Source organism: Enterococcus sp. DIV1420a (genome assembly GCF_051712165.1).
Classification (GTDB): Bacteria; Bacillota; Bacilli; order Lactobacillales; family Enterococcaceae; genus Enterococcus; species Enterococcus faecalis.
Genome location: NZ_JBIOOI010000001.1, coordinates 1,930,001 through 1,987,671, shown reverse-complemented (window position 1 = coordinate 1,987,671; position 57,671 = coordinate 1,930,001). Strand labels below are relative to the sequence as shown.

Annotated in this window: 55 protein-coding genes, 1 tRNA gene, 1 other RNA gene, 2 pseudogenes and 2 riboswitches (2 of these 61 running past the window's edge); of the genes and pseudogenes, 15 read left to right on the top strand and 44 right to left on the bottom strand. The window is 36.7% G+C overall.

Going from position 1 to position 57,671, the window contains the following annotated elements:
* The 5 genes from IGI80_RS09975 to IGI80_RS09955 all read right to left on the bottom strand — a co-directional run.
* A protein-coding gene (locus IGI80_RS09975; RefSeq protein WP_033626823.1) for a PD-(D/E)XK nuclease family protein crosses the window boundary here: on the bottom strand, positions 1–2,773 show its 5' portion. 818 nt of this gene lie to the left of the window's left edge; the window shows 2,773 of its 3,591 coding nt (coding positions 1–2,773); its start codon is at positions 2,771–2,773; its stop codon lies off the left edge, out of view.
* A 110-nt stretch (positions 2,774–2,883) separates the two neighbouring features.
* Positions 2,884–3,432, bottom strand: a complete 549-nt coding sequence (lepB, locus tag IGI80_RS09970) for a signal peptidase I (protein WP_002358039.1) — start codon at positions 3,430–3,432, stop codon at positions 2,884–2,886.
* Between the two features lie 220 nt (positions 3,433–3,652).
* Positions 3,653–4,372, bottom strand: coding sequence for a LutC/YkgG family protein (locus tag IGI80_RS09965; RefSeq protein WP_282851396.1), 720 nt, complete (start codon positions 4,370–4,372; stop codon positions 3,653–3,655).
* Positions 4,365–5,837, bottom strand: coding sequence for a LutB/LldF family L-lactate oxidation iron-sulfur protein (locus IGI80_RS09960; RefSeq protein WP_002358041.1), 1,473 nt, complete (start codon positions 5,835–5,837; stop codon positions 4,365–4,367). Before IGI80_RS09960 ends, IGI80_RS09965 begins: the two co-directional genes overlap by 8 nt.
* Before the next feature lie 12 nt (positions 5,838–5,849).
* Positions 5,850–6,611, bottom strand: a complete 762-nt coding sequence (locus IGI80_RS09955; protein ID WP_438723347.1) for a (Fe-S)-binding protein — start codon at positions 6,609–6,611, stop codon at positions 5,850–5,852.
* A 369-nt stretch (positions 6,612–6,980) separates the two neighbouring features.
* Between IGI80_RS09955 and IGI80_RS09950 the strand changes: the two genes are divergently transcribed.
* The 4 genes from IGI80_RS09950 to IGI80_RS09935 all read left to right on the top strand — a co-directional run bounded on the left by IGI80_RS09950 (position 6,981) and on the right by IGI80_RS09935 (position 9,973).
* Entirely contained in the window at positions 6,981–7,268 is a 288-nt protein-coding gene (locus IGI80_RS09950) for a hypothetical protein (RefSeq protein ID WP_002386008.1), read from the top strand.
* A 485-nt stretch (positions 7,269–7,753) separates the two neighbouring features.
* Entirely contained in the window at positions 7,754–7,939 is a 186-nt protein-coding gene (locus tag IGI80_RS09945; RefSeq protein WP_002358046.1) for a hypothetical protein, read from the top strand.
* Positions 7,940–8,109: 170 nt separating this feature from the next.
* On the top strand, positions 8,110–9,462 hold the full coding sequence (locus IGI80_RS09940; RefSeq protein WP_002382100.1) for an amino acid permease: 1,353 nt from the start codon (positions 8,110–8,112) through the stop codon (positions 9,460–9,462).
* A gap of 109 nt (positions 9,463–9,571) precedes the next feature.
* Positions 9,572–9,973 (top strand): YxeA family protein, encoded by a 402-nt coding sequence (locus tag IGI80_RS09935; protein WP_033658942.1) that lies wholly within the window; start codon positions 9,572–9,574, stop codon positions 9,971–9,973.
* On the opposite strand, the gene IGI80_RS09930 is transcribed toward IGI80_RS09935, so the two are convergent.
* The 3 genes from IGI80_RS09930 to IGI80_RS09920 all read right to left on the bottom strand — a co-directional run bounded on the left by IGI80_RS09930 (position 9,970) and on the right by IGI80_RS09920 (position 14,659).
* Complete coding sequence (locus tag IGI80_RS09930) at positions 9,970–10,704, bottom strand: class I SAM-dependent methyltransferase (RefSeq protein ID WP_075582632.1); 735 nt, start codon at positions 10,702–10,704, stop codon at positions 9,970–9,972. The two genes, IGI80_RS09935 and IGI80_RS09930, sit on opposite strands and share 4 nt — an antisense overlap.
* Positions 10,705–10,773: 69 nt before the next feature.
* On the bottom strand, positions 10,774–12,369 hold the full coding sequence (locus IGI80_RS09925) for an ATP-binding cassette domain-containing protein (protein WP_438723345.1): 1,596 nt from the start codon (positions 12,367–12,369) through the stop codon (positions 10,774–10,776).
* Positions 12,370–12,493: 124 nt separating this feature from the next.
* Positions 12,494–14,659, bottom strand: a complete 2,166-nt coding sequence (locus IGI80_RS09920) for a collagen binding domain-containing protein (RefSeq protein WP_438723344.1) — start codon at positions 14,657–14,659, stop codon at positions 12,494–12,496.
* Between the two features lie 334 nt (positions 14,660–14,993).
* Here IGI80_RS09920 and IGI80_RS09915 point away from each other — a divergent pair, with 334 nt between their 5' ends.
* On the top strand, positions 14,994–15,299 hold the full coding sequence (locus tag IGI80_RS09915; protein ID WP_002360604.1) for a DUF898 family protein: 306 nt from the start codon (positions 14,994–14,996) through the stop codon (positions 15,297–15,299).
* 138 nt (positions 15,300–15,437) lie between these two features.
* Positions 15,438–15,804, top strand: a transfer-messenger RNA (tmRNA) gene (gene ssrA, locus IGI80_RS09910).
* Between the two features lie 134 nt (positions 15,805–15,938).
* Here the strand turns inward: ssrA and IGI80_RS09905 are convergent.
* The 3 genes from IGI80_RS09905 to IGI80_RS09895 all read right to left on the bottom strand — a co-directional run bounded on the left by IGI80_RS09905 (position 15,939) and on the right by IGI80_RS09895 (position 17,184).
* Positions 15,939–16,124: a hypothetical protein gene (locus IGI80_RS09905; RefSeq protein WP_002384733.1), complete on the bottom strand. Its 186-nt coding sequence runs from the start codon at positions 16,122–16,124 to the stop codon at positions 15,939–15,941.
* Entirely contained in the window at positions 16,109–16,621 is a 513-nt protein-coding gene (gene entV, locus IGI80_RS09900) for an enterococcin EntV (protein WP_002358120.1), read from the bottom strand. The genes IGI80_RS09905 and entV overlap by 16 nt, the downstream gene beginning before the upstream one ends.
* A gap of 359 nt (positions 16,622–16,980) precedes the next feature.
* Positions 16,981–17,184 carry a DUF378 domain-containing protein gene (locus IGI80_RS09895; RefSeq protein ID WP_002381996.1) on the bottom strand — a complete coding sequence of 68 codons (204 nt, stop codon included), beginning with the start codon at positions 17,182–17,184 and terminating at the stop codon, positions 16,981–16,983.
* Positions 17,185–17,379: 195 nt separating this feature from the next.
* On the opposite strand from IGI80_RS09895, the gene IGI80_RS09890 reads away from it, so the two are divergent.
* Positions 17,380–17,673 carry a hypothetical protein gene (locus IGI80_RS09890; protein WP_002358125.1) on the top strand — a complete coding sequence of 98 codons (294 nt, stop codon included), beginning with the start codon at positions 17,380–17,382 and terminating at the stop codon, positions 17,671–17,673.
* 67 nt (positions 17,674–17,740) lie between these two features.
* Here IGI80_RS09890 and srtC read toward each other — a convergent pair whose 3' ends face one another.
* From srtC to ebpA, 4 genes are all read right to left on the bottom strand, one after another.
* Positions 17,741–18,595, bottom strand: coding sequence for an Ebp pilus assembly class C sortase (gene srtC, locus IGI80_RS09885; protein ID WP_002407084.1), 855 nt, complete (start codon positions 18,593–18,595; stop codon positions 17,741–17,743).
* A gap of 93 nt (positions 18,596–18,688) precedes the next feature.
* On the bottom strand, positions 18,689–20,572 hold the full coding sequence (gene ebpC, locus IGI80_RS09880; protein WP_438723343.1) for an endocarditis and biofilm-associated pilus major subunit EbpC: 1,884 nt from the start codon (positions 20,570–20,572) through the stop codon (positions 18,689–18,691).
* Complete coding sequence (gene ebpB / locus IGI80_RS09875; protein WP_438723341.1) at positions 20,569–21,999, bottom strand: endocarditis and biofilm-associated pilus minor subunit EbpB; 1,431 nt, start codon at positions 21,997–21,999, stop codon at positions 20,569–20,571. Before ebpB ends, ebpC begins: the two co-directional genes overlap by 4 nt.
* A gap of 3 nt (positions 22,000–22,002) precedes the next feature.
* A complete protein-coding gene (gene ebpA, locus IGI80_RS09870; RefSeq protein WP_438723449.1) occupies positions 22,003–25,467 on the bottom strand; it encodes an endocarditis and biofilm-associated pilus tip protein EbpA in 3,465 nt (1,154 codons plus the stop codon).
* 174 nt (positions 25,468–25,641) lie between these two features.
* On the opposite strand from ebpA, the gene IGI80_RS09865 reads away from it, so the two are divergent.
* Complete coding sequence (locus IGI80_RS09865; protein ID WP_438723340.1) at positions 25,642–27,063, top strand: helix-turn-helix domain-containing protein; 1,422 nt, start codon at positions 25,642–25,644, stop codon at positions 27,061–27,063.
* 185 nt (positions 27,064–27,248) lie between these two features.
* On the opposite strand, the gene IGI80_RS09860 is transcribed toward IGI80_RS09865, so the two are convergent.
* From IGI80_RS09860 to IGI80_RS09770, 19 genes and pseudogenes are all read right to left on the bottom strand, one after another.
* Positions 27,249–27,644: a DUF805 domain-containing protein gene (locus tag IGI80_RS09860; RefSeq protein ID WP_002358131.1), complete on the bottom strand. Its 396-nt coding sequence runs from the start codon at positions 27,642–27,644 to the stop codon at positions 27,249–27,251.
* 70 nt (positions 27,645–27,714) lie between these two features.
* Positions 27,715–28,428 carry a DsbA family oxidoreductase gene (locus IGI80_RS09855; RefSeq protein WP_002365483.1) on the bottom strand — a complete coding sequence of 238 codons (714 nt, stop codon included), beginning with the start codon at positions 28,426–28,428 and terminating at the stop codon, positions 27,715–27,717.
* Positions 28,429–28,567: 139 nt separating this feature from the next.
* The gene (locus IGI80_RS09850; RefSeq protein WP_002390030.1) at positions 28,568–29,014 is read right to left on the bottom strand and encodes a GNAT family N-acetyltransferase; all 447 of its coding nucleotides are present in this window, start codon (positions 29,012–29,014) and stop codon (positions 28,568–28,570) included.
* A 369-nt stretch (positions 29,015–29,383) separates the two neighbouring features.
* The gene (locus IGI80_RS09845) at positions 29,384–29,626 is read right to left on the bottom strand and encodes a hypothetical protein (RefSeq protein ID WP_002358134.1); all 243 of its coding nucleotides are present in this window, start codon (positions 29,624–29,626) and stop codon (positions 29,384–29,386) included.
* 70 nt (positions 29,627–29,696) lie between these two features.
* Positions 29,697–30,128, bottom strand: a complete 432-nt coding sequence (locus IGI80_RS09840) for a universal stress protein (RefSeq protein ID WP_002391595.1) — start codon at positions 30,126–30,128, stop codon at positions 29,697–29,699.
* Positions 30,129–30,180: 52 nt separating this feature from the next.
* A complete protein-coding gene (locus tag IGI80_RS09835) occupies positions 30,181–30,486 on the bottom strand; it encodes a hypothetical protein (RefSeq protein ID WP_002358136.1) in 306 nt (101 codons plus the stop codon).
* A 17-nt stretch (positions 30,487–30,503) separates the two neighbouring features.
* Entirely contained in the window at positions 30,504–30,701 is a 198-nt protein-coding gene (locus IGI80_RS09830; protein ID WP_002363671.1) for a hypothetical protein, read from the bottom strand.
* Between the two features lie 71 nt (positions 30,702–30,772).
* Positions 30,773–31,162 carry a hypothetical protein gene (locus IGI80_RS09825; RefSeq protein ID WP_002358138.1) on the bottom strand — a complete coding sequence of 130 codons (390 nt, stop codon included), beginning with the start codon at positions 31,160–31,162 and terminating at the stop codon, positions 30,773–30,775.
* A 4-nt stretch (positions 31,163–31,166) separates the two neighbouring features.
* Complete coding sequence (locus IGI80_RS09820) at positions 31,167–32,489, bottom strand: Y-family DNA polymerase (RefSeq protein ID WP_002386016.1); 1,323 nt, start codon at positions 32,487–32,489, stop codon at positions 31,167–31,169.
* A 145-nt stretch (positions 32,490–32,634) separates the two neighbouring features.
* The gene (gene emeA / locus IGI80_RS09815) at positions 32,635–33,789 is read right to left on the bottom strand and encodes a multidrug efflux MFS transporter EmeA (protein WP_002358140.1); all 1,155 of its coding nucleotides are present in this window, start codon (positions 33,787–33,789) and stop codon (positions 32,635–32,637) included.
* 192 nt (positions 33,790–33,981) lie between these two features.
* Positions 33,982–34,422: a GNAT family N-acetyltransferase gene (locus tag IGI80_RS09810; protein WP_325814714.1), complete on the bottom strand. Its 441-nt coding sequence runs from the start codon at positions 34,420–34,422 to the stop codon at positions 33,982–33,984.
* A gap of 48 nt (positions 34,423–34,470) precedes the next feature.
* On the bottom strand, positions 34,471–34,983 hold the full coding sequence (locus IGI80_RS09805) for a GNAT family N-acetyltransferase (RefSeq protein ID WP_025188867.1): 513 nt from the start codon (positions 34,981–34,983) through the stop codon (positions 34,471–34,473).
* A gap of 56 nt (positions 34,984–35,039) precedes the next feature.
* Positions 35,040–35,348: a hypothetical protein gene (locus IGI80_RS09800; protein WP_325814713.1), complete on the bottom strand. Its 309-nt coding sequence runs from the start codon at positions 35,346–35,348 to the stop codon at positions 35,040–35,042.
* A 27-nt stretch (positions 35,349–35,375) separates the two neighbouring features.
* Positions 35,376–35,693, bottom strand: a pseudogene (locus tag IGI80_RS09795) (hypothetical protein); the annotation flags it as partial.
* Between the two features lie 160 nt (positions 35,694–35,853).
* Positions 35,854–36,079, bottom strand: a pseudogene (locus IGI80_RS09790) (AAA family ATPase); the annotation flags it as partial.
* Between the two features lie 9 nt (positions 36,080–36,088).
* Positions 36,089–37,093 carry a LacI family DNA-binding transcriptional regulator gene (locus IGI80_RS09785; RefSeq protein WP_002358146.1) on the bottom strand — a complete coding sequence of 335 codons (1,005 nt, stop codon included), beginning with the start codon at positions 37,091–37,093 and terminating at the stop codon, positions 36,089–36,091.
* Between the two features lie 6 nt (positions 37,094–37,099).
* Positions 37,100–38,590, bottom strand: a complete 1,491-nt coding sequence (gene galT / locus IGI80_RS09780) for a UDP-glucose--hexose-1-phosphate uridylyltransferase (RefSeq protein WP_438723447.1) — start codon at positions 38,588–38,590, stop codon at positions 37,100–37,102.
* 14 nt (positions 38,591–38,604) lie between these two features.
* Positions 38,605–39,594, bottom strand: coding sequence for a UDP-glucose 4-epimerase GalE (gene galE / locus IGI80_RS09775; RefSeq protein WP_002361578.1), 990 nt, complete (start codon positions 39,592–39,594; stop codon positions 38,605–38,607).
* A 15-nt stretch (positions 39,595–39,609) separates the two neighbouring features.
* Entirely contained in the window at positions 39,610–40,773 is a 1,164-nt protein-coding gene (locus IGI80_RS09770) for a galactokinase (RefSeq protein ID WP_002382071.1), read from the bottom strand.
* A gap of 198 nt (positions 40,774–40,971) precedes the next feature.
* Between IGI80_RS09770 and galM the strand changes: the two genes are divergently transcribed.
* The 3 genes from galM to IGI80_RS09755 all read left to right on the top strand — a co-directional run bounded on the left by galM (position 40,972) and on the right by IGI80_RS09755 (position 43,066).
* Positions 40,972–42,030 carry a galactose-1-epimerase gene (gene galM / locus IGI80_RS09765; protein WP_308726316.1) on the top strand — a complete coding sequence of 353 codons (1,059 nt, stop codon included), beginning with the start codon at positions 40,972–40,974 and terminating at the stop codon, positions 42,028–42,030.
* 130 nt (positions 42,031–42,160) lie between these two features.
* The gene (locus IGI80_RS09760) at positions 42,161–42,307 is read left to right on the top strand and encodes a hypothetical protein (protein WP_002384758.1); all 147 of its coding nucleotides are present in this window, start codon (positions 42,161–42,163) and stop codon (positions 42,305–42,307) included.
* Positions 42,308–42,427: 120 nt separating this feature from the next.
* Entirely contained in the window at positions 42,428–43,066 is a 639-nt protein-coding gene (locus IGI80_RS09755; RefSeq protein WP_174114088.1) for a sugar O-acetyltransferase, read from the top strand.
* Between the two features lie 41 nt (positions 43,067–43,107).
* Here the strand turns inward: IGI80_RS09755 and IGI80_RS09750 are convergent, their stop codons facing one another.
* The 5 genes from IGI80_RS09750 to IGI80_RS09730 all read right to left on the bottom strand — a co-directional run bounded on the left by IGI80_RS09750 (position 43,108) and on the right by IGI80_RS09730 (position 48,446).
* The gene (locus IGI80_RS09750) at positions 43,108–43,539 is read right to left on the bottom strand and encodes a VOC family protein (protein ID WP_002382065.1); all 432 of its coding nucleotides are present in this window, start codon (positions 43,537–43,539) and stop codon (positions 43,108–43,110) included.
* A gap of 66 nt (positions 43,540–43,605) precedes the next feature.
* Entirely contained in the window at positions 43,606–44,085 is a 480-nt protein-coding gene (locus IGI80_RS09745; protein ID WP_002360627.1) for a GAF domain-containing protein, read from the bottom strand.
* Positions 44,086–44,319: 234 nt separating this feature from the next.
* Positions 44,320–45,537, bottom strand: coding sequence for an amidohydrolase (locus IGI80_RS09740; RefSeq protein ID WP_202563148.1), 1,218 nt, complete (start codon positions 45,535–45,537; stop codon positions 44,320–44,322).
* On the bottom strand, positions 45,534–46,784 hold the full coding sequence (locus IGI80_RS09735) for an amidohydrolase family protein (protein ID WP_438723336.1): 1,251 nt from the start codon (positions 46,782–46,784) through the stop codon (positions 45,534–45,536). Before IGI80_RS09735 ends, IGI80_RS09740 begins: the two co-directional genes overlap by 4 nt.
* The gene (locus IGI80_RS09730) at positions 46,785–48,446 is read right to left on the bottom strand and encodes a peptide ABC transporter substrate-binding protein (protein WP_438723335.1); all 1,662 of its coding nucleotides are present in this window, start codon (positions 48,444–48,446) and stop codon (positions 46,785–46,787) included.
* A 380-nt stretch (positions 48,447–48,826) separates the two neighbouring features.
* On the opposite strand from IGI80_RS09730, the gene IGI80_RS09725 reads away from it, so the two are divergent.
* Positions 48,827–50,497 carry a PucR family transcriptional regulator gene (locus IGI80_RS09725; protein WP_002358159.1) on the top strand — a complete coding sequence of 557 codons (1,671 nt, stop codon included), beginning with the start codon at positions 48,827–48,829 and terminating at the stop codon, positions 50,495–50,497.
* Between the two features lie 54 nt (positions 50,498–50,551).
* Here IGI80_RS09725 and IGI80_RS09720 read toward each other — a convergent pair whose 3' ends face one another.
* The 4 genes from IGI80_RS09720 to IGI80_RS09705 form a co-directional block, all read right to left on the bottom strand.
* Positions 50,552–50,977, bottom strand: coding sequence for a universal stress protein (locus IGI80_RS09720; protein WP_002358161.1), 426 nt, complete (start codon positions 50,975–50,977; stop codon positions 50,552–50,554).
* A complete protein-coding gene (locus IGI80_RS09715; RefSeq protein WP_002382010.1) occupies positions 50,977–52,575 on the bottom strand; it encodes an Nramp family divalent metal transporter in 1,599 nt (532 codons plus the stop codon). The genes IGI80_RS09720 and IGI80_RS09715 overlap by 1 nt, the downstream gene beginning before the upstream one ends.
* Before the next feature lie 268 nt (positions 52,576–52,843).
* Entirely contained in the window at positions 52,844–53,359 is a 516-nt protein-coding gene (locus IGI80_RS09710; RefSeq protein ID WP_016616422.1) for an AAA family ATPase, read from the bottom strand.
* Between the two features lie 46 nt (positions 53,360–53,405).
* Entirely contained in the window at positions 53,406–53,975 is a 570-nt protein-coding gene (locus tag IGI80_RS09705; protein ID WP_016616423.1) for a hypothetical protein, read from the bottom strand.
* A 240-nt stretch (positions 53,976–54,215) separates the two neighbouring features.
* A riboswitch (M-box (ykoK) riboswitch) is annotated at positions 54,216–54,383 on the top strand.
* A gap of 41 nt (positions 54,384–54,424) precedes the next feature.
* Between IGI80_RS09705 and IGI80_RS09700 the strand changes: the two genes are divergently transcribed.
* From IGI80_RS09700 to IGI80_RS09690, 3 genes are all read left to right on the top strand, one after another.
* A complete protein-coding gene (locus IGI80_RS09700; RefSeq protein WP_438723333.1) occupies positions 54,425–56,197 on the top strand; it encodes an ABC transporter permease subunit in 1,773 nt (590 codons plus the stop codon).
* 88 nt (positions 56,198–56,285) lie between these two features.
* A complete protein-coding gene (locus IGI80_RS09695; RefSeq protein WP_002360638.1) occupies positions 56,286–57,065 on the top strand; it encodes an ABC transporter ATP-binding protein in 780 nt (259 codons plus the stop codon).
* Positions 57,066–57,127: 62 nt separating this feature from the next.
* Positions 57,128–57,295, top strand: a riboswitch (M-box (ykoK) riboswitch).
* A gap of 64 nt (positions 57,296–57,359) precedes the next feature.
* The gene (locus IGI80_RS09690) at positions 57,360–57,593 is read left to right on the top strand and encodes a hypothetical protein (protein ID WP_010777507.1); all 234 of its coding nucleotides are present in this window, start codon (positions 57,360–57,362) and stop codon (positions 57,591–57,593) included.
* Between the two features lie 45 nt (positions 57,594–57,638).
* On the opposite strand, the gene IGI80_RS09685 is transcribed toward IGI80_RS09690, so the two are convergent.
* A tRNA-Leu gene (locus IGI80_RS09685) sits at positions 57,639–57,671 on the bottom strand; it runs 51 nt beyond the window's last position.

Sequence of the window (57,671 nt, the reverse complement as noted above, 5' to 3'; positions counted from 1 at the left end):
GGCGTTTCAGCGCCCAACTGACTTTTTTAATTGTTTGACTCAATTGATAGCGAATATAGTTCATGCGACTAGAGGTAGTTAATACAGAAAAACGTGCATCCCCTAAAATACTATTTAGTACTTCCTCCGCCAATAAATTGACTTCCTGATCGGTTAATTCAGATAAGTTCCGTTGATTCATAATCAATAATTTAAAGAACTGATCCAATGCTTCATGGAAAAATTCCCCTGTAGCTGCTGGCGAAAGCCCAAAGACATCTCTTTCTTTCAAACGTAAGCCATAGCGAGAAAAGTATTGATACTGACAGCGATAAAAACTCTCCATCCGAGAAACGGATGTATAAATATCTTTACCATATAAAGGTTCTGCTAAGACCTCATCAATCTTTTCAGGAATATTTTGATGCGTTAAACTTTCGAAAACTTGCTTGGCTAGCGGTGCAATTGATTGGTTCATTAGCGCTTTTTCCATATTTAACCAGAAAGGCAACAATCCTTCTTGTGTTTCTTTCCGTTGTCTTTTCAAACGCGTTAATTCACCGATTAACGTCCGATACGTACTAATATGGGCTAAACTGGTCGTTTCATCATCGAAAATGGTTGTTTCATTTTTTTCAAAAACGGGCAAGTTTAAATCTTTTTGGATATTTTTAAAATAAGGAGACGGTTTGACTTCTTGAGCGGTGTCTTTAACACTTGGATAGGTTAAATATAACCGTTCTCGCGCTGAAGAAAAGACGAGATACGCAACATAAGGTTCTTGCGCAATTTTGCGTCCGGTTGTCCCACGTAAATATTGGTTTTCCGTTAAAGTATCATTGATTGTCTGCCGTTCTTCATCAGACAATAGTGTTTTATTTTCAATCTTTTGTGGAAAAATTTCTTCCGTCATCCCAATAGCAAAAGTAACCTTGGCAGCACCAGGTCGAGTTAAATCCATTGCGCGAACTTGTACTTGGTCAATCGCTGTCGGCACTTTACTATAGTGCAAACCTTCCAAACCACTAACAAATATTTCTTGAAACGTTGTAAAATCAAACGAACTTTCTCCGTAAACAGTGACGTATTCATCTAGTAATGACATCAATGCATCCCAAGTCTGTTCATGGTTACGAGCTGTTTCTAGTTGACCTGCTTCGATAGCTTGTAAGCGCCACATTTTTAATTGTGTTGCCACACCACTTTGCAGTAAAAAGTGATAGAAGACGGTCGCTGCTTCCAAACCAGTTTTGGCACTTATCATTGCTTGAAAGTAACTAGGTAACAGCCGTTGAAGCGATTGACGAATCGCATTTGACTCTTCTTCCATCGTAGCGACATCTTCTTGCTCTTCCGCTTCAAAATCATACCGAATAAATTCCCAATCTTTTTCTTGCGACCAATAATAACCTTCATAGCCGTATGCCAGGACTACATTTTCGGTAATATCAACTTTTCTGCGCCAAGCGTTCCGTTGGTTTAACCAATCAGTCAAGCTTTCTTCAGAAGTAGCGAGTTGATTCATTGGCATAAATAATTCCGTTCTCAAAAAACGGAGCACATCGCGATAACGATAATTGTACGAATGAATAGCAAATAAAGATTCAATCCATTCGACTAAAGGATGCCGATCCATAGCCATATCTCGGTCGACATAAACAGGAATCTCGTGTTCCGCAAAAATCGGTTCTAATAAATTTTCATAACAATCTAAATCACGAGTCAACACCTGAATTTCTTTGTACCGATACCCTTCTTCCACTACTAAACGGCGAATTTCGGTTGCAACATGTGTTAATTCTTCTTTAACGTTTTCAGCACGCCACAGAAATAAGCCATCGCCACTCCAGTCAGTTGTGCTTAATGGAGGCAGGTGTTCTTGCGATTGAATCCAATAATCATTTAATCCTTGCAAGTCTGGGTTTGTAATTAATACCTCTTTCTTTTCCACATAATCTGAAAGAATCGGGATTTGCTTCTGTCTTGCTAGTTGATAAAGCTGATGATAGGTTTGTCCCGCTTCATAAAATAACGACCGCGGATCAGGTAAGTCATGCGGATATTGTTTGTCCAATAAAAGGGCTACTTTCACAGAACCTGCTTGCGCCATTAGTACTTCAATCAACTTTAATTCTCTGGCAGTAAACTGCTGATAGCCTGAAATAACGAATTGGACATTCGACAAATCAACCGTTTGTAAATACTCGCTTAAATGTTGAATAATCTCCGCTGATTCATAGCCATACTGACTCATTTGTAATTGGAATCGCGTAAAAATTAACGTTAAATCTTGAAACTTAAGTTGTAAATCTTGTCCTTTAGGGTTCTCCATTTGTTTTTCTAAAAATGGATAAAGCTCCGCAATCTCAATATTGCCTTCGCGCATTTCTTGATAAAGCTGAAATAGTTGCTGAATAAAGCCAGGCTTGTTAATTTCACCTCTAAAAATTTGTAACTCTTCTTCTGCTTCTACTAAAATTTTGCGGAAAATCATCGCAGCACCTGCGTCAGATAAAACATCTGCCGAGTAAAAAGGTGTATGTTGTAAATAGTACCAAGCCAAACGATAAAAACTAAAAACCTGCAGACGGGTACTGGTTATTGAATCAGACGTAGTTGTCTGTAATTGACGTAACTTTTGTAAGACTTGAATTTCTTGCTCAAACTTAATATGGTTCGGGACTAAATAGAATACTTCATGCTGTGCGTCTTCCTCTAGCCATTGTTTTGTCGCCTGTATAAGTGGCGCTTCTAAGTCTGCCACGGCGGTTCCTCTAATAAACTGCACACTCATGGTTTCACATCCTTTTCCTTTGCACTGCCTTTATTTTACCACAAAAGAAGGACGGAAACATGTGTTTGTTTTTACACATTTCCGTCCTTCTCTTTTACTCATTGTATCTTTTATTGTTTTGACACTTCTGGTATTGGACCAAACCGTGAGAATGGCCACATAACGAATTTCACTTCACCCAAAATATCTTTTTTATGAATAAAACCAATGACACGACCGTCTTTTGAATTCCGTCGATTATCACCTAAAACAAAGTAGCTATCTGCTGGTACTTTTTCTTTTAATGAAAAATCGCCTGTCAAAGGTTGACCATCTGTTAAGGCTTTTTTAAATTCATCTAAATAGGGTTCGTCAACTTCTTTTCCATTGATGTACAACGTATCATCCTTGTACGCAATTGTATCTCCAGGTAAACCAATCACACGTTTAATATAATTTTTATCTGGTTCATCTGGCGCTGGGAAAGTAATAATATCGAAACGATTAATTTCTGTGTTTTTTAACGTAATTACCCGTTCACCATCTGCTAACGTTGGATCCATTGAATGACCTCTCACTACGACAGGCGTAAATACAAATTGTCTCAGTAAAAACAGACCCAAAGCTAAACAGGCAAAAAAGACGACTGTTTTAATTAATTCTTTTGATTTCAAACTCATTCCTCCAAAAACCTTATTATCTTATGTCTCATATTCTACCACAAAGTAAATCAATCCTATAGTGCTTAACACCCAATTAATTTTTATGTACGCTTTTTTTACAAAATGGTCAGAAAAAAAACGTATTTCTTTCAAATTTGATTCTTACTTTTTTGATCCTGCTCATAAAAAAAGCATAATCAATTCTAAAAAGGGCTGAATTGATTATGCTTCTAGCGTTTTAGCGATCCATCACAACCACGTAACAAACTTCTAAAGGACCATGCAACCCGACAACCAGTTGCATTTCAATATCTCCTGAATTAGAAGGCCCTGAAATAAAGTGAATCGCTGAGCCGATTTTTTTGCCTTTTTCTATTTTTTCTGTATAAAAAGCTGCTGGCTGAGTCGAACGTGGAACGAGTTTGCTAAACGGTATAATTGAAATGTAATGCTTCGGTAAAAAATGTAAGGCTCTGCCTTGTCCCGCATTGGACTCCACCACAATCGTTCCTGATTCAGCTAGTAAAAACTCAGCAAAGGCAATCGCGATATTTGCCTGAGCAGCTGTTTGAATATTCGCTTCTCGTTGCTCACTTCCAGGTTGCCATTGCTTAACAGAAACAGCCTCTAATGACTTAGCTAAATCAGCTAATCCATAGGCTTCAAAACGTGCATCTGTTGGCAATAAAAGATTGCCCCCACCAAACTCAGCAACAATTTGCTGAATCGTCGTCAGTAAATTTTCTTGTGTGGTTTCCACTAAGTTCGTGTGAATCGTTTCCACACGCTCCTTCACAATCGTTAATAGCTCTGCTGGTGTTTTATCTGCCAACTGTTCTTCTGGTAAATGATTAACTGGCTCAAATGGATGGGCCGAAACAGGCTGTTTTTCTACGCCTAATTTTTCTCGTAGATTTTGTAAAAAAGGTTCTCGATTTTGAATCGCTTCGTTAGTCATTTTTTTCACCTTCTTGATGTTTTTTGAACCAACTTCTGAAGTTTTCTGAAGATTTTGGTGGTCTTGGCAAATCACGAACATCGGTCCAACCTTTTACTAACCCTGGTCCTTTATCAAGGTAGCCCCCATGATTGTACATGTTTTCAACAGTAATTTCTTTTTGTTTACTTAAAATGCCCGCTGCAGCATGATCGACTTTCATGGCTGCTTTAAACATTGCTGGTGAACCAGTGGCTTTACCTACCATACGCATTTGGAAATCTTCAAATCCATGTTTCATTTTCAGATCATCGGTCATCACTTTACGATGTTCAATTAATAATTCGTGCAATGGAATTTTCACAGGACACGTTTCCGTACATGCCCCACAAAGACTAGACGCATAAGGCAATTCCCCAAACTGTTTATATCCACCTAAAATTGGAGAAAGCACAGCACCAATTGGTCCTGGATAAATAGAGCCATAACCGTGCCCTCCAATATGGCGATAGACCGGACAAACATTCAGACAAGACCCACAACGAATACACTGTAAGACTGGCTGAAAGGCTGTTCCTAACGCTTTTGAACGTCCGTTATCCAAAATGACCACGTGAAATTCTTCTGGACCATCGGATTCATCCGCATTTTTTTGCCCGGCAAACGTCACATACGTTGTTAAATTTTGACCAACGGCACTTCTGGCTAAAAGGTTATCTAAAACCTCTGCTTCACGCATTGTTGGTACGATTCTTTCCATTCCCATTAACACGATTTGTGTCTTAGGAATACTGATGGTCAAATCAGCATTTCCTTCATTTGTATTTAAGTTAATTAAGCCGCTATCCGCAATAGCGAAATTACAACCTGTAATGCCAATCTCCGCTTCCAAAAAGAATTTGCGCATCACTTCTCGTGCACAGCGTGCCAAATTTACTGGGTCATTATCTCCTTGATACCCTAATTTTTTCGCAAAAACCTGACGAATCTGTTCGCGATTTTTATGAATACTTGGGAAAACAATATGTGACGGCTCATCCCAGTCATCCATTTGTAAAATGAATTCCGCCAAGTCTGTTTCCATCACACTGACATCGTCTAATCCCAATAACATTGGATCAATATCGACTTCGGTCGTCACCATTGATTTAGATTTCACAATTTTTTTCGCCTTTTTTTCTAGAACCACTTGTTTCACATATTCATTGGCCTCTTCGGCGGTTTGAGCAAAAAAGACTTTGCCACCTCGTTTGGCGACGTTATCACTGAACTCTTCTAAATAGTCAGGCAGATACTGAATTGTATGTTGGCGAATTTGTTCTCCCAGTTCACGCCATTGTGGCCAATTGCCTAAAGCTTCCCGCGCACCTTCTCGTTTCTCCCATTGGGCATCTTGTGCTTTGGCGACAGCCTTTTGCATAAACACATCTTTTTTACTTTCTTCAATTCGTTCACTTAACGGCTTATTGCTCGTTGATAATCCCACAGTTCTTCCCCCTTACCCTACCGATATGATTTGTGGTTGGTTCATGCGTGATTCATCCACTTCGTGATTAAGGACTTCTGCAATATGCATAATCTTAATCTTTTTCCCATCACGATTGAATTTACCCCCGATATTCATCAGGCAACCCATATCCGCACTAATTAAAATTTCTGCGCCTGTATCAATCACATCGTTCATTTTTTCCGTCACCATTTGTTCAGAAATAGCTGGCATTTTCACTGAAAACGTTCCGCCAAATCCGCAACAATTTTCAAGATGTCCTAAAGGAATCATTTCTAATCCTTTCACATGATCCAACAAAACAAAAGGCGATTCTCGTTCATTTAAAATTCGCGTCATATGACAAGAACGATGATAAGTGGCTTTCCCATGTAACGTTGCGCCAACATCTTTGACCCCTAAGACACGATAAAGAAACTGACTAAACTCATAAGTTCGCTCAGCTAAACGTTGTGCTTTTGGTCCATAAATAGGATCATCTGCTAAAAATTTGTGGTATTCTTTCATCATGCCGACACAAGACCCCGCAGGTCCCACCACATAATCGGCACCGTCAAAACTATCAATTTGATTCTTAAGCGTTGTCGTGCTCTCTGTCACATAGCCACTATTGTACGTTGGCTGACCACAACACGTTTGGCTTGTTGGTAAAACCATTTCACAGCCATACCGTTCCAAAACCTCTACCATTGCTTGCCCTACATTTGGAAAAAGTAAATCCACCACGCATGTCGAAAATATACTCACTTTCACGCAAAATAACCTCCTCGTTTTCTACGAAAAGGCTCCATGAAATTAATTGGGCGGCTGTCATTAAAAGTCACTTGGCTGTCGTCTCTAACTACTTCACAGTGCCTTTTCAACAAATACGTTATTTGTAACAAAAATCGTTTTTTAAAATGATTCTTATACAATAATTATTTTACCAGTATCTGGTTTTAACAGCAAACGATTCCAGAAATTTTGTGCATTTTCACACAAAAAAGGAGGCTTTTTTATAAAAGTTTCTTTTAACCCCTTTGAAATTCGTTTTTTCTGAAGAAAAGAGTGACGAAATTTTGAAATTTTGGTAAACTAAGAAAAAACGAGAAACGAGGGCCATGCATGTTCATTTCATTTAACATGTTTATTCTATTAATTGTTGCAACGATCCTAATGATTTTTCTGATTATCTATTTGACAGTCACTGGAAATGATAAAAATAATAAAAAGAAACAAAAGAAAGAAACAAAAAGAACTACGCCAACTTTAAACAAAAAAACAACTGTCCCCCCTTCTCAGAAGCCAAATGTTGTGACTGATGTTGCCAAAAAGAGCGAGCCGGAAAAGCAAGCCGTACAACGAACACAACAACCAACCACTAGAGAGGACGAGACTTCTCAATTTACACGAAGCCAACGTCATAAATGAAAATGGGCGTGGGATAAAAATCACTTTGGATTTTTACTTCACGCTCAAAAACTGATAAACGGCGGGAACAGAAGCAACACTACGCGTTGCTTCGTTCTCAACAACTTCTAAGAGCTAAACCTCTAAGAGTTGAAGGTCCTTCGGAAATAAGCCGAAATTGTTGAAAATCACGAAGAACGTAGTGATTCGATGATGAACAATACCTACTTGGTCTCCAAAAATTATAGAACAATTTTCAGAAATCCCTTCTTATTGCTGAGAAACACTATTTGCAAAGCAAATAGATGTTAAACAGTACCTACTTGGTTCTAGGAGTTAAACACTTCTGTCCCGACCTCATTTTCTAATTCTTAAGATAATCAGCTGAACAAAAAATCCGCTAGTGGTTTCACTTTTTCTTTTAATTAATGATAGTTTATTCTTCTTTTCAGGTGTATACTAAATGATTGAAAAGAGACTTTAACTAATTAGGAAGAGGTGATTTTTTGTCTGCAAAGCGGTTTATTCAATTATTCATTTGTTATGCTATTTCAATGATTGTCGCAATACTTTTAACGGACTTATTTAATTTCTCGAGTCCTATAGCTTATTTAGTAGTGGCTAGTATCATCGGCTATGTAGTCATTACTGTTCCATTAACAATTATGACTCTATTAAAAAATAAAAATTAATAAAAAAATTGAGCGATTTTAATCACTTAAATTGCTCGATTTTTTTATTTTCATAATATTTTTCACTTATTTTTTCATTTTCATTGACAGAATAGTTGTAATTGTCAGAAAATTGTATATAATAAAGAAAGTTATTTTCATATTATTTTTTTCAATTAAAGGAGAATCCTATGAGTGAAACACAACAAACAACCTTAAAAAAACAATTAAGCTCGCGCCATATTACGATGTTAGCCTTAGGGGGAGCGATTGGCGCAGGTCTTTTTAAAGGAAGTGGCGAAGCAATTGGTATTGCTGGTCCTTCTGTTTTAATCGCCTTTCTAATTGGCGGTGCTGTTCTCTTCATCGTCATGAGTGGTTTAGGAAAACTCGTTTTAGATGGCGGAGACACACATCATGGTTTGTCTGGCTTAGTTCGACCATTTTTAGGTGCACATTCTGCTGACTTTATTGATTGGGTTTATTATTCCATGTGGACAATTAATATTATCGCAGAAGCGGTTGCCGCAGCTTCCTTTTTACAACTTTGGTTTCCTAATATTCCTGCTTGGTTTTTTGTTTTTATTTTAGCTATTTTAACGACGCTCATTAATCTTTACTCGGTTCGTTTATTTGCAGAAACAGAATATTGGTTGGCGTTTGCTAAAATTAGTGTCATCATTTTGTTAATTATTTTTGGTGTTTATCTGGTGGGACAACAAATGCTAGGCAGTGGTGTCTTCCCTACTTTACAAAGTATCACCGATCATGGTGGCTTCGCCCCACATGGCATGAAAGGTATTGTTAATTCTTTATTAGTAGTTATTTATTCTTATGGCGGTTCAGAATTAATCGCGATCACTGTCAGTGAAGCAGATGATCCTAAAAAAGCCATTCCTAAAGCGATTCGTGGTGTGATGGGACGGATTATTTCCTTCTATATCATTCCATTATTCTTACTTTTGATTATTTTCCCTTGGAATACATTAGCAGGCACAACGGTGAGTCCCTTTGTTATGGTTTTTGAAAAAATGAATATTCCTTTTGCTGCTGACATCGTAAATTTTGTGATTATTTTAGCCTTGTTTTCTTCTATTAATTCTGGGGTATACGCCTCTTCTCGCCTTTTATATTTTCGCTTAAAAGATAAAAAAGGACCCATGAGTAAACTAGCGGTTTTAAACAAGCACCAAGTACCTCAACGTTCAGTTTTCTTCTGCGCCAGTGTTTTATATCTGGGCGTTATTCTTTCTTATTTTGTTGGTGATGAATTATTTGGTTACTTAGCCGGTTCTCTCTCTTACACTGTCTTGCTAATTTGGATTTTAATTAGCGCTGCGGCGTTTGTTCTTTCTTTAAAACGAGGGTCTCTCTTTGAAAAAAGTATTAATCTCCTTGCTTTAATCATTTTAGGACTCATCTTTATTGGCATCTTATTTACAAATTCGTTAGGCGTTACTCTTTTAACAGGCCTATTGTACTTTGTTATTTTCTTTAGTTATCGTAAGAAAAATGATTCCTTTCTACTCTCTGATGAAAGCTAAATAGACCAAAAAAACGAACAGTTTTGTAAGACAACTGTTCGTTTTTTCGATGTTCCATCTCCTTCTTCTTTTGCTATGCTATTTTTGTAAATTGTTAGGAGGACAAAAAATGAAAAAAATCGGCGCTATTTTATTTATTGGCTTATTTATTGTTGGTGGTTATACAGGCTATCGTTATTATACAGATACATATAAGGGTGAAAAAGCCTATGCACAAGTTCCTCTAGAAATTCCTGAACGAAAACAAACAGTAGATGACAATCAAAAAAGCATAGATGGCCAATATTCTTTACACTATCGACTAACTTTTGTTAAAAGTAATGGAAAAACACAAGTCATGGATTACGAACGGACAGACAAAAATCCTCAACCTTTGGAACCAAATGCTTACATAGAAGCAACCATTAGTAAAAAAAGAATCATCCAATCTCCTGTCAAAATTGATAAAAAAGAGATTCCAGAAAAAGCTTTCGCACAATTAAATAACCGAAAAACAACCAGCGATAATTAGTCATCGCTGGTTGTTTTTTTACATGGAATAACAATTAATTCATAAATAATGGTACGCTGATTTTGCTTAATTTCATGAGAACCAAAAATTTCTTGTATGCGTTGTTCTAAAATTGGAACTGACCATTGTTCTTCAAAATAGTTGCGGAAAAAGTCTTTTGAAATAGCTTCTGATGCTTCAAAGAAAAATTTTTTTGTGAAAAAAGGTCGCTGTTCTTTTTTTAGAAATGCTTTGTATTGTGCCATCCAATTTAACTGCGGGTTGCTCTCTTGCTCAAAAGGAGAAAACAACGAATCTTGCTCTTCCACTAGCCGAAATATAAGACACCATTCTTCACTTAATTGGCACAATGCATTAACTTTTTCCGGCGTATCCAAAGCAGGGTTCATCGCTGAAAAAACGACTTGAAATTTTTTCCCAGTCTCAATCAGTCTTTCTTGGCTTTGGTGAAGAAAAACAACGTTGCTTTGTGCTTTTGCTTCCGCAATCTCCAACATTCTCTGAGAAATATCGGCTAGCGTATACTCCGTGACTTGCTCTTGAAAAAAAGGTAAGTATCGTCCTGTCCCACCTGCGATATCCAGAAATGTCTGACACGGAAAAAGACCTTCTTGGACCAAGAAATCACGTAATTCTCGGGCAATTGGAAATGGCGATTCTTGTTGAATTTCTTCATATTCTTCTGCAAATTCATCCCAAAATTCCGCTAATTCTTGCTCATTATTATTCATCAACAGTTGCCCCTTTCTCTCAATTCTTATAAAAAGTGTAGCAAAAGAAGCGCCAAACAGCTAACAAGTTCACTCATTTAAATCAATAATTTCATCTACAAATCGCAGGGTTTTAGGTCGATGAGTAACCAAAATAGTCAACTTATTGTGGGTAAATTTTTGTACTTCTTGTAACACTTTTTCTTCGGTCTTTTCGTCCAATGCAGAAGTCGCCTCATCTAAAATAAGGATCTCTGCTTGTGTAAATGCTAAGCGTGTGAAAGCAATCCGTTGTTTTTCACCACCAGAAAAATTCATTCCTTTTTCACTCACAATAGTGTTTAAACTTTCCGGTAACCGTTCATAAAGTTCCCCCAACTGAAAACGATACATAGCTTCAATTACTTGTTCATCAGAAATTTCTTGATTAAATACAATATTTTCTTTCAACGTTCCTTGAAATATTGGCACATCTTGAGATAAATAAAAAACTTTTTCATAATAATCTTCCAAATTGAATTGTGTTAGAGGAAATTGATTCACATAAACTGTCCCCTCTGTCGGCTTCAATAATCCTAAAATCAATTTAATCAGGGTAGATTTGCCTGTCCCACTTTTTCCAATCAAGCCATAGGTTTTGTTCATTGAAAATTGTCGATTTTGTTGGGACATAATCGTTTGACTATCTACGCTAAAACACACCTCTTTTAATGAAATTGTTTGAATTTCAGGTAACGCTTTGCCTGGAACCGCTAAGTCAGGATCATCTTCTTTTTTATAAAAATCTTCCAAGCGCTGATAGGCTACTTTATCCAAATTATATTGAACAAATAAAACATTAAATATGGCTATCGGCGTATAAATTCGATCGATATACATCACTATCGCTACAAGTCCACCTAAACTCAATGTCACAACGTTAGTAAAACTAAGTACGACAATGCTTACTTTGATAAGTGCGACTAACAAGGCAAAAAAGCCAAAGAAAAATTCATGGATCATAGTCATTTTTGTTATATTTTGACTATTTTCCTCTGCCATTAACGCGTAATTTTCAATCTCTTTTTTATATTTTCGATTAATTCTAAAAGTTACTAGTTCTGTCATCCCTCGTATCAAAGTAGCATTCATTGCTTCTTCAGAAATAAGTGTTTTTTCTTTCATTTTTTGTAGCGTTTTCAAAAGTATTTTGGTTAAAATAAATACAATCACATAACCAATTAGAATTGCTGGTAATAATTTTTTATCAATCAATGCTATGAAAAATAAATTAAATAACGTCTCTGGAATTAGCTCTCGAAATAAGCGCCCATAAAAATTCAAGTGGATATTTCTCCCAGCTGCTGCACCAACTTCTACTTTTTGTAGTAAAGCCCCCGCTCCCAGTTTTAGATATTCTTCATAGGAAATCTTGCTCATTTTTATTAAACTTAATTTCTTCAAATAAAAATAGATACCATTAGTTAAGTAAGCTTTCGGTTTCTGTTCACAGTAAGACAATAGCGGAATTAAAATAATTGTTGTTCCATACGCTACTAACAACCCTAGTTGGAAACTTTTTTGATAATGATCTAACAACTGTTGAAAAAAATAAATTGCTAAAGCACTACATAATGAAACAATCACACCAATCAAAATGTACCAAGTGAAGCTTTTCTGAAAGTGCGACCATATTTTTTTAGTCATTTACTCCCTCCTTTTCGAGCAGTACATACCTTACTGTAGCATAGTTTTTGATTGGCGCCTATCAGCAATTTATCTCCAGATAATAGAAAAGCCCCCCAGCGAAAGCTGGATGGCTTTTCTATTGTTAATTCTTTCTGATTTGTAGATAACTTACACCTAAAACGGCAAATGTACTTGCCAGTATTCCTGCTATTAGCATAAACGGTGTTTTTGTTGTGCCTGTTTTGGGAAGTTCTCGTTGCCCGTTTGCTTCATTTAATTTTTGAATTGGTTCACTAAGAAGTTGGGGAGCCAACTGTGGGCTTCCTTCATTTTTCACTGTATTTAATGGAGCGTTTAGTATTTGTGGTTGATTTTTTGATGTAACATTTTTATTTTTCTCCACAGTTGTTTCTGTGGATGGCTGTTTTTTCTCAGTTGTAGTAATTTCTTTTGTTGGTGAGACATGAACTTCTGGCTGGCTGCTTTCTGCAGTTTCTGTTGCGCCATTCTCTTCAGTTGTTACGCTTGGTTTTTCAGGTATGATTGGTGCAATTGTACCTAACGTTTCACTTTCATCTGGATTTTCTTCTTCTGTTGGCGACACATGAACTTCTGGTTGGCTGCTTTCTGCCGTTTCCGTTGTGCCATTCTCTTCAGTTGTCACACTTGGTTTTTCAGGTATGATTGGCTCAATCGTGCCTAGTGTTTCACTTTCATCTAGATTTTCTTCTTCTGTTGGTGAGACATGAACTTCTGGTTGGCTGCTTTCTGCGGTTTCTGTTGTGCCGTTCTCTTCAGTTGTCACACTTGGTTTTTCAGGTATGATTGGTGCAATCGTGCCTAGTGTTTCACTTTCATCTGGATTTTCTTCTTCCGTTGGCGACACATGGACTTCTGGTTGGCTGCTTTCTGCCGTTTCCGTTGTGCCATTCTCTTCAGTTGTCACACTTGGTTTTTCAGGTATGATTGGCTCAATCGTGCCTAGTGTTTCACTTTCATCTAGATTTTCTTCTTCTGTTGGAGAGACATGAACTTCTGGTTGGCTGCTTTCTGCCGTTTCTGTTACGCCATTCTCTTCAGTTGTCACACTTGGTTTTTCAGGTATGATTGGTTCAATTGTACCTAACGTTTCACTTTCATCTGGATTCTCTTCTTCTGTTGGTGAGACATGAACTTCTGGTTGGCTGCTTTCTGCCGTTTCTGTTGTGTCTGTCTTTTCACTTGTTTCTGTTGCCTGTTCCGAAGTAGGTGTCTTTGGTTCCCATTCTTCTATTGTCTCTAAAGGAATGTCTAGACTTTCTTCTGTTGGCATATCCACATTTTGATTGCCGCTTGCCTCGCCTTCTACAAAAACATTTTTAACCTGTGATGTATTTTTTTCATTCGTTGCGTCTTGATTGTTTAGTTGATAATTGATGTCATAACTATTTTCAAATGTTGCTTGATGTTGGCCTGCTTCTGTGATTGTCGAAGTGTAACGGACGATAAAGGAAGTAAAGCGTGCTTTATCCCGATAAAAACGTAAATTAAAGTCATTATCTGTCACGAAGTCAATTTTGCCATAACCTTGTTGCTCAAACTCGGCAAGTGAAATATATTTAGTTTCTTTGTCATTCACAATATCAAATGTAAAACTCTCTTTATTTAATTGTTGACCACTTCCTTGTCGATCCGCAATTGAAATATCTTCTGTGACATCGGATTTATTGAGGTTCACATTTAAAAACCAACGTACTTGATTTGACTCTCCAGCCAAATCGCCTACTTTATAAAAAAACGGATAGTCTCGCTCAATTTGGCCAGTCTCTGTGTTAGTCACTCCTTCAATCGTCAAACGTTGAGTCGCCGTTGCTGTTCCGAAATCCGTTTCTATCACATTCGGTTGCGAACTATTGGTGATAAGCGTTTTAATCCCGAAAGAAAAATGCCCATTCACATTATGTAAAGATTCAACTTTTTCATTAAATGTTGCTACAACATGATCTTTATAGATAAAAACTTCCCCTAAACCATTTAAATTGATTTTTCGTGGTGAGCCATCGTTCTCGGTCATTCCAACTAGTTCGTCTGGTAAAGTTAAAGTAATAGTATCGCCAGGTTTTATTTTCTGATTTTCTTTGTCACTAAAAGATACTTTAATGGAGGTCATCTCCCCTTGATATAAAGTAGTGTGATCTAATTCTACTTTGTCAACGATTGGACTTTTGCTCAATTCGGCGCCAAACGAAATTGGACCTATCAATAACGCCCCCGCAATTGGTAGAATCATTACCAACAGTAACACTAAAAATTTTACACTTTTTGTCATAAAAAATTATTCACCCTTCTTTTCTCTTATTTTTTCCACTTAGTGGTCTTTTTCAGAAGTTGACAATAGCAAAAAGATATGTCTCGTACAATATTAATGCTCATTTAAGTAGCCTTTTTTTTAAATTTCTAATTCACTTCCTAAGGAAAACGTTTTATTATGGTAGTTACATTAGATAACATTTGTTACAAAATATCTAATGCTGCTAAGTTTGAGTTGCATAAATAACATATTTCACATCAATAATGAATAAAAATACTTATTTCATCCTCATTTTGTTTCCCAGGCCATTTATTCTTGTTATAATAAAGTTTATGAGATAAGGAGGAAAAGAATGAAAAATTCATATTTTGACGGTGGTTTAGCAACGTATATCGGGACTTCAATTTTAGCAACCTTGATTACTGTCTTTACATTAGGCATTTGCGCACCTTGGGGAATTTGTATGATGTACAACTGGAAAATCAAGCATACCGTTATTGATGGTAAACGCCTTTATTTTGACGGTACAGCTATGCAATTATTCGGTCATTGGATTAAATGGCTTTTATTAACTATAATTACTTTAGGAATTTATGGTTTTTGGTTGAATATCCGTTTGCAACAATGGATTACAAAACATACCCACACACTTTCATAAAAAGAGGAAGGATGAACTGAGTTACGGTCCATCCTTCCTCTTTTTATGAATATCTAACAGAGTGTTATCCTACTCTTTGAAAAAACAAGGAATTTATGCTATACTTTGATAAGTATCAAGGGATACTTATGTTATTTCGGGGGCGTTACGGATTCGACAGGCATAGTTGAGCTTGAATTGCGTTTCGTAGGTTACGGCTACGTTAAAACGTTACAGTTAAATATAACTGCTAAAAACGAAAACAATTCTTTCGCTTTAGCTGCCTAAAAACCAGCTAGCGAAGATCCTCCCGGCATCGCCCATGTGCTCGGGTCAGGGTCCTAATCGAAGTGGGATACGCTAAATTTTTCCGTCTGTAAAATTTAGAGGAGCTTACCAGACTAGCAATACAGAATGCCTGTCACTCGGCACGCTGTAAAGCGAACCTTTAAATGAGTGTCTATGAACGTAGAGATTTAAGTGGCAATATGTTTGGACGCGGGTTCGACTCCCGCCGTCTCCATTTTTAGAAAAGTAGAGAAAAACAAAAAAGAGCTAAAACCTTATAAAATAAAGGTTTTAGCTCTTTTTTTCTATAAGCAAGAGAAGGCTCGTTACCTCCTCTTACACTTCCTATCACATTATCTTTCTAAAACCACTTCATTTTCTTTTTCTATTGGTGATTTTGGGTATTGCATAGAACATGGCTAAAAATATTATTGTTATCAAAAGAGTTTTTAAGATTTCAATTTCTCCTGAATCTATCCAAGTATACACAAAAGCGATGATAAAAGTAATTACTATTTCCGTAACATGATCTTTTAAATTCATTAGCTTAGCCCACATTGAACTGCCCATAAAGCTAGTTGTCCAGCTACAATAATAGCATTCGTCTTTAACCCATTGGCTTTAGCGAAGCGTAATACAGTCACTGCTAATTCTTTCCAGGCTTTCTTTTGTGCAGCTTTTACAATTGCGCTGATACTAATCATTGCAAAAAACTCATCTTTGATTTTGTTAGCAACGCAACTTCCTAATGCATTCCAATTAAAACGTGCTTGAACTACTGTTGAAGCATCAGAAATATTTACATTTAATTCTTCCTCAACTGAAGAAATCTCTTGCTGAGCAAAATTATTTTTGACATAGTTTTTAAAGTTATCTTCCGTCACTCCATTCGCATACATTTCTTCCAGTCCTTTTGCTACAGCCTCAACTTCTGAATCCTCTAGCTGGTCAGATGCATAAACACTTGTACCAGCGCTGATAAAAATACCTAATGTCATTAGTAATGCCATCGCCAAACAAAAAAATTTAGCCTTTTTTGTCACCTGTAATTCCATAAATAAATCCCTACTTTCTTTTTCCTTGTTATAATCATAACAAGGAAAAAGATAATTTATCATCAAAATCCCTATTTGATGCTTATATTTTCCTATATATCCTAGAGCTGATTTTTCTCACTAGTGATCACATCAATTTGAACTAATGATTCAAAAAAAGACACAGGTTATTTGAGGTACGTTCGAGGTAATGCTAGGTTCTATTTTGAAAACAACGCAGCTCTCTTGAAATATTTTTTGAGCTTGTCTAAACCTTCTGAAACGAATATAGAAAATAAAAAAAGAGTCCCCTTTCTCAAGGAAACTCTCAATTGCTAAGTCAAAATAACTTCACGTTATCTAAATCTTTTAAATCAATCCTATGGTTCGCGGAACAAAGGAGCTAAAAACTTAATAGAATAAATCGCACAAATTCCGACAATAATATAGATAATTTTTGCTAATGGTGTGGTTGCACCGCCACTAATTGTTGCAACTAAATCAAAATTAAATGCACCAACTAATAACCAGTTTAAACCTCCGACAATCAATAAAATTAAAGCAATAATATCCAGATATTTCATTTTTAACACTCCTTCCAAATTTGATAAGCCAAGAGTAACACGTTTATTCTTTATTTACGAAAATAATGATTCAGGAAAAAAAACTTTTTTCAATTATTTTCTCGAATCATTTTTTCATTATTAAGAATTTTATGATATAACTAAAGAGTAGACAAAAACAGATTCATTATCTCTGATAAGAAATGGTGGTTTATTATGCGTGCTAAGTTATTTTTAATTTTGCGGAATCGAGTGTTATCCCGTGTTGTCTTTGTCATTCTATTTTTACATGTGCTTTTTACCACAAATGATTTCACGGTGTTGCTACTCCTCTTACTATTGAATTATTTACTCACGCTTGAGGATAGCGCGAAAAAAAACAGAAAAATCCAAACTTGGCAGGAATTTAAACAGTCGATTGATTGGCCCTTTGTCGCTTTTTATTCAGGGCTTGCTCTTTTAGTTATTTCGTTAATACTTCTGTTTCTCTGGTTCAATTATGCACGATAAGGAGGATTAAAAATTGAAAAGCTATTTTTTTACTCTTTTTTTTAGTATGTTTAGCCTTTTCGTCATACTACTTTGGTTTTCTGGTCGTCTTTTTCCGCCGCTTGTACCAGATAATGAAGCCGCTAATAATTAACGCACAGGCAATTAAAAGTAATGTCCATAATAGTAAATTTTGTTGTTGTACCACTTTTTTCATCCCCGCTGCTGCTTTTTCTGGTTGATATGGGATACGATGTCCTCGAACTAATAACCGATGACTGTTTATCATATACGGTGTGCAAGTTAATAAAGTGACGAGATCTTGGCCAGACTCAATGTGTAAATCTTTTGTATCAGTTGGTTCAACGGTTTTTATTTGATCTACTTGATAAGCAAGCGTCTTCCCATTAACTTCGATATAAAATTCATCGCCTTTTTTTAATTCTGGCAAATCTGTAAATAATTTGGCTTGTGGGAGACCACGATGGCCTGAAATGACCGCATGTGTATTCGCACCACCTGTAGGATAGGAGGTTCCTTCTAACAAGGAGCTTCCTTTTTCCAATAGCAATGCATTCGTTTTATCAAAAATTGGTAAACGGACATTTATTTTTGGAATGGTTAAAACACCAATCGTATGACTTTCAAAATAGGATTTGTCTGGTTTTTTCGTTGTTTTTTGCGTTTCAGAAAAAGGATCTAATCCAGGATTGCTGCCTTTTTTCGCTAATTCATGGTTTTTCTTTTCCATTTTTTCTTGAAGTTCAGCCATTTCTTTGGTGTTTTCTTGGCTTGCTTTTGCTTGATAATGAGCGATAATTTGTTGATCCAGATAGTTATTTAATGCATCGCTAACAAAAGGATACGCAAATGCACCTATTCCAATAATCAGTAAAAGAATCATAAAACCATCAATGATACGACGTTTCTTTTTTGACTTCATTGCTTCCTCCTTAAAAATAAACCATGAAAGCCTGGGACAGTGATTGGCCCAGGCTCTTTGTTTTTCTAAAAATTTCTTCGGTGATGCTAGAAATTAAGCATTTTCTTTTCTACGTCTAGCAAAGTAGACTCCTGCAATAAGTAGCAAGACTGCGCCACTTCCTAAGTAAACGTAGATTCCTTTGCCACCTGTTGAAGGTAAGGTACCTTTGTGTTTGTTTGGTACTTTTTCTGGTGAAACTAGGTTTTCTGTTGTGCCATATGATTGTTCATTGACCACAAATTCAATCCGATTTGTTAACAAGACATAATCATCAGGAGCTACAGTTTCTTCTAAATAATAGGTACCGTATTTAAGCCCTGTGATATCAACTAATCCATCAGCCGTTGTTGTAAAAGTAGTTGCTTCAGCTTTTGTTTTCACCCAAGTTGCTGCTTTCGTTGTTTCATCGATTTTCAAATAATTTGCTGTGTCGCTGTTTTGATCACGGACGACAAAGGAAGCTCCCGCCAAGGCTTGTGTCGCTGTCACATCGCCATCGACTTTAATGAAACGTTTCCCACCTGTCACAACTTCAACAGTTGGTGGTGTTTGGTCGTCGGTATGACCGTTATCAACATTCGCCTCATTTTTAAAGCCTTTCGTAGGATCTGCTTTTTCATTTAAATGCATAAAGTAAACGAATTTTAGTGTGCCGCCTGGTGTTAGCGTAGGAATATACGCTGGATTAACGGCGACAGTGAAGCCATTTGCTTGTTCAGTCACTTGATAATTTTCAGGAGCGATCATTGTATCCCCATCATATAACGCATAGGCATACTCTCCAGAAGTCACGTTATCAAAAGTTAAGGCTGCATCATGTTTATCAACTAAATTGAATTTGACGTATTTATTAGCGTCGCCTTCTTTGTCTGCAATCCCCAATGGAATATTTACAGAAATTTGATATTTAATTTTTTCGCCAATTGCCACATCTTTACCATCTAAGTTTGGTGTTGTTTTATCAACTTTAAAGGTATCATTTTTGACTGTTTTTTCAACAGGTGTTTGATTGTTTGCTTCAATTGTAAATGGTGTTTTTGTTTGATTTTCAATTAATTCTGCATTATTTGGAGCTTTTACTTCTTCTAAAATATACGAACCAACCTCAAGATTTTTAACTGTTAATTCTCCCGTTCCATTCTCTGCTTCTGTAAAATCATTTTCGCCAATTTCATAACTTTTCCCAGTAATAAAGCGTTTTGCTTGTTCTTTATCCGTTGTCCATGTATATAATCCATCTTTGACTCCTTGGATATATTTTACTGTGCCTGGTGAGCCTTCGCTTTTGGAAATAACAAATTCTGCACCATTTAATCCTTCATTTTCAGCAGTTCCTACTTTTTTCACATGTAAACTACCATCATTGGCTACCACATTTTTAGGATAAATATGAACAATCGCTAATTCTTCTGTTCCATATTTATAGGAACCATCTGCTTGCTTGATCATTTCGTAAACTGGGAACGCCACCACCATATTCGTAGCAGCAACTACACCCTCTTTTGGTTCTTCTTTAATGGTATACACTGCATCTTTACCATTTTGTTTTTTAGGTAACTGAACAGTGACATTCCCATTTGCATCGGTGGTTCCTTGAGCAACAGGTTTCCCAGGAGTTAAACTTTGGACAGCTTGTTTAGCTGCATCGACGCTTGCGCCTGCCGCTCGTTGCTCGTAAAATTCGCTCGTCACGTTATAAATACTAAACGTCACATCTGCCAGTCCTTGATATTTATCAAACTCGCTCATTTCTTTCCCGCTATTTTGAATAAGCGGATCTGGTAAATCCGTCATTTTCTTTTTGTGAATCACGAGCTGTGCGCTCTCCCCATTTTCTTCTGCAAATGCAGTTGTTGTCCCTAATACACTCGTGAAAAGTGGCAAAATTAGTAACAAGGTACTAACGGTGTACCAAACTTTTTTTAATTGCTTCATTTTCTCTCTCCTCTTTTTTGTTTTTGATAAAATAGCCAAATGACTACCAGCCCAATGATTAGCAGGCCTGCAATCGTCAACCAAATAGAACGTTCTTCATTTGTTTTTGGTAAGAAGCCTGACTCTTTTACTTTTTTATTGATTACATGTAACGGTGCTGTTCGTTGTCCGTTCGTTGCATAAGAATTTTTTTCCACCGTAAAAGGAATTTCTGTTTGATTCAGAAGATAACCTTTTGGTGCAGAGATTTCTTCTAAGAAGTACTGGCCATCTTTTAAGCCTTTAACTGAAAATTCACCGGCTTGATTAGACGTGAATTTTTTAGCTAATGCTTTTTCTTTTTGCCAACGATACCTGTTTGCTGTTTCATTGAGGTATTCCCCCGCTTGATTTTTGACGATAAAAGCAGCCTCTGGCAAGGTGATTTTCGCATTTTCACTATCAACTTTGACAAAAGACTTGCCGCCTGTACGAACTGCGGCTCTTTTAGTCAAGGTATGCTTGTCCGTGACTAATTGTCCTTCGTTGTTAATCGCAGTGTCTGGTTCAGCGGTCTTTTCTAAACGCATTTGATACGACACAGTCATTGTTTGATTTGCAAAGTTTTGTAAGTCTTTAATTGAAAAATCAAGCGTAAATCCATGCTTTTGCGTCGTCAGTGTGTAACCTGTAGTAACTGTTTTTCCAGCCACTTTTACCTCAATTGATTCTGGTAAAAGTGTCAACGTTGTATCCCCCTTATCTGACAAACGGAATTCCTGATATCCTAAAATATTCGCTGGAATCTGAGTCGTTAACTGATAGTTAATGTGCTCTCCTTGATTAAAGCCTTGTTGCTTATCGAGTACCGTTTTTTCAAGTGGTGGTAAGTCATAGGCATTTTCTTCATTTTTTGGATATAAATGAATATGCGTTAACGATTGCCCTTGTGGATCTTGAACAGGCAAAATCACTACTAGGTTGCTAGCTTTTTCCTTTACCACTTCCGGTGCTTCCGCTTCAACAAATAAATAGGCTTTATCTCGTTGCTGCGAATCTTTGCTAGCTAATGAAAAAGAAACCACTCCATCTTCTCCATTTATTGTCTGTGTTTTATCTTCTGCGATCGGTTTTCTATTCATTGCACCGGTTTCTGCTAATTGACGCTGTGCCTCTTGGACCGTTTTTCCTTCAGAACGAAGCTGATAAAACGGATCCGTCACATCATAGACTTGATAAATGACGTCATTTAAGCCCCGATAATTTTGAAGCAGCGTTCCCTCTTCCCCTGTGTTTTGCTGCTGTTCTGGTAATTGACCATCAGGGAACAATAATTTGTGCAACGTAACTTGAACGCTTGCTTGCGATGCTTCTGCTAATGCTTGCTGTGAAAACCCGAAAAGAGCGAGTAGCATGACGCAAATACTTAACCAACGTGCGTTTTTCATCGATTACACACTCCCTTCTGGTCGTCTAATAAAGAGATAAACACCCGCTATCACGAATGTACTAATCGCTATCAAGTAAAACCACAAGCGTCCTATGCCACCAGTTTCAGGTAAAGGAACCTTTGCTTGGTTAGTAACATCTAAAGTAATTTGATTATTCTTCTCTCCAGAAATTAAAACATCTGCTACTTTTTCCCCATCTATCGTGACTGAACCATCTTCGCGAATTATTAATTCGATTGGTTCTTTTAACCCCTGATATCCTTCTGGCGTAAAGGTTTCTGTTAGGACATATTTCCCTGGTTTTAAGTTTTCAAAAACAAAAGTATCCGTTTCTTTGCCATCTTTTGGTAATTCAATATCCGTATCTGGTCCTGTTAAACGGAATTTCGCTCCTTTAAGTGGCGTCTGATTATCGGCTTTTTTATGAACCATTAAGTCAAAAGGTTTCAAATGATTTTGATGTGTCAGTGTCCATTCTGGCGCATTTTCTTCAATATTTTTGCCTGCATAGTGAATTTCCCCATATTTATCAACAGTAAATTCATAATTTCCAGCAAGAGTGTCGTATCCTAATGGTCCTGATTGTTCCACCATTCGATACTCACCAGGTTCACTAATTTTAAAATAGCTCAATCCTGCAGTATCTGTTTTTTGAGTTGCCACAGTTTGGTAACTTCCTTGAGCATTTTTTCTTTGCAACGCAAAAGTCGCCTCTGCTAAGTTCACTTGTTTGCCATTTTGCATGGTGTATTTTCTAATTCTGATTGGCAAAGAAGAAAATTTATTTTCAATTTCCAATGGAATAACTTGATTTGTGGTGGTCACTTCTTGTCCATCGATGCTTACTTTGCCTTGCTCATTCACCTCAATTTGCCAAGTCGTTTTCTTACCTAACTCATGTCCTGCAGGTGCTTTTACTTCAGTTAGTATATAGCGTTCCCCTTTTTGTAGGCGCACATCTTTTGGCAAGGAATAGCTACCATCTTTATTGTCCACTAATGTTGTCTGAACATTTTTACCACTCAATTCAAAAACGGCTCCCACTAAGTTTTTCTCACCTGAGGAAGAATTTTTGATTACTTTTAAATCTAATGGCTTGAACTGCTTCGTGTTTTTCCAAGTAGTATCGTCGATTTTTTCTTGACTGTAACCAGGAACTGCTAATTCACGGGTTGTTTGATAATTGAAAGCTTGTCCTTGATTGTTGTATTGGGGAAGTCCAAGAACTTCTTGATAGCTTTCATCCGCGGTTTTGGAAAGTTGGGTTACATTTTTGCGCTCCCAACTATTGCTGGTATCATTTTCTGGTTTTGATAATTTAATATACCCAGTTTGCCAGTTGGCTGTGTCAGTTACTTGCTTTCTACTAATTTCATAAATCACGTTATCTGGCCGACTTATTGGGTCTTGATCATACTCTTCCCAGATTTTTTTCACGTTTAACTTCACGCCAGGTGCTTTTCCCGAAGGAACCCCAAAATCAACTTTTTCAGGGGCCGTGGCTAATGGCTGAAACGTTGTCCGACCATTCATTTGATACCAAAAATCAGGTTTGAAGTTTTCTGACTCTGTTTGAATACGTACTTGATAATGAATTTGAATTTCTTGCCCTTTACCCAAATAAATCTCATTACTATTAATTGTAGCGCCTGTTAGCGACACTTCTGGTAATGTTTGAACCTGAACAGGACCCACACTTTTCATTGATAATGTATTTGGCTCGTATTTAAAAGGTTCAGCAATTGGATCAACTACTTTTCCGTTTACAACCGTTCCTGAAATCTGAACGGCTTTTTTCGCTAAATAATCAGAAATGTCTGGTGCATAATCCGCTGATTCATAATAAAGGTCTCCATTTTCATCGGCTGACACCATCTCACGCATTTTATCTTCAACTTGTTGTTTAGATAAATTAGCTCGTGGATCGCTTTGCAATTGAATGCCCAATCCATGTATTTCAATCCCACGTTGTTTTAAGGCCATTGCCTCACCTATCGTGGCGATAAACGTACTGTTAATCCGTTTATTGATATTGTTTTGATCTGGCGCATTATAGCTACCAGAGATATAAGAAGTGCTACCTGGTTGATCTTGTCGATTCGTAAATTGTGTCCCGTAAAAGCGACCATCCGCCTCTGTTTGAACTCGACTCACTTTATAAGAGAAGGTTGGGACGCCATCCGTTAAAAGTACAATGACTTTCTTATGTCCATTTGGCGTTGCTAACATATCACCAGCATCTCTTAATGCTTTTTGAGTGAAAGTTCCTCCTCTAGTGCTACTTGGCGTAATATTTTTAATTGGATTTTTGACTGTATCAAACGGCCCCATTTGAATGGCGTTGTTATTATAACCGTCACTTGAGTAGCCAACATAGCCCATGTTGATGTTATTGGTAATACCGCTATCTGCCAATGTATCAACAAAACGGTTCACTCCTTTTTGAACTTCACCAATCCGATTGTTTTCATTCATACTTCCGGACCAGTCAACGACTAAGACCAAATCCAATGGCGTGATTTCTTTTTGAACATTTCCACGCACATTAAGATATACATCAAAAAGCCCTGGTGTTGTTGTTTCTCTAGCATATTTTCGGATGGCATAATCGGCTTGGTCTCCTGTACCGCCATACTCAATATAAGAATTTGTGCGATTAGTAGGGTCCCCATTCCAACTCGTTTGGCCATCCCATTGGGCACCACCATCTTTATTCCCTTGATGGTTTAACACATTTTGATTGCCTGTGGGCTGCCAATTAGCTGTCGGATAAGTCCCAGAATTATCCGTCGTGTATTGTGGTGCAATTAAAGGCAGTGCCAGATTCGCTCTCAAAGTAGCTGGCGCCATTCTTGCTTCTGCAAATGGATTGGTTACCTCTTCTGTTGCGGTCGGCTGTTCTGTTTTTTCTGGAGCCGAATCATTTTTGTTAGTTTCTTTCGTATTTTCTGGTACAGTTATTTTTTCTGGTTCAGTTGATTCTTTAGCAGAATCCTCTACTGTTATTTTTTCAGAAGTAACTGAAACATCATATTCGTTGTTTTCATACAATAACTTAGGTGGCTGAGCTGTTTGAAGCGAACTTTGCTCAACAGCTAACGAAAGCTGTACCGGCTTTTTTACTTGTGCGTCCAAAGTCAGATAAAGCGTACCATTAGTCACTTGGTAAGAATATCCGTCTTTTTCAATTACAGCAGTATCCATGAACTGTGCATTTTTCAATTGAATTTCTCGTTGTAATGGCTGCTCTGTTTGGTTGAGAAGATTTAACTCGATATTAATATTCGTTTTATCATTCTCATCTGTTATCATTTGAGCGGATGTAATTTCAACTTCTTTGGCTGTTTCTGCATAGCCAATGAGCGGTATGAAATAGGATGAGACAAGTAAAAAGACTACGCCGAAAACCCCAAATTTCTTTAGTAATTTAATGTCTGTTCTCTCCTTTCTTTTATGAATTAACAGTTAAATTAGAATTGCCTAGCACGTAAAATTTCATTATTCTAATCTGATAATTATTATACAGAGAAGGAGCTCATTAAATCACACCAGCTTTCATACCAAGCGGTTTCATTTCTGAAATTGCGTTATTGTTTCGATGATTGTTTCATTAAAGTAAAGGACTTGGGAGGAAACAATATGATTAGGTTTTTAGAAAAAAATTATCGGAAAATGGAAGAAATCATTCGTGTCTTATCCATTTCTGATAAATGGATGACTAAAAAAGAACTTGCAAAATATATTGGTAGTTCTGAGTCTACTTTTATTCGTTATATTGAGGAGATTAAACAGCGTTGGGGCGAAAGTTTAACCATTAAAACATCGCATAAATTAGGCTATCGTTTAGAAAACTTTAATGTGTCCTTATATTTAAACGTACTGACGGATATGGCAAAAACGTCAACGACCACCCAATTGCTCCATGAATTTATCCAAAATCCTGGCAAAACCATCGAATATTATTGCGATACCATTAATATTAGTCGCTCTTCTTTTGCTCGAAAATTGAAGCAGTGTAATCAGGTCTTGGAAACTTACTCTCTTCGCGTTATCGTTGATCAAGGCTATCAATTAACTAGCCAAACAGAAGAATTGCCTTTACGTATTTTTACGACCTTTTTCTTTTTAATGTATTATGGTCATTATGAATTGCCTTATCAATTAGATAAGCAGGAAATCAAACAATTAATGCGCCGTAATCAATGCCAATTAAATATTATTAGTATGGATAACAGTTATGAACACGATTTCTTTATTATGTATTTTATTGTTGATTTATTAAGAGAGCATCAAGGATTTCAACAACGTTTCAAGAAAAAAACAGATAAAAAGAGTCCGATTAAAATGGAAGATTATCTTTTACTCAGTCGTCATTTTACTGGGCTCAGCCGTGAAACCTATCGGGAAGTTCTCCGATATTTTCAAAGAGGCGCTTTTCAGCAATACTACTCCGAAGACCAAGAAGTCATCAGTCAAAGAATACGTGAAAATTTAAAATTTAATGCTTTTTCACAGATTGAACAATTAACAGAAGAAGTCGTCGACTTCGCTGTTCACTTGTTAACCTGTCTTTATTTGTTTTCTCAATTAGTGCCTTTTGACACCTCCGAATTGACACAAAGGGCCACCTTTTTCACTCGACAAATTCATTTTACTCAGCTTCACTTATATGCACGATTAAAAGCAGAATTGCATTTCTTTTCCGCTCTTTTAGAAACAAATCTATTAAACTATTCATCTTCTTATATTTTTTGGTTGCTTAATACTTTTCCAGAAATTAACCAGAGTTTCGACTCAAAAAAGATTTTGATTATTAGCGACATGGGCCTGAATCATAGTCAATATATTGGAAACTATGTCCACGATATTTTAGCTTTGCATCGGATTCGTTCAAATACGTTAGCAATTACGGAAGAACAATTAGGTGACCATCGACTCGAAGAATTTGACTTGATTATTACCAATCAACCAATTATTGAAACCAGTGTTCCAAGTATTTTAATTAATGATGCTATCTTATTTTCTAACAAAAGAGAATTGCTCGATTTATTAAACTTTTAACGTCTTAATGGTTTTCCCTATCTACCAAAAAGATAGCCCTTTTAGCAAGAACCGCGTAATGTGAGGTGCCATCATACAGAAGATATTTTTATTTTTCTGAAATAAAAAAGAAAATAGGACATAAGTCGAAATGACTTATGTCCTATTTTCACTCTTAAGATAATCAGCTAAACGAAACCAGCAAATTAAATTTCTGATTGATTCACTGGCCATCTTGTGTGACTTTTACTTGGCAAAATTAATGTAATGAAGATCACTAAAGTACCGATAAAAGGAAGTAAATAGAATAAAATCCACCAGTTACTGTGGTCGCGATCATGCAATCTTCTTGCTCGAACAGTAAAGTTTGCCAACCAAATTAAAGCAGTCAGCAAGAAAAAGATAATGGTCACAGTATTCCATTCTTTAATGATTGTTCCATCATTGGGTGTTACTTCAATATATCTGTAAACGCCCGTAATTGCTGAATAAATCCCTAACACCAAATAATTAATTAATTGTGGCCACCAATATTGTGCTCGTGTTGCTGACGCATTCATTGTTGTAATATTATTCCAGTATTCTCTATACGCGTTAAACATATTATCACCCCCGCATTAACTATTACAGAAGTCTTTCGTTTTGTCAAAGAATAACGTTATTTTATGCTGTTTAATGACACGTCCATGTGCCTTCCTTAAACTCACACGAAGCTGACTCTTCAGAAGAAGGAGTCAATGAAACTAACGGTTGCTGTTGTTTTTCTTCTGCGAGAATTTTTTGAATAGTTTGGCTGATTTGCTGTTTCGGTACTGCACCATTAATTAAATATTTTTGATTAATGATTAGTGCGGGAACTCCTTGTAAACCATAAGCAGAAGCTAGCGCAAAATCTTCTTGAACCGCCGTCCAAACAGCCTCGGAAGCAACAGCTTCTTTCCATAAAGCAAAATCAATCGTTGTCTCTTTTACTAGCTCCTCAATTACTTCTGGCTCTTCAATATTTAAACTTCTCATAAATAAACCTTCTTGTAACTTATCAAACAGTAACCAATAAGTGTCTTGGTTGCCAATGTATCCAGCTGCTTTTGCTGCTAATAATGCATTCTTTGATGTTGGAAAATCAAATCGTTGCTTCCTCATCCCTTCAATATTAAAACGATGCTTTGAATCGTTTTGATTGGCATGCACCCAATGCGTCAAAACTTCTTCTTTTACTGCTGATCGTGAGCCAAACATTGTTTCAAAATCGTTTGCTGACCATCCCAACGCAAACGACCGATGAATCAATTCAATTTCAGGAAATTCTTGTTGAATCTCATGCATGCGGTCAGACATTGGAAAACAAAAACTACAAATAACATCATGGAAAAATTCTATTTTCATCCTTACCCTCCAGTAACTCTTTTTTCAAAACAGATTGAACTAAATTTACCATTTTACTTACTAAAAGTAAACAAATGAAGCCAATTAAAAGAAAAAGGTGAAACAAAATGCGCTGTGGCTTTTGTCTCACCTGTTCTATCTACTTATTCTGATATGTCCATTCCATTACCCGCTCACCATTCGTATCTAATTCACCATTAAATACAAAACCAAGTTGTTGATACAACCGAATTGCTGAGCTGTTCGTATCATAAACACTCAAGTATAGCTTGTTTGTTTGGTATTTTTCTATTAGCATTAACATTAAAAGTCGACAGGCTGCTTTCCCATAACCTTGTCCTTGGAACCGTTGATCAATTAAAAAGCGGTCTAGCCAAACGCGCCCATCTTGCCAACGTCCATACATGGCATAGCCGATTAATTGATTGCCGTCATAAATACCTGCCGATTCCCATTCTGGAAATTGGTCCGATTCTTTTAGATTTTCTGCCATTGATTCAATGAAGGTTTGTTGTTCAGCGAAAACTTGTAGGTTTTCCACTGCTTTACGATTATCGCTTGTTACTTTTTCAAAATGTATTTCCATTGTTTTCACCTAATTAGTTATTATTTTCTGCATACTTGTATTCTTTCTTGCTTCTTATTTTAACATACTTATTTCCCTTTGCTTTCTCTAACTTTCTGTGATTATACGTTTCTCTTTTTTATGGGAAATCTTCCCTATAAATGGAGACTCTTTTCAAGAGATTTCTTTTTACACCACCCGTTTCAAATGATATAAATGATATATAGAGTGTTTTAACTATGTGCAACATGATTAAAAGTTAACTGTTGGGGAGCAGTTAACTTTTTCTTTTTAACCACAAAAGAGAGGATCCGCTGTGAGAAATAACTGCAGTGGATGCTCCCTTTTGTATATTATTTATTTACTAGCCGATAGTTGAAAACTTTCCCGTTACTCAGTAGTATCGATTTTGTCTTCTTGACTATCTAAAGAACGGTCAACTTTTTCGTCATAACTTTCCATGGAATTTTCATTTTTATGTTTCTGCTTATCGACCGTTTTATCGACTTTTTCTTTCTGTCGATCAATTGTTTTTTCCATCTCTTCGCCAGCCGAGGTACAACCACTCAGTAAAAGGAAACTTGTGAATAAAAACGCTGACAAGATAACTGTTTTTCCGATTTTTGTTTTCATAAACTCACCTCTCGTTTAATTTAAAAAAACGTCCCGATAAAACATTGTTCCCTTGATTATTTACTCACAATTAGCGAACGACTAAGACATTGCACAAAGCATGGTTAACCACATAATCTGTAGTAGAACCAATCAAGGTTCGTTGAATAGCACCTCTTCCCGTGGCACCTAGCACAATTAAATCTATGGCATAATTTTCAGAAATCGTGTTGGCAAGATAACGTTTTGGGCTCCCAAGCTCAACAATTTTTTTGACTGTTTTTACACCAATTTCACTCGCTTGTTTTGCCTTTTCAGTGAGCATCTCTTCTGACTTGTGTTTTTCTAAATCATACAATTCTTCAAAAGAAAATGGACTCGTCGTAAATTCAGCATCATTAATAATTGTAGCTAAATAAAGAGTGGCTTGTTCCTCTTTGGCAATCCTGACAGCTTCATGAAAAGCTTTTTCAGATTGATCTGAGCCATCAAGAGCAACCAAAATATGTTGATATACTGACATTTTATCCGCCTCCTTAACCAAATTAAGAATCAAAACTAACACAACAGCTGTGTTACATTTTAGTGGCTATCTGTTGTAATTTTTCCACGGTTAATGCTTGATAATTTGTTTCTTCAAGTAGTCCCGTTTGAATTTCAACAGAAACATCTTCCGTACATGTTTCTAAAAACATTGTGGCATAATCAAACTGTTGCTCTAAGAATGTTTCATACTCCAGTCGACAACGTAAAAATTCTTTCGCGGTATCTGAAACATGTAAACACATGCGGCGCTTATTCGCTTTCTTGGTTATCACAAAATAGGTTCCTTCTAAAATCGTGGTAATCTCTTCAATAATATACGCTGCATCTTTTACCATTCCGTCAATCCAGTCCTTTATTTGTTTTCAGTGTCGTTGCCTTTTTCTTTGTCGTCACTTAACAGCTCTTTAATTTTTTCACGATTGTCGTATAACTTTTTTCCTACGCCCACTAAGGCGCCGCCTGCCAATAACTTTGTTAAAAAGCCGCCATTTGCGTTTGTTTTTTTGCCATGGTGTCCTTTTAAATGATGTCCCATCCTAGCCACCTCCATAATTTTTATTTCTATTACCTATGAACATTATCTCATATGTTTTCACAAAACACACGTATAACAATAGTTTTTTAATCAAGGCTCGACCACTTTGTAAACTCATGACTTTTAATATGCCGAATCTCTTCAAATAAAATATGTGTATGTCCAACTTTTGCATACTCCATTGAACTCATCCCTTCAAAAACACCAACAATTGGCGGTTGAACACGGCCAAAATCATCCAATGTATTCAATTGGATTTCTAAAACCTGGTTATTTTTTAAAGACTGCTCTAAGTATTCTTCAATTTCTTCTGTTGTCTGTTGCGGTAAGCGTTCAAACGCTCTCTTAGAATATTCGTCAGAAGCTTCGATTCCTTCTTGTAACTCCCCCAATGCAAAAGCGGTCGCCCATTTCAGTTCAAAGGGCCGATCATGGTACTCATTATAAGGTGTAAATTCTTTTTTTGTTCGTTTCATGATGTTATCCTCCTAAACCGACATTTCCTCCAGCATGTCCACCGACTAATCCTGAACGATGAATTGCCGTCGCGCCTTCCAACAAAGAAGAGGCGTGAATTAAAGCTTGAAAGCCAAATTTTTGTCGGATTTTATCAATCAGATAGTTTAACTCCATTTCACTAATTTGCTCTTCTGGTTCCGAAAATAAATCTAATTGTAAAGATTCATTCCAAACTAATTTTCCATAAGAAAGCCCTAATTGCCGGACATCGGTTCCCGCTAGATAATGTTCTCTAAAAAGGGCTAATACATAGGTAATCAAAACTTTTGTATTGTTTGTTGCAGGAATCGTTTGTTGTTTTCGCCAACCAGTTCGTCCTTCACGGTCAATTTGTCCTTTGGAATAACCAACGTAGACTGTGATACATTCCGTTTGACAATGCGCTTTTCTTAAACGAGCAGCCACTTGTTCTGTCAGTTCCTTTAAGACTAGTTCAATCTGATCTCTTCGCGCATAATCTCTCGGTAAAATCTGACTATTCCCAAATGATTTTTCAGCTTTATGTGGTGCTTTTTTCCCTAAAAAGGTACGATCAATCCCCCATGAATGAGCATACAATTGAAGCCCCATCACGCCAAATGTTTCTTGTAAAAGATGCGGATTCGCTTGCGCTAACTCATATACAGAATCAATTCCTAAACGATTCAGTCGTTTAGCCATTCTGCGACCAATCCCACAAAAATCTGTCAAAGAAGGCAACTGCCAGACAGTATCTGGTACACGATCATACCGCCATTCTGCAATAAAATCTGGCGAATGTTTGGCACCATTGTCCAACGCCAATTTAGCCAGTAACGGATTGTCCCCTATCCCAACGGTCACATAAATACCCACATGATTATAAACGACTCTTTGGATAATCCGAGCCATCTTATAGGCGGTTTCACAATGAAAATAACTTAAAGAAGCCGTTACATCAAGAAATGATTCATCTACACTAAACACAGAGTGATCTTCATCTGCGACAAACTTTTTATATAAATTATTGATTTCTTGATTTTTTTTCATGTACAAATTCATTCGTGGCGGAACCACATATAAATCAGGATGAGCGGGCACTTGATTTTTACGCGTAACATTTGAAACACCTAAAACTTTTTTTGCCATTGGCGATGCTGATAAAACTAATCCCCCCGCATTTTCGGCATTACTCATCACTACTAACATCGTTTTCAACGGATCTAACCCACGTTCTGCGCATTCTACACTAGCGTAAAAACTTTTGCAATCAATACAAAGAATATCGCGACTAGGTTCTTTTTCATAATCAAATTTCACAAACATCACCTCACTTGCAAAACCATTATGCGAACAAACGTTCGATTAATCAAGCGAACACTGTTTATTTTTTTGTTTTTTTCAAGAACGGTCGGTGATCAAAAAAAATAAGTATTCGGAATTTTTATATTCCAAATACTTATTTTTTCTTTTACATCTTATTTCGATTTAAAAATAACGATAAAAAGCCCGTTCCTAACAGAATTACTGCTGAAACATAATAAGGGAAAAAGTGATTGATATCAAATAAAGCTCCTGCTGCCATTGGTCCTAAAATATTACCAAAACTTGTAAATGTCGAATTTAGTCCGTTGATGGTTCCTTGTTGATCTCCAGCATGTTTGGATAAATAAGTAGTTACTGCTGGTCTAAACAAGTCAAACGCTAAAAAGACAATAAACGTTGAAAATACAACAACTAAATTATTTTTTGTAAAGGCAATCACGGCAATAAAAATGGCACTTGCAAAAAAGGTTAATTGGATTAAACCCATTTCACCTATTTTTTGGACGATTGCATCAAAGAAAAACAACTGACAAATCAACGCTAAAATACCACTAACCGTAATCACGATTGCTATTTCACTTGTGGTAAAGCCAAAATTAATAGTCGCCATAATACTATAAATAGATTCGAACGCTTGCAGGCCAAAAGAGGAAATTAAGATAATCACAAATAATGAGGTAAACATTGGATTTCTTAAAATATCCATAAATGAACCTTTTTTCGCTTCAACAGCGGCTAAAATTCGTTTCTCTGGCTCCTTCAAAACAGTTAATGTCAAAATAAAACCAATAAACGCTAAAAATGCGGCCGCAAAAAATGGAGCGCGAATACCTAAATAAGCAATAAAACCACCAACTCCTGGTCCGATAATAAAACCACCACTAATTGCAGCTGACACAAGTCCCATCGCTTTCGGACGTTCAGAAATCGTGGTCATATCTGCCACAAAGGCTGTCACTGACGGCATTAATAAAGCGGCGGCAATCCCACCTAAACCACGAGAAATATAAAAACCGCTTTTCGCTTGGGCTAAACCAAATAATAACTCAGAAATTGAAAACACCAACATACCCGTCGCAATCATTTTTTTCCGACCAATTTTATCCGAAAGGACACCTGCGATTGGCGATGTGATTAATTGGGCAATCGCAAAAATAGAAATCATCATTCCCATTGTGGTACCAGAAAAATGCATTTCTTCTTTTAATTGGGGAATTACGGGAATGACTAGGCCTACGCCTAGAAAAACAAGAAATAAGTTAGAAATTGCTAAGTACATCATACTATTTTTTTTCGTCATAATTTGCCTCCTCCATAAAAAAACAGCCATCAAAAATGGCTATTTCTGTTTCTTTATATGTACTTTCTTTGACAGTGTTTCGGCTGAAACACTCGTTGAGTCATTGAGATACATTTTACACTAATTCACTGAAAATTTCACTAGTTTTTACTTATTTTTTTAAAGGAAATTGTTATTTTTTAAAGACATAACTTAAGTATCCAAGTATTTAATGAATCGCTTTTGTTTTTTATCAGAAACATAGCCAATGTGTTCATAAAATTGATGTGCTGCTGTACGCTGTTCCCCTGAATTTAAGCGAATCGCAGACAAGTTATACTTTTTAGCTTCCGTTTCTAGGTTCATCATTAATTGTTTGCCAATTCCACGGCCTTCTTCTTCTTTTGCCACTGCTAATCCCAGAACGTTTAATAACGTTTGGGAATAAATTGTTTCATACAGTTGCGCATGCACATAGCCTAAAATCTTGCCTGTCTTCGTTTCTTCATAAACATATAAAAACTCTCTGTCACTGGCTAGTAGTAATTTCTCAATCTGTTTACAGGTCACGTCAACGGGAACTTCATAGCCCAATTGTTCTTTATTAATGATAGTTAACGCCGCTGCATCTGTTGGCTTCATTTTTCTAATCAAGGGTAACACCCTCCTAAATGATATTTATAGAGTATTACTTTGGCTACTCTATAGTTTTTTCGATAAATAAAGAACTAACGCATCATCATTAACACACCGTTCGTTTGGTTTCAGCTGCTTATTTTGAAACCAGACTCCTGAACCATCTGGCACATATCCTTGTTTGATATATAATCTTTGCGCTGCACCATAACCAGGATGCAGGCCTACTCCCAAAGAAACAGTATCTGCATAACTTTTGGCAACATTTTCTGCACGATTTAATAATAACCGCCCCACTCCTTGTTTTTGAAATGGTAAGAATACATTGAAATCAGCTATTTCAGGATATAAATTTTTAAAAGGTCCTTCCTTAGCTAATGGAAGTAACGTCACATAACCTAACAGCGTTGCCTTTTTCTCCGCTACAAAAACCGTTCGTTGCTTGACTAATTGTTCTTCTAAATAGTTCATTAAAATCTCTTGGCGACTTGGCCAACCTTGTTGGACAAATTGAGTATCCAGCGCTAAGATATCTTTCTCTTGCATTTCTCTAATAACCACTAGCTCAGACATCAGCATTTCCTCCCGAAAAGCGTTTTCATTTTATAAAACGAAGCGAATAATTCTTCGCTCCCTTATTCATTTTCAAAACCATCGAGTTGATAATATTTGGGCAAAACAGCAACACATGTTTTTTCTGAATTAACAGCAATAACGAACCCTTGCCATAAGGACCACGTCACCGCTTCACCTAATTTCTCTTTCACTCGTTGAATCATTTCAGCTTGCGTTAAGTCTCGTGCAGGAAAATGTTGAACTTTATCGTTACTGATTAAAAAAATAAATGATTCTGAAAAAGCTGTCATGACTTCAGGTGGTAAATTTTTTAATCGTTCTTGGTAATCCATTGAAACCACTCCTTCTTTTTTATCATACCACAACATCCATTTCTCTAAAAAGCGCAGCACTTACTACTGAATATCTGCTAAAATTTGCCTGATAATCTGCTTTTCAGACAGTTGTTCAGATAACCGCTGTTCTCCCGCAAGCCCTAAATAATCTTCTGGTAGCCACCAACGTTTCATTTCCACGACACCAAATTCTTGATTCTTGTTTCTCTGGCTATGTCTTTTCAACGTTTCTTCAAAAGAAATATCAAAATAATAAACCTGAACGTTTCCTTCAAAGAGATGGATTATTTCCTGAAAAAAGGAATGATAAATGGCTTTTTGAAAAATCCCTTCAACAATCACATACTGGCATTCTTGATAACCAAAAGCCAGAGGTCGGGACAGGAGTGTTTAGCTTCAAGAAATAAGAATAAATTTCCGAAAGATGCTTTTCGTCTTTCGAGGAATTTCGGCTTATTTCCGAAGAAGCTGCTCCTCTCCCGCCGTTTATCTTAAGATTCAAGTCTAAGAAGGTAAGTCGTTTCGACTTACGTCCAAAAGACTGTTTCATCTTTAACACGAAGCATTTCTCTGCGCACCACATCTTGAGAAATCAATAACGATTGTTCTTTAAGACACTGATGAAGCGCTTTAGCTATCGTTGTTTTACCACTACCAGAATTACCACGTAAAATAATTAATTTCGGTTGCATCTGTTTCCCTCCATTTTCTTGATTGTTGAAAACCAGCACAAAAGAGCAAAAAACTTGGAAAAAACTCTCCAAGTTTTGCTGTTATTTTGATGAATGTTTCGTTGAATCTCGCTGAATGAATTCCGTTCCGACAATAATTTTTCTAGGAACTGGTGGGGTATTCAAGCATAACTCTTTCATTGTCTCAACGGCTAGCTCACCCATCCATTCAGTATGAACTTTGACTGTTGTTAATGTGGGTGAAACATATTTTGCGACACTAATATCATTAAAACCAATGATAGAAATATCTTCTGGCACACGAATGGCTGCTTCTTGTAACGCCCGCATCGCACCAATTGCCAACGTATCACTTGCAGCGAAAAAAGCGGTTGGACGAGTGTCCGCTTCTTCAATAAAGTCTTTCATCGCTTGATAGCCTTCTTCAACAGAAAAAGCTGCTTCGACAACCCATTCTTGATGATAAAGGTCCAGATCTTTTAAGGTTTCTTTAAAAGCGACAAAACGTGGATCAACCAATGCCACGTGGGACTCTTTCGTATATTCTTGCCCAGAAAGCATACCAATTTTCTGATGCCCTTGCGCCAAAAATTCTTGCACAATTGTTTTAACACTTCCAGCAAAATCAACAACAATGGAGTTTTGGCCAAAAGCCATTGCATCAAAGTCTACAAATAGAAGAGGTGCGCCTAAGGCGGCTAAGGCCGCCACTTGCTTTTCATCAAATTTTCCTAGGGCAATTGTCCCATCAAATCTTTTTTGAGACAGGTTTGTCAGAGATTCTTTGACTAAAAGAAAACCCAATTCCTCTGCCCGCTTTTCAACACCTAAACGAATCGATAAATAGTAAATATCATCCAGTTCTTCTGGATCGCTGAACCATTGGACAAACCGAATTTTCTTTTTGCCTGCTTGTTTTTTTCTGGCTCGCTTTTTATAATTTAACGTTTCTGCTGTTTCAAATATTTTCTTCTTCGTTTCATCACTAACTGATAATGTTTCATCATAGTTCAAAACTCTCGAAACTGTCGCTGAAGAAACACCGACTTGCTCTGCTATATCTTTAATGGTTACGATGTTCCTCACCTCAAATTAATCATTTTCAATACATTGAATAAATCGTTCAAAAGCACGACGGCCTTCTTCGTCACGTTTAAAGACACCGGCATCTGTTAAAATTTGAACAAAAATTGTCCCAATTCCTTGTTGGATCACTTCTTTGACATTGGCTTCAGTGATGGTTTGCTGACTGAGTTCATCCGCCCAACCTCGATGACTTTCAGCAATTTGATTGGGTTGCTTTAATAAATACTTTTCGACTTCTCTTAATTCTCGCGCCAGCCTTGGTGGCAAAATAGCTAGTCCCATTACTTCAATTAAGCCAATATTTTCTTGCTTAATATGTTGTACTTCTGGATGTGGATGAAAAATGCCATCTGGAAATTCCTCCGAAACATTATTATCTCGTAAAACTAAATCCAATTCAAATAATGACCCTTTGCGTCGAGCAATTGGCGTAATCGTATGATGCGGTGTGCCATCTTCTGAATAGGCCCGAACTGAGACTCGTTCATCAGAATAATTGCGCCATTTGGTCAAAATTAATTCGGCCGCCTCAACTAGTTCCTCTTGACGATCACTTTGAAGACGAATCACAGACATCGGCCATTTTAAAATACCAGCAGTTATCTCAGGATATTTTTTCAAAGAAAATCTTGTTTCCATTGGTGCTAAATCCATTGGAAATGTATGACGTCCTGCTTGGTAATGATCATGAGATAAAATAGAACCACCAACAATTGGCAAATCTGCATTAGAGCCCACAAAATATTCAGGGAATAACTCCGTAATTTTAAGGAGCCGCTGGAACGTTTTTTTCTCGATTTTCATTTCTCGATGTTGTTGGTCCAAGAAAATCGCATGCTCATTATAGTAAGCATATGGCGAATATTGAAAGCCCCAAGCTTCGTCCTCTAAATTTAGTCGGATAATCCGATGGTTTGTCCGTGCTGGATAATTCACACGGCCATAATAGCCTTCATTCTCCATACATAACATACACGCTGGATATTTTTTTTGACTCATTTTCTTTTCAGCCAAAATTTTTCGAGCATCCTTTTCTGGCTTCGATAAGTTAATGGTAATTTCTAGTTTACCATAGGGTGAGTCCATTGGGAAAATAATATTTTTGGCGATTGCTTTCGTTTTAATGTAGTTATTCGTTTTACATAACTGATAAAAATAATCCGTTGCTTTTCGTGGAGACTCTTGATAATAATCCATAAACTTCCGATTAATGATGGTTGGGGTCGGCGTAATAAAATCCATTAACTCCGCTTCTAGTTGTTCTGCTTCCGTAATTGAGTCATCGATTTGGTGATTGGCTTGTGCAATGTTTAAAAGATGTTCCACCACACGCAACGGTTCTTGCTCACAAGCAACCGCTTCTGGTTGTTCAAAAAAATCACAGCCAACTAGTTTGGCAATCCGATTCGTCAAATAATAGCGGTCTGTTTCCGTCCAATCGCCATTTTCTATGATTATCTCTACAAATGCAGCAATCCATTTACTACTTTCTTTCATCATCTGATGTTCTCCTATTCATTATAGCCTTGAGGATGTTTCACATGCCATTGCCAAGCGGTGGCGATAATATCCTTGACCTCAGTTACTTCTGGTTGCCAGCCTAAAACTCGTTTGGCTTTTTCACTAGAAGCAATTAACGTACTAGGATCCCCTGCTCGGCGTGGCGCGATTGTTGCAGGAATTTCTTGGCCTGTCACTTCGCGAGCAGCATCTAACATTTCTTTAACAGAATAGCCGTTGTTGCTTCCCAAGTTAAAGACGTCACTTTCGCCGCCATTTTTCAAATATTCTAAAGCCAAAATATGTGCTGCAATCAAGTCTTCAATGTAAACATAATCTCGAATGCACGTGCCATCTGGTGTATCATAATCATCCCCAAAAATACTTAGCTCTGCTCGTTGGCCTAATGCCACTTGTAAAATAATTGGCACAATATGCGTTTCTGGCGTGTGATCCTCACCAATTGAGGCATCTTTTTTTGCTCCTGCAACATTAAAATAACGCAAAGCAACATATTTCATTCCATAAGCGTTGTCGCACCATTTCATGATTTTTTCCATCATTAATTTACTTTCCCCATACGGATTTTTAGGATTCGTTGGGGTTTCTTCTGTAATAGGCATTGCTTTTGGTTCGCCATAAGTGGCCGCTGTGGAAGAAAAAACAATATGTTTCACTCCGAATTCTTGCATGACTTCCAAGGCAATTTGAGTGCCGTGAACATTGTTATTGAAATACATTAACGGTTTCTCCACGGATTCTCCTACTAAAGAATTGGCCGCAAAGTGCAACACCCCTTCAATTGATTCTTTTTCAAAGACGCTACGTAAAAAAGCTTTATCACGAATATCGCCTTCATAGAAAGTCGCTTGTTCATGAACTGCTGAACGATGTCCCGTTAATAAATTATCAACAACAACAACGGCATAGCCTTTTGAAATTAATTGATCGACGGCATGTGAGCCGATGTAGCCTGCGCCACCTAATACTAAAATAGACATTTAAAGCCTTCCTTTCTAAAATAACTTTCTGGCACCATCATCAATTGATGCAGGATAAAAATCAGCAGCATAGCCAATTTTATCTTGATAACTCTGGCCAACAGCTTCAATAAATGCATCTATATTTTGCTTTGGTACCAAAGCAATACTACAACCGCCAAACCCTGCACCAGTCATCCGTGCGCCCAAAACGCCTGGTTGTTCTTGCGCACAAGCCACTAAGGTATCCAACTCAATGCCAGTTACTTCGTAATCTTCTTTTAGCGAACGATGTGAGGCATTTAATAATAAGCCAAATTCTTCCAAATCCCCTTCAGTTAGCGCTTGTTTTGCCAATAAAGTTCGTTCATTTTCTGTGACGGCATGACGCGCTCGTTTAATCAACGTTGGATCTCCAATCAATGCTTGATATTGTTCAAATGTCTCGCTGTCTAATTCACCTAAAAATTCAATAGATAACTCTTTTTGAAGCAAACGAACGGCTTCTTCGCATTCTGCACGGCGTTCATTATATTTTGAATCTGCTAATTCACGGCGTTTGTTAGTATTCATAATGACAATCGTATACTCACCTAATTTGGCGGGAACCATTTCATAGTGCATATTATTGGTATCTAGTAGAATAGCTTGATCTTTTTCTCCCATTCCTACGGCAAATTGGTCCATAATTCCCGAATTAACTCCAATAAATTCATTCTCCACTTTTTTACCGATTTGCACCAATTCAAGCATTGGACAGTGTAAAGCATATAAATCATTACAGATCGTTCCCATTAAAAGTTCAATAGAAGCAGAAGAAGACAAGCCAGCACCATTAGGAATCGTACCGTAGAAGAGCACATCTAAGCCAGAATCAATATTGTGTCCGCTTTCAATCAAGTAATTTAAAACGCCTTTAGGATAATTTGCCCAATCATCTGAATCTGAATAGGTTAAATCTTCTAATGAAAATTCGATGAGACCAACCTCTTTAAAATTATCAGAAAACATCCGAATTTTTTGGTCGTCTCTTTTTCTTGCCACACCAAATGTCCCTAACGTAATAGCCGCTGGGAAAACATGACCGCCATTGTAATCTGTATGTTCACCAATCAAATTAATTCTTCCAGGGGCAAAATAACAGGCTGTCCCTTTCTCACCAAATATTTCTACAAATCGATTCATTAACAGTTCTTCCATCACTAATCGCTCCTTTCATTAGTAAACAAATTGTATAATATTTACTAAATTTTTGCAAATGTTTACTTAATATTTTCTTAATTGTCATTTTGATTGAAAACGTGTACAATACAATTAAATAAAGATTTATTTTCTTAGCGTTTCTTTTTGACTATTTAAATAATCTAAAAAACAAAATTAAATTTACTAAATATTTACTTGAAGGAAGGATTGATTATTTTGACTATTTCAACTGAATCATTTGGACAAGGAATGCTTCTTTACACACTGACGAATAAAAATGGTGTGACTTTAAAAGCAACAGATTTTGGTGCGCGAATTGTTGCGCTCGACGTTCCTCTTACAAAAAATGAATCCCGATCACTCGTGCTAGGCTTTCCCTCAGCAGATGAATATTTGTCTAAAGACTTATATTTTGGTGCAACAATTGGTCGAACAGCTGGTCGAATTGCCGATGGCTTCTTTAAACTAGCGGGTAAAACGTATCAAACGATGATTAATACTCCTACTCAAACAACACTTCACGGCGGCACACCTGGGTTTGAAAGTAAAAAATGGCACAGCGAAATCCAAGAGGCACAAGCGAATCCTTCTGTGAAATTTTGGCTAGAGAGTCCTGCTGGTGAAAATGGTTTTCCTGGAAATCTCACTGTTTCAGTCACGTATACATTGACTGAAGAAAATGAATGGCAAATTGAGTATCAGGCAACTACAGATGAACAAACACTTTTTAATCCAACCAATCATGTCTACTTTAATTTAACTGGAAATCCTGCAATTCCCATTGATGCGCATGAGTTACAAATAAATGCCCAAAAGTTTGTCCCGCTTGATGAAAGAGTTTTACCGCTTGGAGAATTAGCTTCCGTCGACCAGACAGCTTTTGATTTACAAAAACCTAAAAAATTAGCTGAGGTTTTTTCAAGTAACGATGAACAAATCCAAAAGATGAACGGCTTCGATCACCCTTTCATCTTAACCAATCATGATTTAATTAACCCAGATGTTATCTTAAAAAGTCCTACTAAAGATATCACCTTAGAGATGTTCACTGATCAACCTTCAGTTGTTATTTTTTCAGCAAATTTTGCTGATAACGGTCCCGATATTCAAGGGCAAAAATTAGTCAATCACGGAGCGCTCACATTTGAAACCCAAGTCTGTCCTGGTGCTGAAAGATTTCCGTTGTTCGGTTCTATCACCCTCTCACCTGAACAGGAATTTCACTCAACGACCCGTTTCAAACTAATTTATTAAGTGAAAAGATGCTCTTAACCAAGCTTATCTTCGAACTAAAAAAGATAAGAATGGTTAAGAGCACTTCTATTATTTGACATTTTTAATCGCTCCATTTACACTATTTTCAATTAGAAAGGCGGTGATGTCTATGTATGCAATCAAATTTTTTCATGGCTATTTAACTGCAGATGGTAAACGTACGCGAGATAAATCAGGTTGTTTAGTTTACCACTCTGAAAAAGAAGCACAAAAATTAGCAGATAAAATTGGCGGGAGAGTTAAAAAAATTGGATAACCTTAGGTAAAGGATAGATAAGCAAGGCTATTTTGCTATCTGTCCTTTTTTATTTTACATATTCCTCGACTTATTGTATTGATTTGATACAATAGAGAAAAAGCCTAAAGGAGCGCTTACATGAAACAAAATGACTTTGATTATATGCAAATGTTAAAAGGTGAATTATATTACGCCCCCACCATTTTACCCGAAAATAAATCAACAAAAGGCAAGGTGTTAGCTCAAAAAATCAATCAACTTCCTATCGATAATGTGAAAGAAATTGTGGCCCTAGAAAAAGAATTATTAGGAAAAACTGGCAATGAGTTATATATCACCCCACCCCTCCATGTAGATTACGGTCGCCATATTGAGGTAGGAGAAAATTTTTATGCAAATATGGATTGCATTTTTTTAGATGTAAACAAAATCATCTTCGGTGATAATGTCATGGTTGGCCCTCGTGCTAGTTTTTATACTGCCGGCCATCCAATTGATCCAACGATTCGAACTGCAGAATTAGAATTCGGGACGCCAATTATTGTTGAAGATAACGTGTGGATTGGCGGAAGTGCCACCATTTTACCTGGCGTTACAATTGGAAAAAATGCTATTGTTGCTGCTGGTGCTGTGGTTACAAAAGACGTTCCTGCCAACACGATTGTTGGGGGTAATCCAGCAAAAGTCATTCGCAAAATTGATGAAAAAGATCAGCAATTTTGGACAGAAAAGCAACGGCAGTATCAAATCGCTAAGAAGCAATTCTTTCATGAATAAAAAAGCCCCAATCCAATGAAAATAACGGATTGGGGCTTTTTTTAATCTTCTTCATAATAATTAAACATCCAATGGATGCCAAACTGATCTTTTAGGGAACCATACTTTTTGGACCAAAAAGTTTCAGATAATGGCATTGTAACAGTGCCACCTTCAGATAATCGTTTAAATAAGCGATCAATTTTTTCATCATCATCTGTGCTAACCACGAGCGAAAGGTTATTTCCTTCCGTAACTTCAAAACCAAACATATCAGGAACATCTGAAATCATTACATAGGTTCCTTCAATAATGATACTTGCGTTCATCACTAAATCCTTTATCTCGTCGTTTATAGGATGCTCAGGATCCTCAGGTGCTTCGCCAAAAGTCATTAAATTTTGACATTTTGTATCAAAAACATCTTCATAGAACGCAATTGCTTCTTTTGCTTCACCTTTAAAATTTATATACAGCTCTAACAAATGACTCACCTTCTTTCATGATCAAATTTTATACTTTATTTTCTCATGATTTGTCAGAAAGCAAAAATAGTCTGCTTAAAAATCTGATTTTTCTAGTAACAAGGTAACAAATTTTTCCAAATACAGTTGGTCAACCGCATCATAGCTATTTGTTACACCACTATCAATATCTAAAACACCGACCAATTGATGATTTTTTACCATTGGTACAACGATTTCAGACATCGCAGCTGAGTCACAAGAAATATAATTGGCGTGTGTCTTCACGTTATCAACAATCAATGTAGCTTGTTTTTCCGCGGACTCACCACAAACACCTTTGCCCATTTTAATTCTGGTACAAGAGACTTTCCCTTGAAAAGGCCCCAAAACTAATTCTTCATCTTTATATAAATAATACCCAGCAAAAACGGTATCTGGTAATGTTTGTGCAAGTAACGCGGACGAGTTTGCTAAATTTGCAATAGCATCCGTTTCTATTTCTAACAAACCGCTCAATTGTTGTAAGCACAATTCGTAGGCTGCTTTTTTGTTTTCTCTCGTTTGTTCAGTCATGCTTGGTTCATCTCCTTCATTTTGTCTTATTATAAAGGAAGATACGCAAAAGTGCTATGTTAAAGTGAGTCAAACAAACTTGAAACGCTGATCCACGTTGTGAGCAGAAGCACTTTATAAGGATTAAACTGTGACGAGTAACCGCTGGACTGACACTATGCGTTGCTCAGAGCTGAACCCTGTTTCCTCTGTTTGGCTTTTTAACATTCTATTTCTACCTAATTTTAAAGCAAGTTAAACCCATTGTCCTTTCAACATAATCTTGCGTTTCTGCGGTTTTCTAGCAATCACTTCTGCTGTAGAAGCTGCTTCTGTAAAGATAAAGTTTGCTTCGTCGCCTTCTGTAAACCAAAGACGTTCTTCTTCAAATGAAAAAGGTGCTTCTTTGCCGCAGCCATGGACGTAAGCTTGAGTAAGTTGCTCTTCTGTAATCTTTCCTGTCATTTCACAAAAATTACGTAATTTTTCAAATAAATCACCTGAAACATTAGAACTCCAAGAGTCAAAAAAGCCATCACTACCTAAATGAACCGATACACCAGCTTGGCGTAACACATCAATTGGTGGCAATAAATAACGAGGATCATAGGGAATTGTAGACATAATCGCCGTTTGATGCGTTGCCAAGCGTTGGTATAGTTTTTCTTTTTCTGCTGGTCGTACATCTAGCAGCGCAAAGGCGTGACTGATAGCGGTTCGCTGAGTAAATTTTCGTTCTTCTAAAATGTCTAAAAATTTATCAATTGTATAAACGCCCACTTCCCCCGTATCATGCAAGTGGATATCGATTCCTACTTGAAATTCTTCTGCCAGATCGAAAATAGTTTCTAAAGATTCTTCAATTGCATAATCAATGCCTGCAGGATCTAAACCGCCAACCATTGTTCCACCATTTTTTAGGGCTTCTTTCATGAGTAAAACCGTTTGGGGATTTTTTAATAATCCATGCTGTGGAAAGACAACAATATCATAATCAATCACATGCGCATATTTTTCTAAGGCTCTTTTGACGCCCCAGAAGTTTTCTAGTTCTACATAAGGATCAATGTTGACATGTGTCCGAATATAAGAGGCTCCATAACCAATCAATTTTTCAATCATGGCCGTCGCTCGTTGTTCTGTTGACGGCGCTAACAATTTAAGTTCACTGGCTTCGTCTGCTAAACGCTCTTTTAAATTCTTAACAGGTTGGCTAGCACGCCAGCCTAATGAAAGGTATGTTTTATCTAAGTGATTATGGCTCTCTTGAAAAGTGGGAATAGCTAGTTGTCCTTTTAAATCAGTGCCTTGTTGCTTTTCAGTGACTTGATTTTGCGGAATAATCGCTTGGATTTTCCCTTCTTGAATCGCTAAAGTATAGCGTGCGGTTTTAGTATACGTTAATTCGTGGTGGTCTTTAGCAAAACCAGTTTCTAAACGAACATTATTCAAATAAACAATGGATGCTGTCATTCTCTTTCCCCCTTTTGAACGGCTTCAACCAGTTGTCCTTTTAGTATCAGTTGTTGGATTGGCTGTTGGCGTGCAATCACGTGAGCAGTGCTCTCAGCATTAAATAGTAGGAAATCTGCAGAATCGCCGACGTTAGGCCAAACTCGCTGCCCGTTAGGATCAAGAGGCGTTACAAAATTACTCGCTAAGCCCCATAAACGATTCAAGCGATACTCATCGCTAATTTTAAATCTTTGAGCGGCTGTATTTAATTTTTCTATTGTATTGCCACTGCCAAAAGGCGACCAATGATCCGTCAAACTGTCATGAGCAACGGAAATCTTAACACCTTGTTCAACCAAGGTTGGAATCGGCATGGTGGGCATTCCAATCGGTACAGTCGAAGTCAAATCAATCCCTGTTTCGATGAATTTTTGCGCAATGTCTCTACTTGATGCTTCTTCTAAGCTCCCTAAGGCTAAAGCATGACTTAAAGTAACTTTGCCAAACATCTTTGCTTGTTCTGTATAATCAACAAATTTATTAAATTCATAAAGTCCCAAAGTATCACGGGCGTGTAAATGAACATCAATTTTTTTATTAAATGTGGTAGCTAATTCAAATATTTTTGCGATTGAATGATCCACATGACGATCCACAAGGGCTGGATCAACGCCGCCGACATGAGTTGCCCCCATGCGTAAGGCTTCGCGCATCAAAGGTTCGACTTGTGAGCGGAGTAATCCGTGTTGAGGAAAAGCCACAATTTCATGAGTAATGTATTGTTCATATCGACTAAATGCTTCTTTAGTAATTTCAATATGTTTCGTTCCAATAGATGGATCTACATTACAATGACTGCGAATATGATAATGGCCTTGTTGAATATACTGCTCAATAACTTGGCAAGCACGTTCTAAACTAGTTGGTAATTGTTCAGGTAACAGCCAAGTTTCTTCTTCAATACGTGTTAAAATTCCTTTCGTTAGTGGACGACAGGCCTTCCAAGGTCCCCCAAAATACGTTTTATCAATATGAATATGCATTTCTCTTAGAGCAGGTAAAACGAGTTGCTGATTCACATCGATAACTGTTTCGTTCTCTAAAGGCCTTAACTGCGGTGCGACCGCAGTACAGATCTCGTTTTCAATTCGAATATCATAGCTAGCTGTCTCTGTCGCAACAATTCGCTGATTCACAGTAGAAAATCCTGTTTCTAATTTACAGTTTTTTAAAAGCATGACAAACCCCTTCCTACCTTCATTCAATTAGTTAACATAAGCCCATTTTAAACTGTACGTAGGTCCAAATGAATGCCAATACAGATCCTTGATTTTTTGATTAGCTAATACAGAAATGCTTCGATTGTAGATTGGTGCTAAAACCGTTTCCTGATTCACCAAAATATCTTGTGCTTGAGCAAAGTCATTTAAACGAGCCTCTTGATCAGCCGCATGTGTTGTTCTAGTCTCTTGGATTAATTGATCATACGTATCACTCTTGAACGTTACGCCGCCCAAGGTACTATCCGAAGTAAAGATGCGCATAACTGTTAATGGATCACGATAATCGGTTCCCCAACCAGATAATTCTAAATCATAGTCTCTCGTTTGATCACGATCAACACGAATAGTAAAAGGAACTTGAGTAACATTCACTTCTAATCCGTCTAGATTTTCTTCCAATTGAAATTGGAAAAACTCAGCAGCTTTTTTGGCGCTGTCTGTATCATCTGTTAAAAATTCTAATTTGATTTTATCCAGCCCAATTTCTTTTTTCCCTTTTTCCCAGAATTCTTTTGCTTTCGCTGTATCGTAGGTTAAGTAGTTATTTTTCTTAGCAGCTAGTTTTGTGAAATCTGTTCCATCTGGCGCAATCGTTTGTCCCGGCGGAATTACTTGATCTGTAGCCGTTGATTGATCTTGCAAGACTTCTTTTACAAAACTTTTTTTATCAAAAGCTTGTGCCAACGCTTTACGAATATTGTTGTTCGCTAAAGCCGGATTTTCTTTTCCATCACGAACGCTGTTCATTTTTAAAAAGTATGTGACGAATTGAGGAATTGAAAGAAAGGCTGGATTATCAACATAACCAGGAATAAATTCACCACTTAGCTTATTCACTACATCCAATTCATTCGAGTCAAACAAATTCACCGCTGTCGTTGGGCTCTTAATTACTGAAACTTTCGCTTCTGTTAATTTAACTTTTTCAGCATCCCAATACGTATCATTTTTTTCGTAGGTCCAGTCATCGGAAGAGGCATTATCCCATTCTTTCAATTTAAAAGGACCATTATAAATCAAATGTTCTGCATCAGTGGCATATTTATCCCCTTGTTCTTTGATATATTTTTCATTTTGCGGAAACAAAACAGGAAACGAAAGCAAAGATTTCAAATAAGGGGTGGGCCGTTCTAAAGTTATTTCTAACGTTTTATCATCTAGCGACTTAACCCCAAGAGTATTCACATCTGCGCCTTCTAAAGCAATTTCCTTAGCATTTTTAATGACATCAAAAAATAAAGCTTGATGAATCGATCCTGATTTAGGGGAAGCAACTTGTTGCCATGCATAAACAAAGTCGTTTGCTGTTACTGGATCATCATTCGACCATTTGGCATCTTCTCTAATCTTAAATGTATAAACGGTTTCATCTTCAGAAATCGCTGGTTCTTCGGCAGCGACCCCCAACTCTAATTCATCTTCTTTACCTAAAACATAGAGTCCTTCATAAACTTGATTCATGACTAAAGTCGAGGTCGTATCCCCCGCTGTGTGTGGTTCCATTGTCGAAATAGCCGCTTCAGAACTAATTGCAATTTTTTGTTCCGCTGCTTTGTTACTATCAGCCGAGTTTCCCGTTCCCGCCTGACAAGCCGTTAAAGCTAAAAGCAAACCGACGCATCCTAACATTTTTAATTTCTTCATACCGATCCCTCCATTTTACAAACTATAACCTTCAAAGTTACCAGAATTTTCTGATAAAATATAGAAAAAGAAGCATATCTGATAAGAGTCTCAAAAAACTTACAGATTATAGAAATACTTGAGAAATTTAAAGTAGCTGAAACAATAGTAAAAGCATTAAAAATTAAGTATACTATTGCTATATCTTTAAACGATGCGTTTCTATAGGTTGTAAGCGCTGATTGTTCTTATTTGGTCACTTGTGACTACCAATCACGTGATGACTTGGAACTTTTTTCTATTAGTATAAGGATACCTTATTTTCCCTAAAATAGTTTTGTAACATCTTACAATAAATACACTTAATTTTTAGATAATTCATACAAAAGGAGGCCTTGCTAATGATGACGGTCAATGATCTACTCCATGCAGAAGAACTACCTGGTTTAACCTTATTGACGCACGAGACCAATTTAGATGCGCCAATTCTACAAGCTAATATTTTAGAAAATCCTGATGCTTTTGACTGGTTAACGCCAGGAGAAATTTTATTAACTACCGGCTATATTTTCAAAGATCAGCCTTGCTTGCAAAAACGTCTTATTCAAGAACTAGCAAATATGAACTGCGCTGCTCTAGGCTTTAAAGTCCAACGTTATTTCAATGAAGTTCCACAAGAGATGATCCAATTAGCGAATGACGTCGGATTACCAATTCTCTCAATCCCTTATAATTACAACTTTTCTCAAATTATTTCATTGGTCAATCGCCGAGTCAATCAACCTGACGAAACGATTAGCCAACATTCTGTTCATATGCATAATAAATTTTATACAATTATCAAAGCTGGCGGAAAAAGTACCCAATTACTGGAAGTATTAAGTGCCGCGATTCAAGCGCCTGTAATGCTTTTAGACGAGCGTTTTCAGATTATGAATCATTTTGATTTACCTGATGCGCCAACAAGAATCACCAGTATTTTAAATAACGCGACTCTCAAAAAACAGTTTGAGACAGCTTTAAAAGCCCAGAACAATGAGCTCCTATTATTTTATAAAGAACCATTGACTGTTGAATTTTCCTTAGCGAACCATCAGTTATCTTTGCGAATTTTACCCATCAAAAAGAAAAATCTCAGCTTATCTTACTTAGTGATTTGGCAAACTACCAAAAAATTACAGACGATTGATTTATTATCTGTGGAGGTCTGTGCTCACTACCTTTTACCACAACTTCAATTAGAATCTTCGGAAAATTTAACAACGAGGCAAAAGATCGGGGCGCTGTTTCAAGACCTTATCCAAGAAAAAAATACCAATCCTCAAGCTTGGCAAGAATTTAGTAATTATCTGCAATTAAATGAAAAAGATACATTTAGTCTCTTGCTTGTAGCCATTGAACAATTGGAACAACTGTTTAATCCGACTATTCAAATGAATAGCATTGGCCATCAATTGAATCATATTTTAGAAGGATATCGACAAAAAATCACTGCCTTTCCTACACAAACTGGCTTTATTTTATTACTAGAAAATCCAGCGCAAGAGGAAGCCACCTACCTTGCACAAACCACTCATCTTGCCAAGAATTTACTAGAGCAACTAATGAAACTGAATCCAAAATTATCATTTAAATTAGCGATTGGTCCAACTGTCAAGAAAATCACCAATCTGTGTGATTCTTATAAATTAGCACAAGAAACATTCCACTTAGCACAAGCAAGTCAAGAATTACAACAACGAACTATTTTGAATTATGACGACCTCTTTTTTTATCGTTTAATGATCGAAACCCTGACCAAACAAGCCAAACAAAAAATATATCAACGATTGATTGAACCATTAGAAAAAGAAGATCAAAAACATGAAAGTTCCCTACTAGAAACCATCAATACCTACTTTCAGTCGAATAAAAATATTTCGTTGACTGCCACAAATATGTATGTACACCGTAATACAATTATTTATCGCTTAAAAAAAATAGAAGAGATTCTTCACTTAACTTTAGAATTTCCTGATAGTTCGCTACAACTAAGTTTGGCTGTTTATTTATATAAACAAAAATTACTATAAAAAGGCCACCACGAATAGTAAATCGTGGCGGCTTTTTTAACTGTTTCAATTTTGTTAGCGAATAATCATTACAGAAATTGGGGCATATCGAGCCATATAAGCTGCTTGGCTACCAAAAAAGCTTTTTAATTTGCTAGTTGACTTGGAGCCAATAATTAACAAATCTGGTTTATTCAAAGGAATAAGCTTATTAATAATTAATTCTCCTGGGTTCCCTTCATTGACAATTACACTTACTTTATCGATGCCATTCGCTAACGCTTCTTGTTGATATTTTTCCGTTTGTTTCTCTAATTTCGCCAACTGTTCTTGCCAATAATTTTTATCTAACGATTGGTAAACATTAATCTCTTTCTCTTCTAAAATCGAAACAATAACCAATTCAGCTTGTTCTTCTTTTGCTTTTTGGATAGCATAATGAAATGCTTTTAACGCATCTGGCGACTCTTCAACACCAACCATAATTTTTGAAAATTTCATTATTTAACCTCCTCTACTTGTTGCTCCATAGCTGCAAGCTGCTGTGCATATCGTTTATCGCCTTTATATAATTCCACAACCGTCCAAACTAACAAGAGGATGACGAGTGCTATGATGACATAGGCAATATTATCGGCTAACGTAATTTGACTCGCTGTCGGATTATCACCGAAAAATCCTTCAATTTGATCAGGTAAGCCTTTCATATTGAGGTAAATTAAGCCAATGACAGAAACCCAGCCTAACAATTTAATTAACCACGAGTTTTTAAAATGTTCACCCATTTCAACACGGCTATCTGTAAACATCAGTAAAGGCAACATCGAAAATGGCAAAGCAAATGCTAGAAAAACTTGTGAATTGTTCATTAAATTATTAATCGCAATATGCTCCTCCACTGTACTTTTTCCGCTGGTCATTAAAACACAGATTAAGACAGGAATAACAGATAACAAACGTGTGACCATCCGACGTAACCAAATTGGTACGCGCATATGAATAAACCCTTCCATAATGATTTGACCAGTTAACGTTCCTGTAATTGTTGAATTTTGTCCTGATGCCAATAAGGCTACCGCAAATAAAATTGATAAAATTCCAGAACCTGCAATATGCGCTAAAATAGAATTACTCATAACCGCTGGATTTGATAAAGCATCAAACAAACCAAAGAATGAAGGATCTTTGACACTGCCGGATTTAAAAACGGCCACACCCATAATCAATAATAAAGAGTTAACAAAAAATGCCATCGTTAATTGAATATTAGAATCCCAAGTTGAAAAGCGTAAAGCGCGTTGAATATCGGTTTTATCTTTACGATCAATTTTACGACTTTGCACAACAGAAGAATGTAAATACAAATTATGAGGCATCACTGTTGCACCAATAATCCCCAATGCACCTGTCAATGGCGTTTGCCCATTCACCGCATGTGATGTAGAAAAAGCTTCTGCGCTAGGAACCAGCCCTTTAATTACATCTCCCCATACTGGATTTGACAATGCCACTTGATAAGCAAAAATCACAAAAATAACAACAATTAAAGCAACAACAATAGCTTCAATTTTTCTAAAACCAATTTTTGTCAATAACAACAAAAGTAAAACATCAAATACCGTAATGAAGACAGCCAGACCTAAAGGAATATGAAATAATAAATATAAGGCAATTGCGCCCCCGATAACTTCAGCGATATCTGTAGCCATAATTGCTAACTCTGTTAAAATCCATAATACAATACCTAACGTCTTACTAGTTCTAGCACGAATCGCTTGTGCTAAATCCATCTGTGAAACAATGCCTAATTTAGCAGCCATATATTGGAGCAACATTGCAATCAAACTGGAAATTAAAATAATCGACATCAATAAATATTGAAAATTTTGTCCCCCAGTAATTGAAGTAGACCAGTTTCCTGGATCCATATACCCCACTGCTACCAATGCTCCTGGACCTGAGTAAGCAAATAACGTTTTCCAAAAACTCATATTTTTAGGCACGTCGATGGTGCCATTAATTTCTTCAAGCGAAGGACCATTTGCATATTCAATCAAATGATGTCTTTGCTTTGGTTCATGTTCTTCTGAATTTTTCAATTCAATTCCTTCTTTCGTTTTGCAATAATTTTAAAAGGCCCTTCCCGTTAGAAGGTTAACCTCTAATATATTTTAGGTACACCTAAAATATACTGCTAAAAATAACAAAATGCAAGACTTGAAAGAAAATTTTGACAGTGTAAAAATAGATTGTCGTAAATGTGCGATCTTAAAGTTTGAAGAAATCAGGGTAGCTGGTAGTTGATTATCTTAAGAAGTAGAAAATAAGGGACCTAAGTCATTTCGGCTTAGGTCCCTTATTTTATTTTTATTCGGTTATTCTATTAAGAATGGATGCTACAATTTCTGTCGTGTCAGCTGAATGATTTCTAAAAATCTCGGTAAACTTAATCTGACGAAAACCTTCAAGTACTTCGGGCAACTTATTTTTCCCCCATTCAAAAGTTCCATCATTTCTTTTCAATAATCTCTGTAAAATTTCTTCTTTCTCGACCGCTAACAAAAAATGATAAACGTCAATGCCAGCTCGTCTCAAATAACCAATCAGCTCTTCTTCATATTCTTTTTTATAAAGGGTCATTGGAACAATAATCGGCCGTCCAGACTCTTTGGACATTCGTTTTAATAAATGAGCATTCCAGCAACGCCATTCCTGATACTCTTGAAAATCATTTTCTTTCATTTCTTCGGGAACTAACTCCATCAATGCACTACCAATAATTTCTGGATCATAAATGATTGCATTGGGAAGTTTTTGTTGTAACTCATGTGCAATGGTCGTTTTTCCGGCTCCAAACGCACCGTTTAACCAAATAATCATCATAATTTCCTTTCTTCTGAACAAATTTCTTTGTTGTTTAATTTAGGTGCTAGATTACTTTTAATTTTTTTAGCTTTTGTATTTGTTCATCTACGCTATGTGTGCCATCTAAAAGATAGTCTGAACTTACTGATACATTTTTTTCATGTTCTATAAATAGCGGTCTAACATTATTTAAATAGTTATGGGCCCACTTAATAATACTTTCTCCTTGAGAATAAGAATAATCTCTAATCACTTGGCGAGCAAAACAAACATCTAATGGCGTTTTCAGGTAGATCACAATATCAATAAAAGGCTTCAAATCATCGTGTAAATAGCCAAATGGAAAGTCTATAAAAATATAATTAAATTTGCCTTGAGCATTCACAGAAAAAAAGTCTTTCATTAACTGGGTAATATCGAATAAATTGACTGCAACGTTGAAATTTTTTAATAAAAAAGCATGGGATGGTGCCGATGGCAAAGCATCAATACTATAATCATCGAATGAAAGTACATAAGCATTTTCAACAGTATCAGATAAAGCATTAATGAGTGTCGTTTTTCCACTTGCTGTCACACCGCTAATTACTATCACTTTTGTTTTCAATACACTACCTCCCAAAATTTTAGCCATTCACGTATAGTTACTACTTACATCTTTAACAGTAAACGAGACAAACTAAAAATACAACATCCTACGCTATTAACCTCGGGTTATATAACATACTCATCTGATAATTTCTCCCTAAAAAAACAGAATGTGGGCAATCTTTTTAAGAATCATTGAATAGAATAACAACAAACAGTAATTCAGGTATAACCAGCTAGAAATTGTTTTATTTTTAGTCACGAGTATGATAAGCATGTAAATCAAATAGAATCATATTAGGTGAGGTTACTCTGAAGAACACAGGTTATCGCTCGGAAATGTCGAGAGACAGTAACGAGTAAAGCAGGGATTGTCGAATTAAGGCTTTCCTAAGATAACTAGAATTTTTTTCTTACGTCTCAGAAAGCCAAAGCTCAATTATTGTGATTACCCTATAATCTTCTTTTATTCGGCGACCTCTTTAATATGATTAATTGGAGGTTTTTAAATTGAAAGCTGTCACTGCATCATCTAAGAAAAATACCCTACTTACTAAAAGTATCGGGAATCTTACCTTGCTCATCATTTTAGGCATTTTCATTTTTATCATCGTCTTCTCTTGGCTAAAAATGAATCGCCCTCTCCACACCCTTCCCTCAGAAGAATTCCTCGCAACACCAAGTAAAACAGATGATTTCTTATCTCCATCAAATCTTTTTTACTTTTCAATTCGAACCATGTTTCGAATGATTGTGGGGATGGCTTGGTCCTTCCTGTTTTCCTTTGTTTTTGGTATTTTAGCCGTAAAATATAAAACGGCACGAAGAGTCATTTTACCATTAGTTAATTTCCTTGAATCTGTTCCATTGCTAGGTTTTTTGACCTTTACAACTGCTTGGTTACTTGGTTTATTTCCAGGAAATGTGATGGGCGCAGAAGCGGTTGCTATTTTTGCCATCTTCACAGGTCAAGCTTGGAACATCATGTTGACTCTTTATCAAATAATGGAAGTTATTCCTTCAGATCTAGTCAATGTGACCGATCAGTTCAAGTACAATGCTTGGGAAAAATTTTGGCGGCTTGAATTTGTTTACTCAATTCCTGGCTTACTTTGGAACGTTATTATTTCTCAAACTGCGGCTTGGTTTGCCTTGGTGGCCAGCGAGCAAGCTTCTGTTGCCTTTCCTAAAGAAACCAACCTTTATTTACCAGGAATTGGTTCTTATATCCAAGTAGCATTAAATCGAGCCGACTTTAAATCCTGTTTATGGGCTGTTTTTGCCTTATTAATCAATGTGGTGATTTTAAACTTTTTAGTTTTTCAACCTTTAGTTCGAGCCACTTATTATTTTAAATATGAAACAGATGTCGAAAGTACGACGCCACCTAAATCCATCATTTATCATTTATTAAAAAAAGCAACTTTAACGAAATACTTTTCAAAAGCTTTTGTGAAATTCAGTCATTTTTGGATTTACGATTTACCAAAAGTTTGGTACTTTTTCAAGCTAGACTATCTCTATCGATTACTAGCAAAATTACGCCATTTCTTCAAAACATTATGGTATGTCAGCTTAACCATTATTGGGGTTTATTGTTCTATTAAGCTCTATCATTTTTTGCCCCATCAAGATTTCAGCATGATTCCTAGATTAACCCTTTATACTACGCTACGGGTTACCTTGGCTATGGTCGTTGCTGGCATTATCTTTACTCCCTTAGCAATCTGGGTTGCGAATGATAATCGGCGCTTAAGTATCGTTCAACCGATTGGACAAATTTTAGGCTCCATTCCGTCAAATGTTTATACTCCATTCATTGTGTTGATTATTAGTATGGGCTTCAACAAATTAGAATGGTGGATTTTACCACTCATCATGGTTGGTTGCCAATGGTATTTTTTCTTTAATGTAATTGCTGGCTACTTAGCCATCCCTGATGATATTCGTGACGTAACCAAACTTTTTAAATTATCTAAATGGCAATGGTGGACAAAATTTTTGATCCCTTCTATTTTACCTTACCTCATTACAGCAATTATTAACGCTGCTGGTGCTGCTTGGAACGCTGATATCGCAGCAGAAAGCATTCAATGGGGCAAAAAATCAATAGATGTTACTGGCCTAGGACAATATATTGCGGCAAACGATGGCGTAAAAGATAAATCTGCCTTAGGAACCTTAGCGATGTGTTTCGTTGTTGGTTTATGTATCGCCTTTGTTTGGCAACCTTTATATCGAGCAGCAAAACAAAAATTTCACTATTAATAGCTGGACGACTCAACTCGACTAAATTTTTAAGATAAACTAGAGAGGAGAACGATAGGTGATTTCCCTTGACCTATCTAATAAGACGATGGAAAATAAAGAATTATTAAGCATAAAATCAGTATATAAAGAATTTGAAATTGAAGGACATTCAGAACATTTAAAAGTCCTTGAAAATATTGATTTAACAGTTAAAACGAATGAATTTTTAAGTATTATCGGACAATCAGGAACAGGAAAATCAACGTTGCTCAGAAGTATTGCTGGACTTCTTCGTACAACTAGAGGTGAAATTACTTTTGAAGATAAAATCATTAATGAGCCTGATGCCAATATCGGCATGGTTTTTCAACATTTTGCCCTTTTTCCTTGGTTGACAGTTGAAAAAAATATCAGCTTTGGCTTAGAAAACCGTAAAGAAATTTCTCGCGAACAAATAAATAAAAGAGTCAGTAATCTCATTGAAATGATTGGTTTAACTGGTTTTGAAAAAGCTTATCCCAGAGAGTTATCTGGTGGAATGAAACAGCGTGTAGGCTTTGCTCGTGCTTTAGCCATCGAACCTAGCTTATTGCTCTTAGACGAACCTTTTTCAGCTTTAGATATCATTACAGCCAGCCAATTATCTAACGATTTATTAGAAATTTGGCTAAACAATCAAATTGCGACTAAATCAATTGTGATGATCACGCATGATGTTCAACAAGCAGTTCAACTTTCTGATCGGGTTGTATTAATGGATGCAAATCCTGGTCGTATTGCCAAAATTTACTCAATCGATATCCCCAGAAATCAACGTTCGCCAAAAACAACCATTGATATTGTAGAACAAATAACAGAAGAAATGGTTCGTCGCATTCATTTGTAAATAGAACTGTTTTGACTTCTGCTTATGTCTTGACAAAGAGTTACTTAAAAGACTATTATTTCTTTGTAATAAGTTAGGTGAGGCTCCTATACAAACATAGGCTATTGCTCAGAAATGTCGAGAGATACCAATGAGTAGAACAAGACTGGTCGAGGAGAAGGCTTTTCTCAAAATAGCTAAGAGTGATCTTTACGTTGTATAGTGCTAAAGCTCAACGTTCATGTTGATGTATCTTTTTAGTCTCTAGTCAATCAGTTAAGTACTTTTATTTAAAATTAAGAGAGGAGTGAAAGTATGACTACTATGTTAGCAATCATTGGAACTGTTGCAATCATCACAGTTCAAGTTATTGAATATAATATGACAGAAATTCATATTCCCACTGCAGGAACATTTAATGACGATGATGCAGAACCCCCACATTCTTCTGTAACCCTTGTATTTATTCGCACTATACTTATCACTCTCTCACTTAACTTTCCATCTCATTTTTTTGAGATGGTGTTTTTTATGTATTCGAGAAAATAATAAACAAAAAAGACTGTTAAATCAATGATTTAACAGTCTTTAGTATACCGGCGGCCGGGGTCGAACCGGCACTCCCGT

Excerpts from the sequence above, each read along its gene's own strand:
- IGI80_RS09825 (WP_002358138.1), bottom strand. The coding sequence starts at position 31,162 with ATGAAACGAACAAAAAAAGAATTTACACCTTATAATGAGTACCATGAT.
- ebpB (WP_438723341.1), bottom strand. The coding sequence starts at position 21,999 with ATGAAAAACGCACGTTGGTTAAGTATTTGCGTCATGCTACTCGCTCTT.
- emeA (WP_002358140.1), bottom strand. The coding sequence starts at position 33,789 with ATGACGAAAAAAAATAGTATGATGTACTTAGCAATTTCTAACTTATTT.
- IGI80_RS09930 (WP_075582632.1), bottom strand. The coding sequence starts at position 10,704 with ATGAATAATAATGAGCAAGAATTAGCGGAATTTTGGGATGAATTTGCA.
- entV (WP_002358120.1), bottom strand. The coding sequence starts at position 16,621 with ATGGAATTACAGGTGACAAAAAAGGCTAAATTTTTTTGTTTGGCGATG.
- IGI80_RS09920 (WP_438723344.1), bottom strand. The coding sequence starts at position 14,659 with ATGACAAAAAGTGTAAAATTTTTAGTGTTACTGTTGGTAATGATTCTA.
- IGI80_RS09850 (WP_002390030.1), bottom strand. The coding sequence starts at position 29,014 with ATGGAAATACATTTTGAAAAAGTAACAAGCGATAATCGTAAAGCAGTG.
- IGI80_RS09905 (WP_002384733.1), bottom strand. The coding sequence starts at position 16,124 with ATGTGGGCTAAGCTAATGAATTTAAAAGATCATGTTACGGAAATAGTA.
- srtC (WP_002407084.1), bottom strand. The coding sequence starts at position 18,595 with ATGAAGTCAAAAAAGAAACGTCGTATCATTGATGGTTTTATGATTCTT.
- ebpC (WP_438723343.1), bottom strand. The coding sequence starts at position 20,572 with ATGAAGCAATTAAAAAAAGTTTGGTACACCGTTAGTACCTTGTTACTA.
- galT (WP_438723447.1), bottom strand. The coding sequence starts at position 38,590 with ATGAAAGAAAGTAGTAAATGGATTGCTGCATTTGTAGAGATAATCATA.
- IGI80_RS09820 (WP_002386016.1), bottom strand. The coding sequence starts at position 32,489 with ATGTTTGTGAAATTTGATTATGAAAAAGAACCTAGTCGCGATATTCTT.
- IGI80_RS09755 (WP_174114088.1), top strand. The coding sequence starts at position 42,428 with ATGAAACAAAATGACTTTGATTATATGCAAATGTTAAAAGGTGAATTA.
- IGI80_RS09745 (WP_002360627.1), bottom strand. The coding sequence starts at position 44,085 with ATGACTGAACAAACGAGAGAAAACAAAAAAGCAGCCTACGAATTGTGC.
- IGI80_RS09725 (WP_002358159.1), top strand. The coding sequence starts at position 48,827 with ATGATGACGGTCAATGATCTACTCCATGCAGAAGAACTACCTGGTTTA.
- IGI80_RS09835 (WP_002358136.1), bottom strand. The coding sequence starts at position 30,486 with ATGGTAAAAGATGCAGCGTATATTATTGAAGAGATTACCACGATTTTA.
- IGI80_RS09845 (WP_002358134.1), bottom strand. The coding sequence starts at position 29,626 with ATGAAAACAAAAATCGGAAAAACAGTTATCTTGTCAGCGTTTTTATTC.
- IGI80_RS09720 (WP_002358161.1), bottom strand. The coding sequence starts at position 50,977 with ATGAAATTTTCAAAAATTATGGTTGGTGTTGAAGAGTCGCCAGATGCG.
- IGI80_RS09940 (WP_002382100.1), top strand. The coding sequence starts at position 8,110 with ATGAGTGAAACACAACAAACAACCTTAAAAAAACAATTAAGCTCGCGC.
- IGI80_RS09965 (WP_282851396.1), bottom strand. The coding sequence starts at position 4,372 with ATGACTAACGAAGCGATTCAAAATCGAGAACCTTTTTTACAAAATCTA.
- IGI80_RS09705 (WP_016616423.1), bottom strand. The coding sequence starts at position 53,975 with ATGGCTAAAATTTTGGGAGGTAGTGTATTGAAAACAAAAGTGATAGTA.
- IGI80_RS09760 (WP_002384758.1), top strand. The coding sequence starts at position 42,161 with ATGTATGCAATCAAATTTTTTCATGGCTATTTAACTGCAGATGGTAAA.
- IGI80_RS09805 (WP_025188867.1), bottom strand. The coding sequence starts at position 34,983 with ATGCTGATGTCTGAGCTAGTGGTTATTAGAGAAATGCAAGAGAAAGAT.
- galE (WP_002361578.1), bottom strand. The coding sequence starts at position 39,594 with ATGTCTATTTTAGTATTAGGTGGCGCAGGCTACATCGGCTCACATGCC.
- IGI80_RS09895 (WP_002381996.1), bottom strand. The coding sequence starts at position 17,184 with ATGAAATATCTGGATATTATTGCTTTAATTTTATTGATTGTCGGAGGT.
- IGI80_RS09800 (WP_325814713.1), bottom strand. The coding sequence starts at position 35,348 with ATGTTGTGGTATGATAAAAAAGAAGGAGTGGTTTCAATGGATTACCAA.
- IGI80_RS09830 (WP_002363671.1), bottom strand. The coding sequence starts at position 30,701 with ATGGAGGTGGCTAGGATGGGACATCATTTAAAAGGACACCATGGCAAA.
- IGI80_RS09865 (WP_438723340.1), top strand. The coding sequence starts at position 25,642 with ATGATTAGGTTTTTAGAAAAAAATTATCGGAAAATGGAAGAAATCATT.
- lepB (WP_002358039.1), bottom strand. The coding sequence starts at position 3,432 with ATGAGTTTGAAATCAAAAGAATTAATTAAAACAGTCGTCTTTTTTGCC.
- IGI80_RS09915 (WP_002360604.1), top strand. The coding sequence starts at position 14,994 with ATGAAAAATTCATATTTTGACGGTGGTTTAGCAACGTATATCGGGACT.
- IGI80_RS09840 (WP_002391595.1), bottom strand. The coding sequence starts at position 30,128 with ATGTCAGTATATCAACATATTTTGGTTGCTCTTGATGGCTCAGATCAA.
- IGI80_RS09710 (WP_016616422.1), bottom strand. The coding sequence starts at position 53,359 with ATGATGATTATTTGGTTAAACGGTGCGTTTGGAGCCGGAAAAACGACC.
- IGI80_RS09925 (WP_438723345.1), bottom strand. The coding sequence starts at position 12,369 with ATGACTAAAAAAATATGGTCGCACTTTCAGAAAAGCTTCACTTGGTAC.
- IGI80_RS09690 (WP_010777507.1), top strand. The coding sequence starts at position 57,360 with ATGACTACTATGTTAGCAATCATTGGAACTGTTGCAATCATCACAGTT.
- IGI80_RS09855 (WP_002365483.1), bottom strand. The coding sequence starts at position 28,428 with ATGAAAATAGAATTTTTCCATGATGTTATTTGTAGTTTTTGTTTTCCA.
- IGI80_RS09950 (WP_002386008.1), top strand. The coding sequence starts at position 6,981 with ATGTTTATTCTATTAATTGTTGCAACGATCCTAATGATTTTTCTGATT.
- IGI80_RS09935 (WP_033658942.1), top strand. The coding sequence starts at position 9,572 with ATGAAAAAAATCGGCGCTATTTTATTTATTGGCTTATTTATTGTTGGT.
- IGI80_RS09860 (WP_002358131.1), bottom strand. The coding sequence starts at position 27,644 with ATGTTTAACGCGTATAGAGAATACTGGAATAATATTACAACAATGAAT.
- IGI80_RS09695 (WP_002360638.1), top strand. The coding sequence starts at position 56,286 with ATGGAAAATAAAGAATTATTAAGCATAAAATCAGTATATAAAGAATTT.
- IGI80_RS09740 (WP_202563148.1), bottom strand. The coding sequence starts at position 45,537 with ATGACAGCATCCATTGTTTATTTGAATAATGTTCGTTTAGAAACTGGT.
- IGI80_RS09770 (WP_002382071.1), bottom strand. The coding sequence starts at position 40,773 with ATGGAAGAACTGTTAATGAATCGATTTGTAGAAATATTTGGTGAGAAA.
- IGI80_RS09890 (WP_002358125.1), top strand. The coding sequence starts at position 17,380 with ATGCGTGCTAAGTTATTTTTAATTTTGCGGAATCGAGTGTTATCCCGT.
- IGI80_RS09730 (WP_438723335.1), bottom strand. The coding sequence starts at position 48,446 with ATGAAGAAATTAAAAATGTTAGGATGCGTCGGTTTGCTTTTAGCTTTA.